Source organism: Pseudomonas sp. LPH60, from assembly GCF_030718165.1.
GTDB lineage: Bacteria > Pseudomonadota > Gammaproteobacteria > Pseudomonadales > Pseudomonadaceae > Aquipseudomonas > Aquipseudomonas danubii.
This window is the reverse complement of sequence record NZ_JAVAJH010000005.1, coordinates 225,630-282,250: the sequence shown is the minus strand read 5'-3', so window position 1 is coordinate 282,250 and position 56,621 is coordinate 225,630. Positions and strand designations below refer to the sequence as shown.

Annotated in this window: 51 protein-coding genes, 1 tRNA gene and 1 pseudogene (2 of these 53 cut by a window edge); 22 read left to right on the top strand and 31 right to left on the bottom strand. The window is 62.5% G+C overall.

The genetic code is table 11. The features are described 5' to 3' along the window. The 4 genes from Q8O96_RS19825 to Q8O96_RS19810 all read right to left on the bottom strand — a co-directional run. On the bottom strand, positions 1 to 234 hold the 5' portion of the coding sequence (locus Q8O96_RS19825; RefSeq protein WP_102862754.1) for a class 1 fructose-bisphosphatase. It extends 777 nt beyond the left edge of the window; only the first 234 of its 1,011 coding nucleotides appear in the window; it begins with the start codon at positions 232 to 234; its stop codon lies off the left edge, out of view. A gap of 175 nt (positions 235 to 409) precedes the next feature. Then, entirely contained in the window at positions 410 to 1,789 is a 1,380-nt protein-coding gene (locus tag Q8O96_RS19820; RefSeq protein ID WP_305949279.1) for a DUF3999 domain-containing protein, read from the bottom strand. Then, positions 1,786 to 5,427 carry a DUF2339 domain-containing protein gene (locus Q8O96_RS19815; protein ID WP_305949278.1) on the bottom strand — a complete coding sequence of 1,214 codons (3,642 nt, stop codon included), beginning with the start codon at positions 5,425 to 5,427 and terminating at the stop codon, positions 1,786 to 1,788. Before Q8O96_RS19815 ends, Q8O96_RS19820 begins: the two co-directional genes overlap by 4 nt. A gap of 239 nt (positions 5,428 to 5,666) precedes the next feature. Then, entirely contained in the window at positions 5,667 to 8,117 is a 2,451-nt protein-coding gene (locus tag Q8O96_RS19810) for a glycogen/starch/alpha-glucan phosphorylase (protein ID WP_305949277.1), read from the bottom strand. A 266-nt stretch (positions 8,118 to 8,383) separates the two neighbouring features. Between Q8O96_RS19810 and Q8O96_RS19805 the strand changes: the two genes are divergently transcribed. Then, complete coding sequence (locus Q8O96_RS19805; RefSeq protein ID WP_180988553.1) at positions 8,384 to 8,827, top strand: YkgJ family cysteine cluster protein; 444 nt, start codon at positions 8,384 to 8,386, stop codon at positions 8,825 to 8,827. A 276-nt stretch (positions 8,828 to 9,103) separates the two neighbouring features. Here the strand turns inward: Q8O96_RS19805 and typA are convergent, their stop codons facing one another. Then, positions 9,104 to 10,924: a translational GTPase TypA gene (gene typA, locus Q8O96_RS19800; RefSeq protein WP_025130242.1), complete on the bottom strand. Its 1,821-nt coding sequence runs from the start codon at positions 10,922 to 10,924 to the stop codon at positions 9,104 to 9,106. 139 nt (positions 10,925 to 11,063) lie between these two features. Continuing rightward, complete coding sequence (gene thiI, locus Q8O96_RS19795; protein ID WP_102862749.1) at positions 11,064 to 12,518, bottom strand: tRNA uracil 4-sulfurtransferase ThiI; 1,455 nt, start codon at positions 12,516 to 12,518, stop codon at positions 11,064 to 11,066. A 331-nt stretch (positions 12,519 to 12,849) separates the two neighbouring features. Here thiI and glnA point away from each other — a divergent pair, with 331 nt between their 5' ends. The 3 genes and pseudogenes from glnA to Q8O96_RS19780 form a co-directional block, all read left to right on the top strand. Beyond that, complete coding sequence (gene glnA / locus Q8O96_RS19790; protein WP_016965623.1) at positions 12,850 to 14,256, top strand: glutamate--ammonia ligase; 1,407 nt, start codon at positions 12,850 to 12,852, stop codon at positions 14,254 to 14,256. A gap of 136 nt (positions 14,257 to 14,392) precedes the next feature. After that, positions 14,393 to 14,947, top strand: coding sequence for a chorismate mutase (locus Q8O96_RS19785; RefSeq protein WP_207166944.1), 555 nt, complete (start codon positions 14,393 to 14,395; stop codon positions 14,945 to 14,947). A 120-nt stretch (positions 14,948 to 15,067) separates the two neighbouring features. Continuing rightward, positions 15,068 to 15,373, top strand: a pseudogene (locus Q8O96_RS19780) (DUF4124 domain-containing protein); the annotation flags it as partial. Positions 15,374 to 15,382: 9 nt separating this feature from the next. On the opposite strand, the gene Q8O96_RS19775 reads toward Q8O96_RS19780, so the two are convergent. Next, a complete protein-coding gene (locus tag Q8O96_RS19775) occupies positions 15,383 to 16,570 on the bottom strand; it encodes a CaiB/BaiF CoA-transferase family protein (RefSeq protein ID WP_305949276.1) in 1,188 nt (395 codons plus the stop codon). A 34-nt stretch (positions 16,571 to 16,604) separates the two neighbouring features. Then, the gene (locus tag Q8O96_RS19770) at positions 16,605 to 18,326 is read right to left on the bottom strand and encodes an acyl-CoA dehydrogenase family protein (protein ID WP_305949275.1); all 1,722 of its coding nucleotides are present in this window, start codon (positions 18,324 to 18,326) and stop codon (positions 16,605 to 16,607) included. Between the two features lie 111 nt (positions 18,327 to 18,437). Between Q8O96_RS19770 and Q8O96_RS19765 the strand changes: the two genes are divergently transcribed. Both Q8O96_RS19765 and Q8O96_RS19760 read left to right on the top strand, forming a co-directional pair. Then, a complete protein-coding gene (locus tag Q8O96_RS19765; protein ID WP_115581423.1) occupies positions 18,438 to 19,337 on the top strand; it encodes a LysR family transcriptional regulator in 900 nt (299 codons plus the stop codon). 155 nt (positions 19,338 to 19,492) lie between these two features. After that, positions 19,493 to 20,920 (top strand): MFS transporter, encoded by a 1,428-nt coding sequence (locus Q8O96_RS19760; protein WP_240321947.1) that lies wholly within the window; start codon positions 19,493 to 19,495, stop codon positions 20,918 to 20,920. Here the strand turns inward: Q8O96_RS19760 and Q8O96_RS19755 are convergent. Next, a complete protein-coding gene (locus tag Q8O96_RS19755) occupies positions 20,914 to 21,996 on the bottom strand; it encodes a bifunctional transcriptional activator/DNA repair enzyme AdaA (protein WP_115581422.1) in 1,083 nt (360 codons plus the stop codon). The two genes, Q8O96_RS19760 and Q8O96_RS19755, sit on opposite strands and share 7 nt — an antisense overlap. Before the next feature lie 371 nt (positions 21,997 to 22,367). Between Q8O96_RS19755 and glnL the strand changes: the two genes are divergently transcribed. Together glnL and ntrC are read left to right on the top strand one after the other, a co-directional pair. Continuing rightward, positions 22,368 to 23,459: a nitrogen regulation protein NR(II) gene (gene glnL, locus Q8O96_RS19750; protein ID WP_102862743.1), complete on the top strand. Its 1,092-nt coding sequence runs from the start codon at positions 22,368 to 22,370 to the stop codon at positions 23,457 to 23,459. Then, positions 23,449 to 24,885, top strand: coding sequence for a nitrogen regulation protein NR(I) (gene ntrC / locus Q8O96_RS19745; protein ID WP_060842227.1), 1,437 nt, complete (start codon positions 23,449 to 23,451; stop codon positions 24,883 to 24,885). The genes glnL and ntrC overlap by 11 nt, the downstream gene beginning before the upstream one ends. Before the next feature lie 613 nt (positions 24,886 to 25,498). On the opposite strand, the gene Q8O96_RS19740 is transcribed toward ntrC, so the two are convergent. Then, positions 25,499 to 25,939: a hypothetical protein gene (locus tag Q8O96_RS19740; protein ID WP_102862742.1), complete on the bottom strand. Its 441-nt coding sequence runs from the start codon at positions 25,937 to 25,939 to the stop codon at positions 25,499 to 25,501. Between Q8O96_RS19740 and trmL the strand changes: the two genes are divergently transcribed. Further along, complete coding sequence (trmL, locus tag Q8O96_RS19735) at positions 25,938 to 26,393, top strand: tRNA (uridine(34)/cytosine(34)/5-carboxymethylaminomethyluridine(34)-2'-O)-methyltransferase TrmL (RefSeq protein ID WP_016963309.1); 456 nt, start codon at positions 25,938 to 25,940, stop codon at positions 26,391 to 26,393. The two genes, Q8O96_RS19740 and trmL, sit on opposite strands and share 2 nt — an antisense overlap. A gap of 184 nt (positions 26,394 to 26,577) precedes the next feature. Here trmL and secB read toward each other — a convergent pair whose 3' ends face one another. From secB to Q8O96_RS19720, 3 genes are read right to left on the bottom strand one after another with little or no spacing between them, the layout of a single operon-like run. Next, a complete protein-coding gene (secB, locus tag Q8O96_RS19730) occupies positions 26,578 to 27,060 on the bottom strand; it encodes a protein-export chaperone SecB (RefSeq protein WP_016963308.1) in 483 nt (160 codons plus the stop codon). Positions 27,061 to 27,102: 42 nt separating this feature from the next. Next, a complete protein-coding gene (gene grxC, locus Q8O96_RS19725; protein ID WP_115581420.1) occupies positions 27,103 to 27,357 on the bottom strand; it encodes a glutaredoxin 3 in 255 nt (84 codons plus the stop codon). Then, the gene (locus tag Q8O96_RS19720; RefSeq protein WP_102862740.1) at positions 27,357 to 27,770 is read right to left on the bottom strand and encodes a rhodanese-like domain-containing protein; all 414 of its coding nucleotides are present in this window, start codon (positions 27,768 to 27,770) and stop codon (positions 27,357 to 27,359) included. Before Q8O96_RS19720 ends, grxC begins: the two co-directional genes overlap by 1 nt. A gap of 165 nt (positions 27,771 to 27,935) precedes the next feature. Between Q8O96_RS19720 and gpmI the strand changes: the two genes are divergently transcribed. The 5 genes from gpmI (at position 27,936) to Q8O96_RS19695 (ending at position 34,505) form a co-directional block, all read left to right on the top strand. Next, positions 27,936 to 29,471 carry a 2,3-bisphosphoglycerate-independent phosphoglycerate mutase gene (gpmI, locus tag Q8O96_RS19715; RefSeq protein WP_102862739.1) on the top strand — a complete coding sequence of 512 codons (1,536 nt, stop codon included), beginning with the start codon at positions 27,936 to 27,938 and terminating at the stop codon, positions 29,469 to 29,471. 185 nt (positions 29,472 to 29,656) lie between these two features. Continuing rightward, on the top strand, positions 29,657 to 30,577 hold the full coding sequence (locus tag Q8O96_RS19710) for a DUF1460 domain-containing protein (RefSeq protein WP_305949274.1): 921 nt from the start codon (positions 29,657 to 29,659) through the stop codon (positions 30,575 to 30,577). 220 nt (positions 30,578 to 30,797) lie between these two features. Then, complete coding sequence (locus Q8O96_RS19705) at positions 30,798 to 32,084, top strand: murein hydrolase activator EnvC (protein WP_102862737.1); 1,287 nt, start codon at positions 30,798 to 30,800, stop codon at positions 32,082 to 32,084. Positions 32,085 to 32,115: 31 nt separating this feature from the next. After that, positions 32,116 to 33,426, top strand: coding sequence for a S41 family peptidase (locus tag Q8O96_RS19700; protein ID WP_102862736.1), 1,311 nt, complete (start codon positions 32,116 to 32,118; stop codon positions 33,424 to 33,426). Positions 33,427 to 33,698: 272 nt separating this feature from the next. Next, positions 33,699 to 34,505 carry a divergent polysaccharide deacetylase family protein gene (locus Q8O96_RS19695; RefSeq protein WP_102862735.1) on the top strand — a complete coding sequence of 269 codons (807 nt, stop codon included), beginning with the start codon at positions 33,699 to 33,701 and terminating at the stop codon, positions 34,503 to 34,505. Positions 34,506 to 34,589: 84 nt separating this feature from the next. Here Q8O96_RS19695 and Q8O96_RS19690 read toward each other — a convergent pair whose 3' ends face one another. From Q8O96_RS19690 to Q8O96_RS19660, 7 genes are all read right to left on the bottom strand, one after another. Continuing rightward, on the bottom strand, positions 34,590 to 35,345 hold the full coding sequence (locus tag Q8O96_RS19690; protein ID WP_102862734.1) for an ABC transporter substrate-binding protein: 756 nt from the start codon (positions 35,343 to 35,345) through the stop codon (positions 34,590 to 34,592). A 63-nt stretch (positions 35,346 to 35,408) separates the two neighbouring features. Further along, a complete protein-coding gene (gene hisF, locus Q8O96_RS19685; protein ID WP_015633827.1) occupies positions 35,409 to 36,179 on the bottom strand; it encodes an imidazole glycerol phosphate synthase subunit HisF in 771 nt (256 codons plus the stop codon). Between the two features lie 9 nt (positions 36,180 to 36,188). Then, the gene (gene hisA, locus Q8O96_RS19680) at positions 36,189 to 36,926 is read right to left on the bottom strand and encodes a 1-(5-phosphoribosyl)-5-[(5-phosphoribosylamino)methylideneamino]imidazole-4-carboxamide isomerase (RefSeq protein WP_007921811.1); all 738 of its coding nucleotides are present in this window, start codon (positions 36,924 to 36,926) and stop codon (positions 36,189 to 36,191) included. 42 nt (positions 36,927 to 36,968) lie between these two features. Next, on the bottom strand, positions 36,969 to 37,229 hold the full coding sequence (locus Q8O96_RS19675; RefSeq protein ID WP_102862732.1) for a DUF2164 domain-containing protein: 261 nt from the start codon (positions 37,227 to 37,229) through the stop codon (positions 36,969 to 36,971). Further along, complete coding sequence (gene hisH / locus Q8O96_RS19670; protein WP_110595364.1) at positions 37,230 to 37,868, bottom strand: imidazole glycerol phosphate synthase subunit HisH; 639 nt, start codon at positions 37,866 to 37,868, stop codon at positions 37,230 to 37,232. Further along, a complete protein-coding gene (gene hisB, locus Q8O96_RS19665) occupies positions 37,868 to 38,461 on the bottom strand; it encodes an imidazoleglycerol-phosphate dehydratase HisB (protein ID WP_011058736.1) in 594 nt (197 codons plus the stop codon). The genes hisH and hisB overlap by 1 nt, the downstream gene beginning before the upstream one ends. 237 nt (positions 38,462 to 38,698) lie before the next feature. Beyond that, complete coding sequence (locus Q8O96_RS19660; protein WP_102862730.1) at positions 38,699 to 40,360, bottom strand: OFA family MFS transporter; 1,662 nt, start codon at positions 40,358 to 40,360, stop codon at positions 38,699 to 38,701. A 342-nt stretch (positions 40,361 to 40,702) separates the two neighbouring features. Between Q8O96_RS19660 and Q8O96_RS19655 the strand changes: the two genes are divergently transcribed. The 5 genes from Q8O96_RS19655 (at position 40,703) to Q8O96_RS19635 (ending at position 45,747) form a co-directional block, all read left to right on the top strand. After that, complete coding sequence (locus tag Q8O96_RS19655) at positions 40,703 to 42,928, top strand: AsmA family protein (protein WP_207166938.1); 2,226 nt, start codon at positions 40,703 to 40,705, stop codon at positions 42,926 to 42,928. Beyond that, entirely contained in the window at positions 42,925 to 43,992 is a 1,068-nt protein-coding gene (gene mutY, locus Q8O96_RS19650; RefSeq protein ID WP_115581414.1) for an A/G-specific adenine glycosylase, read from the top strand. Before Q8O96_RS19655 ends, mutY begins: the two co-directional genes overlap by 4 nt. Then, positions 43,989 to 44,261: an oxidative damage protection protein gene (locus Q8O96_RS19645; RefSeq protein WP_047301095.1), complete on the top strand. Its 273-nt coding sequence runs from the start codon at positions 43,989 to 43,991 to the stop codon at positions 44,259 to 44,261. Before mutY ends, Q8O96_RS19645 begins: the two co-directional genes overlap by 4 nt. A 105-nt stretch (positions 44,262 to 44,366) precedes the next feature. Then, positions 44,367 to 44,442, top strand: a tRNA-Phe gene (locus Q8O96_RS19640). 228 nt (positions 44,443 to 44,670) lie between these two features. Then, positions 44,671 to 45,747: a YhcG family protein gene (locus tag Q8O96_RS19635; RefSeq protein WP_250329898.1), complete on the top strand. Its 1,077-nt coding sequence runs from the start codon at positions 44,671 to 44,673 to the stop codon at positions 45,745 to 45,747. 86 nt (positions 45,748 to 45,833) lie between these two features. On the opposite strand, the gene Q8O96_RS19630 is transcribed toward Q8O96_RS19635, so the two are convergent. The 6 genes from Q8O96_RS19630 to Q8O96_RS19605 all read right to left on the bottom strand — a co-directional run bounded on the left by Q8O96_RS19630 (position 45,834) and on the right by Q8O96_RS19605 (position 49,462). After that, positions 45,834 to 46,112 (bottom strand): hypothetical protein, encoded by a 279-nt coding sequence (locus Q8O96_RS19630; protein ID WP_102863056.1) that lies wholly within the window; start codon positions 46,110 to 46,112, stop codon positions 45,834 to 45,836. Between the two features lie 290 nt (positions 46,113 to 46,402). Then, entirely contained in the window at positions 46,403 to 47,443 is a 1,041-nt protein-coding gene (locus Q8O96_RS19625; RefSeq protein ID WP_305949273.1) for a DMT family transporter, read from the bottom strand. Positions 47,444 to 47,667: 224 nt separating this feature from the next. Then, positions 47,668 to 47,973, bottom strand: a complete 306-nt coding sequence (locus Q8O96_RS19620) for an addiction module antidote protein (protein ID WP_207166935.1) — start codon at positions 47,971 to 47,973, stop codon at positions 47,668 to 47,670. A 9-nt stretch (positions 47,974 to 47,982) separates the two neighbouring features. Next, positions 47,983 to 48,273 (bottom strand): type II toxin-antitoxin system RelE/ParE family toxin, encoded by a 291-nt coding sequence (locus Q8O96_RS19615; RefSeq protein ID WP_305949272.1) that lies wholly within the window; start codon positions 48,271 to 48,273, stop codon positions 47,983 to 47,985. Positions 48,274 to 48,445: 172 nt separating this feature from the next. Beyond that, positions 48,446 to 49,027, bottom strand: a complete 582-nt coding sequence (locus Q8O96_RS19610; RefSeq protein ID WP_305949271.1) for a hypothetical protein — start codon at positions 49,025 to 49,027, stop codon at positions 48,446 to 48,448. A 114-nt stretch (positions 49,028 to 49,141) separates the two neighbouring features. After that, entirely contained in the window at positions 49,142 to 49,462 is a 321-nt protein-coding gene (locus tag Q8O96_RS19605) for an isochorismate lyase (RefSeq protein ID WP_305949270.1), read from the bottom strand. 122 nt (positions 49,463 to 49,584) lie between these two features. On the opposite strand from Q8O96_RS19605, the gene Q8O96_RS19600 reads away from it, so the two are divergent. Then, positions 49,585 to 49,914 (top strand): hypothetical protein, encoded by a 330-nt coding sequence (locus Q8O96_RS19600; RefSeq protein WP_102862724.1) that lies wholly within the window; start codon positions 49,585 to 49,587, stop codon positions 49,912 to 49,914. A 48-nt stretch (positions 49,915 to 49,962) separates the two neighbouring features. Next, positions 49,963 to 50,970: an alpha/beta fold hydrolase gene (locus Q8O96_RS19595; RefSeq protein ID WP_305949269.1), complete on the top strand. Its 1,008-nt coding sequence runs from the start codon at positions 49,963 to 49,965 to the stop codon at positions 50,968 to 50,970. Here Q8O96_RS19595 and gltS read toward each other — a convergent pair whose 3' ends face one another. From gltS to Q8O96_RS19580, 3 genes are read right to left on the bottom strand one after another with little or no spacing between them, the layout of a single operon-like run. Further along, positions 50,971 to 52,179, bottom strand: coding sequence for a sodium/glutamate symporter (gene gltS / locus Q8O96_RS19590; protein WP_305949268.1), 1,209 nt, complete (start codon positions 52,177 to 52,179; stop codon positions 50,971 to 50,973). A gap of 52 nt (positions 52,180 to 52,231) precedes the next feature. After that, positions 52,232 to 53,170 carry a formimidoylglutamase gene (hutG, locus tag Q8O96_RS19585; RefSeq protein WP_102862722.1) on the bottom strand — a complete coding sequence of 313 codons (939 nt, stop codon included), beginning with the start codon at positions 53,168 to 53,170 and terminating at the stop codon, positions 52,232 to 52,234. A gap of 18 nt (positions 53,171 to 53,188) precedes the next feature. Continuing rightward, a complete protein-coding gene (locus tag Q8O96_RS19580; RefSeq protein WP_102862721.1) occupies positions 53,189 to 53,914 on the bottom strand; it encodes an IclR family transcriptional regulator in 726 nt (241 codons plus the stop codon). Positions 53,915 to 54,173: 259 nt separating this feature from the next. Here Q8O96_RS19580 and Q8O96_RS19575 point away from each other — a divergent pair, with 259 nt between their 5' ends. Continuing rightward, positions 54,174 to 54,584, top strand: coding sequence for a hypothetical protein (locus tag Q8O96_RS19575; protein WP_102862720.1), 411 nt, complete (start codon positions 54,174 to 54,176; stop codon positions 54,582 to 54,584). Between the two features lie 81 nt (positions 54,585 to 54,665). On the opposite strand, the gene Q8O96_RS19570 is transcribed toward Q8O96_RS19575, so the two are convergent. Beyond that, positions 54,666 to 54,986, bottom strand: coding sequence for a hypothetical protein (locus Q8O96_RS19570; RefSeq protein WP_102862719.1), 321 nt, complete (start codon positions 54,984 to 54,986; stop codon positions 54,666 to 54,668). Positions 54,987 to 55,354: 368 nt separating this feature from the next. Beyond that, positions 55,355 to 56,621, bottom strand: the 3' portion of a protein-coding gene (locus tag Q8O96_RS19565; RefSeq protein ID WP_305949267.1) for a DKNYY domain-containing protein. Its footprint extends 764 nt past the window's final position; 1,267 of the gene's 2,031 nt are visible here — the last part of the coding sequence; its start codon lies off the right edge, out of view — the gene reads right to left on this strand; the stop codon is at positions 55,355 to 55,357.

The window sequence follows — 56,621 nt, the reverse complement described above, 5'->3', positions numbered from 1 at the left end:
GTTGGCTTCCAGGAGGATCTCGTTGGAAATCACGTCGAGCTTCTTCTGCACTTCGCCCTGCACGTTTTCCGTGCCCATGCTGCCCAGAACACCACCCAGGGCGCCTTTGGACACAGCGTGGCTGATCTCCTTGCAAGCACGCGCCACCACTTCGATCAGGAAGCGCAGATCGGCAGGAGTGTTGTTGCTGCGGGTCTGCTCAATCAAATAGCGACTCAGGGTAACGCGGGACATGGAAGGCTCCGGAGGAATGGGGGGACTAAAAACCCGCGCAGTTTAACGCGAGTCGGGGCGCATTTCCTCCTCTCAGACAGGGAACCGGCAGATAGAGTTCAGGCACCGGTTTCAGCGTAGCCACAAAACCTCAGCCATGACTGGCCACAGCGCCCTCTGCCATCCCCGCAACCGCTCAGGATTTGACCGCCGGCTTGCGCAGCAGACTGAAGGCCATGCCGGCCAATGCCAGCACCCCCAGGAGCAGCACCGCCCACAGGCCGATTTTTTTCCAGTCCGGCCCGCTGGCCACGGCGACGTCCGGCGGCGCCGCAGTGGACGTCGTCAATTGCGCCGCGCCTTCGACCTTGGCCTGGCCCAGTTCCTTGAGACGCTGCGGACTGTAGTCAGGAATCAGGGTGGCCAACGGCAGGTTGGCCGCTGTTGCGGTCGGGTTGCCCAGCGCCAGGGTATAGGGCCCGGCGCCACGAGCCAGGAACACCAGTTGCGTGCCGCGTACGGCAAATTGCAGAGTCGGCGCCTCCGCGCCCAGGCCGCCGCCACGCTCATCCACTGTCAATTTGAGCTGCTGCACGGTCTGCCCCGGCAATTGCAGTTCGTTCTGCTGCACGTCCTGGCCGTTCTGGGTCAGGCGGTACAGCAGGCCATTGCTCAGGGGCTGCCAGGGCAGGCTGCTCTCACGGCGTCCGTACAATGTTGCGGGCGCCAGACTATTGGCCTGTTTGAGCTCGACCCGCACGCGCTCGACATTCAGCCCCTTGGGCAACTGCCAACTGTACTCACCGGCCTTGGCGGCCGTGCCGCCCAGCGGTTGCGACCACACCAGCGGCGACGGCAGGCTGCTGGTGGTGCTGCTCTGCAACTGCACGGAAGTGAGCACCGGCGCCGCCTGTGGGGTGTTCCACAGCAAGCGCAGGTAACGTGCCGACTGCCCGGGCAAAGCCACCTCATGCTGCTCGACCCGCTCGTCGGCAAACGACAGCCGTGCCACCTGGCCTTCTCCCCAGGATTGCCAGTGCTGCAGATCGTCACTGGCCTCGATGCTGAAACGCTGGAAACCGTCGCGCTCACTGGTCCAGTCCAGCACCAGTTGTTGCAGCGGCGCCTTGATGGCGCTGGCATCCAGCAACCAGCCACGCAGGACTTCTTCACCCGCCTCCAACTCAGTGGCTGGCTGCACTTGAACCAGCGTGCCATTGGCGTTGGACTGCACCCGCACACTGGGGATGCTGTCGCCAGCTTGCGCCGAGTTGTACAGCGGGAACCACTTCACATCAGCAAGGCTGCGCTGCTCGCGAGTCTGCGCCTGCTGACGGGCCACGGCATAGGCCTGGGGCTCGCCGGCGGCGTTGAACACGCGAATATCCCGCAGATCGATCTGGCTGGCCTGGAGCTGCACGGCGAGCGGCAGCTCTAGGCGGTACCAGGGGCCTTCGCCGCTCAGGGTCAAGGGCACCTGGGACTTGAAGTCCCCGGGCTTGTCCTGGGCCACGGCGGACAATGCCACACACAGGCCCGCAGCCCCCCACCAGCGCAGGTTCAACTTCTGACTCAAGACGACACTCCTTCATTCAAGGGCTTGCCGGCTTCAGGCTCGGCCTCGACCCGCTTGGGCGGCAAGGGGGCGAAATAGCCCACCACCAGCAACAACACACCGACCCCGATGAAAGAGACGATCCGCGCCAGCCCGCCACGATTGCTCAACTCCACCAGGAACAGCTTGGCCACCACCACCGCGATCAACGCCGCGCCGATCAGCCAGACTTCGCGGCGATGGCGCACATGCCCGCCGATCATCAAGCCCAGGGCAATCAGGGTCCAGACGATGGACAGCCCGGCCTGGACCATCATCGACTCAAGCAACGCATCCGCCTGGAACGACACGCCGCTCCAATGGTGAGCCGCGCGCATGACCAGCACGGTGAAGAAGGCGAACAGGGAAACCCCCGCCACAAACTGGGCGCCGCGCTCGGCGTAATCGCTCCGAAGCGCCAGCACCTGCACCGCGCTGCGGGACCACACATACACCCCGAACAGGGCAAACAGCAGCCCCAGCTCCAGGGGATTGAGCAGCGGCAAGTAAGGCAACGGCTCGGCACGGCCGTCGCTGAAGGTATTGGCCAGCCAGAACCAGCCCAGCATCAACATCGCCAAGGGCAGCGCGGCATACAGGCGGTACTCCTTGGAATGCGCGGCAACCGGCCACGGCCAATGGCGCGGCGCGGCCATGGCCACCAGATACAGGCTCGGCAGGATCGCCCAGCCCAGCCAGCGCCAGGCGTTGTACTGCTCGGACAACAGCAGCAAGGCGTAGCGCAGTTCCAGCGCCAACACCCCCAGCAGCAGCCAGCAACCCAGCACATGGGCGATGCTCAGGACCCGCGTCGGCAGCCATGCCGCCAGGCGCCGCAGACTGAAGAAGTGCACGGCGAACAGCAGGGTCCAGGCCAGCCAGCCCAGATCCGCCGCCGGGTGATAACGCGGTGCCCAAGCCGCCAGCAGCACCAGGGCTCCCGCCGGTATCAGCAGGCTGCACACCAGGCCCAGGGACTTCCACTGCAGGCGCACCGCCAGCAGCGCGCAGAACAGCACGCTGGCTGCGGTGATCAGCAGCAACAGGCTCGCCTGCCAATGGGCCGGGGCGAAGCGCAGTACTTCCTTGAGCCAGGTAAAGGCCCACCAGCAAGCACCCCAGGCCAACAACAGGTCGGACAGGCGCCCCAGGCTCAAGGCATCGAACGCTGAGCCATTATGGCCCCGCTGCAAGCGCCAGGCCCCTACCAGCGCCGCCAGAGCCAGGACCATCGGCGTCCAGAAGTCGCCATTGGCCAGGGGCCGCGCAGCGTCCGCCACCGCCACGAAATACCAGCCCGAACCGGCCAGCAGGAAGGTGCTGCCGCCAATCACCTGGAGCACCAGGCCAAAGACAAAACTGGCCCGCTGTTGCAAGTACAGGCTGAGCCAGATGATCAACAGCCCGCTGGCGGCCCAGACCCCGCTGGCAGTACGCCAAGGCAGCACAAACAGCACCGCCAGGTTGATCATCATCAAGCCCGCCAGCAGCACCACCGACAGCCCCCGCAACAAGCGCGGGTCCTTGCGCACCATGTCATTGCGGGCGGCCAGGAGCATGCCGCCAATGAGCGCCAGCCCAATCAGCGAGGCGCTCATCAGGCCGCTCCAGCCGGCGCTGAAGACTGCGCTGGCGTCGCCGTCCGCCCCTTGCAGGCGCATCAGGAACAAGGCCCCGCCGAGCAACTGGATGCCGAATGCCGTGAACAGGAAGGCCCGCGATTGCAGGCGCAGGCCGACCCACAAGGTCGCCAGCCCGGCCAGGGCCCAACTGATGGCCGTGCCCTGGGTGAAGAAGAACAAGGGCGCCAGCAGATACAGGAAACCTAGCCCAAGCACCGCCAGGAGAGACGCAATGCCCTGCTCCCAGGTCGAAGGCAAGGACTTATCGGCCCGTCGCAGTTGGTCAAAGCTGAACAGCAACGCGCCACCGAGCAGCAATGCCCCCAAAGGCGCACCGGCCAGCAGGCTGGTGTTCCCGGGACTCAATTCACTGAGGAAAGCCAGGGCCGAGCCCGCCTGCAACAGCAAGGCGAAGGCCCGGGCCAATGGCCGCTGCTGACGCAGGCCGAGCCAGAAGATCCCCGCGCCCTCCACGGCCCAGGCCGCCGACGTCCAGCGCGCATCCAGGCCCAACGGAATGGCTAGGCTGGCGAAAATCACCCCCAGGGCCAGGCAGGTTTCCCCCAGCAACAGGGCGCGCCCCCCCATCAGCACCCGCGCCAGGACCATGTAGATCAAGCCCAGGGCCAGGGCACTGAAAGACGCCGCGAACTCCAGATGCCGGACCAGCGCCAGTTGCAAACCGAAAGCCACCAACGGCGGGCCGAAGAGCAGGCTGCCATCGACGTAGTCACCCTTGCGTGCGGACCAGTGCAGCAGCGCCTGACGATCGGCGTGCGCCGGAGCATCGGTCATTTCCAGCAGCTTGCGCCGGGTGAACAGCAGGCCAATGGCCAGGTACATGAGGAAGAACAGGATCAGGAACGGCTCGGTACTCCACAGCAGCTCCGGGGCATAGGAGCGCAGGCCCCAGGCGAAACCGATGCCGAAGGTGCCGACAAAGCCGATCAGGTTCAGCAGGCGCCAGGCCTTGAACCAGGCAATGCCGAGGATGCCGGCATTGAGCAGGGCGAAGTAGCTGAACAGCGCCACATGGCTGCCGGCGCCGGTGGACGTCAGGATGGGCGCGGCAAAACCGCCCAGGGCGGCGGCCGCCGCCAGACCCAGGGCATCCTGGGTAATGGCCAGGATCGCCGAAAACACGGTCACGGCCACCAGCAGGCCCAAAGCCGCAGAAGGGTCGAGCAACGGGTGCAGGCGCATGGCCGCGAACACCGTCAGGTAGAGCACGGCGATGCCGGTGCCCTGCAGCATCAGGGCGTAGTTGCTGTTGCGCCGCCGCAGCCACCAACCCAGCCCCAAGAGGCCCAGGGAGCTGGCCGCCACCCCGGCATAACGCAATTCGATGGGCACCACCATGCCTTCTGTGGCATAGCGCAGGAGGAAGGCCAGGCCGAGGAACAACAGCACCACGCCGACCCGCAGCACGGTGTTGCCGCCAAACAGCCAGTTGCGTGCACCGCTGATGGCGCGTTCGATTAGGTTCGGTTGCAGGTCCACAGGGGCCGCAGCTGGCTCTGGCTCCCGGGACGACACCTGGGGCCCGGGTTGCCAGACCGACTCCGGCAGCGGCTGGCTGGCTTGGATTGCCGCGGCAGGGCGCACCGCAGCAGGCAGTTCCCAGACCAGCTCGGGGGCAGCCGGCTCCACAGGCTGGACTTCGTCAAGAATGAATTCAGGCAGGTCTTCGCGTTCCGCCGCGGCGCTCGTGCCTGCGCGAGCCTCGGCAAGCGGGGCATTGACCAGGGGCTCGGCCGCAGGTTCGGCGGCGGGGCTAGCGTTGCTTTCCAGCAGCGCAAGACGCTGGCCCAGGGTGGCCAGGGCCTTTTTCGCCTGTTCCAGCTCACGGTGCTGGTCGACAACCTGGCGATGCAGGGCGCCGAAGCGAATGGCCAGGCCGACAGCCAGGCCCAGCAGGGCACCGATCAGGGCATCACTGATGGACTCATCAACGATCCACCCCAGCACCAACCCCAACAGCATGAACATCCATTGCATGTGTCGATATCCCTAAGCGGTCCACTAAAGGACAGGTACAGCTGTGTTGACGCGTTCGCCGGCAAGCCGGCCCCTACGGAGATTGTAGGCGCCGGCTTGCCAGCGCAGGTCTGTCCCCGATTGGAAGCCGAGCGTGGCCCGAAAGACACCATCCGGGAGATAAAATCGGCGCTCAGTATATCGACCCGACCCAACAAACGTTGGGCCTTATGCACAGTTCGAGAATTCTCCCAAACGCCTCACTCCAGCGCCTTCCAGATCTGCGTGGCGTATTCACGGATGGTCCGGTCCGAAGAAAACCAGCCCATGCGCGCCGTGTTGAGCACCGCCGAACGCCACCATTCCTTGGCGTCGTGCCAACGCTCCTCGACCCGAGCCTGGGCACTCCAGTAGGCATCGAAATCGGCGCAGACCAGGAACCGGTCGTAGTCGATCAGCGAATCGATCAGCCCGGTGTAACGCGACGGATCATCCGGGGAGAACACCCCGCCACGAATCGCCTGCAGCACATCGCTGAGCCGATGGGAGGCGGCGATATCCGGCACCGCGCTGAATTCGCCATTGCGCTTGCGCGCCTCCACCTGCTGGGCGCTGAGACCGAAGATGAACATGTGTTCGGCACCCACCTGCTCGCACATTTCGACGTTGGCACCATCCAGGGTGCCGATGGTCAGGGCGCCGTTGAGGCCGAACTTCATGTTGCTGGTGCCCGAAGCCTCGAAGCCGGCGGTGGAGATCTGCTCCGACAGGTCGGCGGCGGGAATGATGCTTTCCGCCAGGCTGACGTTGTAGTTGGGCAGGAACACCACTTTGAGCAAGCCACGTACAGTCGGGTCGCTGTTCACCGTACGGGCGATGTCGTTGGTCAATTTGATGATCAGCTTGGCCTGGTGATAACTGGCGGCCGCCTTGCCGGCAAAGATCTTCACCCGGGGCACCCAATCGGTTTCCGGCTCGGCGCGGATCGCCTGGTACAGCGCCACGGTATGCAGCAGGTTGAGCAACTGGCGCTTGTACTCGTGAATACGCTTGACCTGCACATCGAACAGCGCCGCCGGGTTGACCGCGATGCCCAGGCGCTCATGGATGATCGCCGCCAAAGCACGCTTGCTGTGCAGCCGCTGTTCGGCGAACTGCTTGCGAAAGGCGGCTTTCTCGGCGAAGGGTTCCAGCCCCAGTAGCAGCGCCTCGGGATTGTCCAGCAGCTCGGGGCCCAGGACGTCCACCAGCATTTCGGTCAGTTGCGGGTTGGCCTGATACAGCCAGCGGCGGAAGGTGATGCCGTTGGTCTTGTTGTTGATCCGCTCCGGGTACAGTTTGTGCAGCTCGGAGAACACCGTGCTGCGCATCAACTGGGTGTGCAGGCCGGACACGCCATTGACGCTGTGGGAGCCGAGGAACGCCAGGTTGCCCATGCGCACCCGGCGGCCGTTGTCTTCCTCGATCAGCGACACGGCCCGCAGCACGTCGAAATCATGCAGGCCCTTGGCCCGCAATGAGTCGATGTGCTGGGCGTTGATCAGATAGATGATCTGCATGTGCCGCGGCAGCATGCGTTCCATCAGGCCCACCGGCCAGGTTTCCAGGGCCTCGGGCAACAGGGTGTGGTTGGTGTAGGCCAGGGTGTCCACGGTGATCTGCCACGCCGCATCCCAGGCGATGCCGTGCAGGTCCACCAATTGGCGCATCAGCTCGGCCACGGCAATCGACGGGTGGGTGTCATTGAGCTGGATGGCCGCGTGCTCGCCGAGGCTGAGCACCGATTCGTGCATGTTCTTGTGGCGCCGCAGCAAATCCTGCAACGACGCCGAGACGAAAAAGTACTCCTGGCGCAGACGCAGTTCCTGGCCCGCCTCGGTGCTGTCGGCCGGGTACAGCACCCGGGAGATGCTCTCGGCCCGGGCCACTTCCGCCACCGCCCCCAGGTGGTCACCGGCGTTGAAACGCTCCAGGTGCAAATCCTCCATGGCCCGGGCCCGCCACAGACGCAAGGTGTTGACGCTGGCCCCACGCCAGCCCACCACTGGAGTGTCGTAGGCCACCGCCCTGACGATCTCAGCCGGCCGCCAGACCTGGCGAATGTTGCCCGCTTCGTCGGTCACGCTGTCGACGCTGCCGCCAAAGCCGATGGAGTAGATCACCTCGGGGCGCTCGAACTCCCAGGGGTTGCCGAAATCCAGCCAGTGTTCGGTCTGCTCCTGCTGCCAGCCGTCGACAATCGCCTGGCGGAACAGGCCGTGCTCGTAACGGATACCGTAGCCGTGACCGGCCAGGCCCAGGGTCGACATGCTCTCCATGAAACACGCCGCCAGGCGCCCCAGGCCACCATTGCCCAGGGCCGCATCGGGCTCCAGCAGGCGGATGCGTTCCAGGTCCACCCCCAGATCGGTGAGGGCCTCGCGGGCCACGTCCAGCAGGCCAAGATTGCTCAGGCTGTCAAACAGCAAGCGACCGATCAGGAACTCCAGGGACAGGTAATACACCCGCTTCTGACCCTTGCGGTACATCTGTCGCGTGTGATCCATCCAGTGATCGACCATATGGTCCCGTGCCGCCAGGGCAATGGCCTCGAACCAGTCGTGGTCGAAGGCGTGATCCGGGTCTTTGCCAACCGCGTAGGTGAGTTTGGTCAAGACGGCTTCGCGAAAGGCGGCCACCTCAGCGTCACGAACAAGGGATTCCTGAGTCATCGATACGACCTCTGACGAGATACACAGTGAGCATGGAATGGTCTGAGCCTAGTCGGTCTGACACGGAGCGAAGGCTCTGGTTCGGCGCTGTCTCAAATGGCTCGACTCACGAGAGAGCCTTGCGCGCCTGCGGGGGAAAAAGATGCAGATGCCGTGCCGCCAGGGACTAATCGCAAGGCAGACAAGAAAAATCCGACCTAAAGTCGTTCAAAAATCCACCAGTCCCGGTATGATCGCGCGCCCTGGAACATGCCGGAAAAACCACCTTGATGAAGTCCAACCTGATCGCTGCCGCGGAAATCGACCGTCTCGATACCTGGGCCAAATACTCCGCGCCCATGTGCGGTTCCTGCATGTCCAGCTGCTGCACCCTGCCGGTGGAAGTGAAGATCAAGGACCTGATCCGCATTGGTATCGTCGACGAATTCGAGCGCGGCGAACCGGCGAAGAACATTGCCAAGCGCCTGCAGAAAGAAGGCATCGTCGAGCGCTACAACCAGAAGTCGGAAATCTTCACCTTGCAGCGCATGAGCAACAACGACTGCCTGTATCTGGATCGTAAAAGCCGCCTGTGCACCATTTATGACAAGCGCCCGGACACCTGCCGCAACCACCCGAAGATCGGCCCGCGCCCGGGCTACTGCGCCTACAAGCCCAAGCCCCAGGAGCGCCCGACCAATACCAGCAGTCGAACCCTGGAACGTTTCTGATCCCCTGCCCTTCAGGCTGCCAGGGCTGCCCGACTCCCACCGCAGCTAGCGCTGCCGTAGCCGCTGCCGAGCAGCGCAAGGCTGCGAACCGCTGCAAGGCAGCCGCAAGACGGCCAGCACGGTAGCTCAGGCACTACGCGCCGCCTGGGTTGACGGCCGCTGCGCGCCCGGTCGCAGCCTCGCAGGCTCGGCAGCGGCTACAGGTTTTCTCCAGGCATAAAAAAACGCCCCCGGTCTCGCGACCGGGGGCGTTTTCATTCAGCCGGAACTAAAGACTCAGTTCTTGGCTTTCTTGGCAGCGCGGGTACGCTCGCCTTCGTCCAGGATCTTCTTGCGAAGACGGATGGACTTAGGAGTCACTTCACACAGCTCGTCGTCCTGGATGAATTCCAGAGCCTGTTCCAGGGTGAAGCGAACAGGTGGAACCAGGGCGATGGTTTCGTCTTTACCCGAAGCACGCATGTTGTCGAGCTTCTTGCCCTTGGTAGGGTTGACGCCCAGGTCGTTGTCACGGCTGTTCAGACCGACGATCTGACCGTTGTAGATTTCCTGGCCGTGCTCGACGAACAGCTTGCCGCGCGCCTGCAGGGTTTCCAGGGAGTAGGTCAGGGCCTTGCCGGTTTCTACCGATACCAGGACGCCGTTCTGACGGCCGGACATGTGGCCGGACTTCATCGGAGCGTAACGATCGAAGATCGAGGTCAGGATGCCTGCGCCGTTGGTCAGGGTCAGGAACTGGTTACGGAAACCGATCAGACCACGGGCTGGAATGTTGTATTCCAGGCGTACACGGCCCTTGCCATCCGGAACCATGTTGCTCAGGTCGCCCTTACGCAGGCCCATTTCTTCCATGACCTTGCCCTGGGATTCTTCAGGGATGTCGATGGTGACGTTTTCGAACGGTTCCTGCTTCACGCCATCCACTTCACGGATGATCACTTCAGGACGGCCAACGCCCATCTCGAAGCCTTCGCGACGCATGGTTTCGATCAGTACCGACAGGTGCAGCTCACCACGGCCGGAGACCTTGAACTTGTCAGCCGAGTCGCCTTCTTCAACGCGCAGAGCAACGTTGTACAGCAGCTCTTTGTCCAGACGTTCCTTGATGTTACGGCTGGTCACGAACTTGCCTTCTTTACCGCAGAATGGCGAGTCGTTGACCTGGAAGGTCATGGAAACGGTTGGCTCGTCGACGCTCAGTGGCTTCATCGCTTCGACAACAGTCGGATCGCACAGGGTGTCGGAGATGAACAGCTCGTCGAAACCGCTGATGCAAACGATGTCGCCAGCAGCGGCTTCTTCAACGTCTACACGGTGCAGGCCGTGGTGACCCATCAGCTTGAGGATACGACCGTTACGGCGCTTGCCGTTGACGTCGATGGCCACAACCGGGGTGTTGGGCTTGACGCGACCGCGAGCGATACGGCCAACGCCGATCACACCCAGGAAGCTGTTGTAGTCCAGAGCGGAAACCTGCATCTGGAACGGACCGTCACGGTCAACGCTTGGCGCTGGCACGTTGTCGACGATCGACTGGTACAGCGGGGTCATGTCTTCAGCCATTTCGGTGTGGTCCAGACCGGCAATGCCGTTCAGGGCCGAGGCGTAGACGACTTTGAAGTCCAGCTGTTCTTCGGTGGCACCCAGGTTGTCGAACAGGTCGAAGATCTGGTCCAGAACCCAGTCAGGACGCGCGCCCGGACGGTCAACCTTGTTGATCACCACGATTGGACGCAGGCCGGCTTCGAACGCCTTCTTGGTCACGAAACGGGTTTGCGGCATCGGGCCGTCTTGAGCGTCGACCAGCAGCAGTACGGAGTCGACCATGGACATTACGCGCTCAACTTCGCCGCCGAAGTCGGCGTGGCCCGGGGTGTCCACGATGTTGATGTGGTAGCCGTTCCAGTTGATGGCGGTGTTTTTCGCCAGGATGGTAATACCGCGTTCTTTTTCCTGGTCGTTGGAGTCCATCACGCGCTCGTCGTTGAGCTCGTTGCGCTCCAGGGTGCCGGATTGACGCAGGAGTTTGTCTACCAGGGTGGTCTTACCATGGTCAACGTGGGCAATGATGGCGATGTTGCGTAGATTTTCGATCACTTGTGTATCTCGATCAGAGGATTCGGTGTGCTGACAAATGCTGGCAGCGATTAACAATAGAGTCAGGCCTGGCCGTTACAGCTGGACGGCGGCGTCGGGGGGCCGGTGACGCAAGCCACAGGCGAACATCCCCGGGCACTTAGCTCGGTCTATAAACGCGCACATTGGCATGTCCCTCACTGAGCAGATGGTGAGCATGCAGGCGACTCATGACGCCTTTGTCGCAATACAGCAGGTACTGGCGCGTAGGGTCCAGTTCCTTGAAGCGGGCGTTCAATGCATAGAACGGCAGCGCTTGTACTTCGATGCCAGCAAGCTCCAGCGGGTCGTCTTCCTGGGCATCCGGGTGACGGATGTCGATGACGATCTGACCGGCCAGCGCCTCACTGACTTCTTCAATCTGCAAATCCTGGCCCAACTCGTCGATCACCCGATCGATCGGCACCAGTTTGGCCCGCTCGATCGCACGCTCGAGCACCGCCATATCGAATTCTTTCTCTTCATGCTCGACGCGATGGCGCTTGGCATGGGTCTTGGGGTTCACCGAGATGACCCCGCAGTACTCCGGCATGTGCTTGGCGAAGTCGGCAGTGCCGATCTCTTCGGCCAGGTCGATGATGTCCTGCTTGTGACTGGCGATCAGCGGGCGCAGCACCAGCTTCTCGGTCACGCAGTCGATCACCGACAGGTTGGGCAACGTCTGGCTGGACACCTGGGAAATCGCCTCGCCGGTCACCAGCGCGTCGATGTGCAGACGGTCGGCGATGCTTGAGGCGGCACGCAACATCATACGCTTCAAAATGACGCCCATATGACTGTTGTCGACTTTGCCGAGAATTTCCCCGAGCACTTCCTCGAACGGCACGCTGACGAACAGCACCCGCTGGGAGCTGCCGTACTTCTTCCATATATAGTGCGCGACTTCCATCACGCCCAGTTCGTGGGCACGGCCGCCCAGATTGAAGAAGCAGAAGTGGCTCATCAGGCCACGGCGCATGACCTGATAAGCGGCGACCGTGGAATCGAAGCCGCCGGACATCAGCACCAGGGTCTGTTCCAGGGCGCCCAGCGGGTAGCCACCGATACTGTTGTGCTGGCTGTGGATCACGAACAACCGTTGGTCGCGAATTTCCATCCGCACTTCGATTTCCGGCTCTTTGAGGGAAATGCCGGCGGCGCCGCACTGCCGACGCAGCTGGCTGCCGACGTACTTTTCCACATCCATGGAGCTGAATTCATGCTTGCCGGCACGCTTGCAGCGCACCGAGAAAATCTTCCCGGGCAAGGCCTCGCCGAAGTGCTGCTTGCACTTGGCAACGATGTCGTCGAAGTCGCCCAGCGGGTACTCGTCAACCTGCAGGAAATGCGCGATGCCGGGCATGCAACTCAGGCGCTCGGTCAGCTCCTTCAGGGCCTTGGGCTCGCTGAGGGCGGTTTCCAGCTCGAGGTTGTCCCACACACCATTGACCACCACGGCCGGGTCCAGATCGCGGAGCACGGCACGGATGTTCTTGGCCAACTGACGGATGAAACGCATCCGTACCGGGCGGCTCTTGATGGTGATTTCCGGGAAAACTTTAACGATTAGTTTCATGAAAACTGCGCGCGCTGGGCCAGCCGAAAAAGGGGGGCGCGGATTATAGCGGAAATTGCTCAAGGTTTAACCAATTAATGTGCAGAAGGTTTTAGGTGCACCAAAACGGGTCATTTATCAAAGAAGACGCTACATTGCAGTGCGCCAAATGCCGGCATTACGCCAAATCCGCCGCACAAAGCGTGATTTTGGGGCAGAAAACCCATCTCGGGGCACTGGCATGCAATTTGCTCCCTTGTGAGGCAGGTTGCCATGGCAGAGTATTCGCGCCGGCATCACCCACATTCTAAGGGCACTCCAACACCAAGCCCGAAGCCACCCGGAGGACACTATGTCGAAGTCGGTTCAACTCATCAAAGATCATGACGTCAAATGGATTGATCTGCGCTTCACTGACACCAAGGGCACTCAACATCACGTGACCATGCCGGCCCGTGATGCGCTGGATGAAGACTTCTTCGAATCCGGCAAGATGTTCGACGGTTCCTCCATCGCTGGCTGGAAAGGCATCGAAGCCTCCGACATGATCCTGATGCCGGACGACGAAACCGCCGTGCTGGACCCGTTCACCGAAGAACCGACCCTGATCCTGGTCTGCGACATCATCGAACCTTCGAGCATGCAAGGTTACGACCGCGACCCACGCGCCATTGCCAAGCGCGCCGAAGAGCACCTGAAAGCCACCGGCATCGGCGACACCGTATTCGCCGGTCCAGAGCCAGAGTTCTTCATCTTTGACCAAGTGAAATTCAAGTCCGACATCTCCGGTTCCATGTTCAAGATCTACTCCGAACAAGGTTCCTGGATGTCCGACCAGGACATCGAAGGCGGCAACAAGGGCCACCGTCCAGGCGTCAAAGGCGGCTACTTCCCGGTTCCACCGTTCGACCACGACCACGAAATCCGTACCTCCATGTGCAACGCACTGGAAGAAATGGGCCTGACCGTCGAAGTTCACCACCACGAAGTGGCGACTGCCGGCCAGAACGAAATCGGCGTCAAGTTCAACACCCTGGTGAAGAAAGCCGACGAAACCCAGACCCTGAAATACGTCGTGCACAACGTGGCCGACGCCTACGGTCGTACTGCCACCTTCATGCCTAAGCCACTGTACGGCGACAACGGCTCGGGCATGCACGTGCACATGTCGATCTGGAAAGACGGCAAAAACACCTTCGCTGGCGAAGGCTATGCCGGCCTGTCCGACACCGCTCTGTACTTCATCGGCGGCATCATCAAGCACGGTAAGGCCCTGAACGGCTTCACCAACCCGGCCACCAACTCCTACAAGCGTCTGGTTCCAGGCTTCGAAGCCCCGGTCATGCTGGCCTACTCGGCACGCAACCGTTCCGCTTCGATCCGTATTCCTTACGTGTCGAGCCCTAAAGCCCGCCGTATCGAAGCCCGTTTCCCGGACCCGGCTGCCAACCCATACCTGGCCTTCGCTGCTCTGCTGATGGCCGGCCTGGACGGTATCCAGAACAAGATCCACCCTGGCGACGCCGCTGACAAAAACCTGTACGACCTGCCGCCTGAAGAGGCCAAAGAGATCCCACAAGTTTGCGGCAGCCTGAAGGAAGCCCTGGAAGAGCTGGACAAAGGTCGTGCGTTCCTGACCAAAGGCGGCGTTTTCAGCGACGACTTCATCGACGCTTACATCGCCCTGAAAAGCGAAGAAGAGATCAAGGTCCGTACCTTCGTACACCCACTGGAATACGAGCTGTACTACAGCTGCTGATCCGGTAGCGCCGGCGCAAGCCGCGTGATCGAGAGGCCTCCTTCGGGAGGCCTTTTTTATGCCCGCGCATTTGCCCTGCCCGGGGTGGTTGCGTGCATCATGGGCGCCGCCCTTCTCTTATCTGCCGAGCCCGCCCATGACTTCGCGCCTCAACTTGTGCCTCGCCCTGACCTGCAGCCTGCTCACCACAGCCGCCTGCGCCACCGAAGCCCCCGCCGCTCTCGCCCCGTTGCTCGGCAGCATCGGCGAACGCCTGGCCATTGCCGATCAGGTGGCCCTGAGCAAATGGGACAGCCACAAGGCTGTCGAGGACCGTCCTCGGGAACAGCAGGTGATTGCCGGCGCCACGGCCCAGGCCGCCACCTATCACCTGAGCGAGGAAAGGGTTGGGCAGTTCTTCGCCGCCCAGATCGAAGCCAACAAACTGGTGCAGTACGCCAGGCTGTCCAGCTGGCACCTGCAAGGCCGGGCGCCAGACACCCCGCGCCAGGACCTGGCCGGACAGATCCGACCACAACTCGATCAGTTACAAAAACGTCTGCTGCAGCAACTGGCCGACTTCAGCCCCCATGCCGGCGATCGCCAATGCCCGCAATGGCTGGCCCAGGCCAATCAGGCCGCCAGCCGCGACCCGCTGCAGCAACTGGCAATGGTCCGCGCCACCGCTGAGTTATGTGTGTTCAAAGGTTAACCGCGCCCGCGTCCAGCCTCGCGCCGCCCTATGCTGAGCCTTTCAACCGCGAACCTGTAAAGGGCTGGAATCACCGTGATGCGCGTCGCCGCTTTTTGCCTGTTGTGGATAACGGCGCTGCCCGCCAGCGCAGAACCTTACGCCCAACTGCAGTTGCAGGGCGTGCCAGAGCACGGCGCGCTGCGGGCCAACAACGGCAGCTTCAAGGTGCAGGTGGCGCTGGTGCCGGACTTGCAGCCGCAGCATCACCTGCGCCTGCTGCTGGACGATCAGGCGTATGGCGCCCCGAGCCGGGGCCCCGAGTTGCCGCTGGTGAATATTGACCGCGGCCAACATCGTCTGGCCGTGCAGGTCCTCGACGGCGCGAAGGTGCTGCAACAGAGTCCGAGCATCACCTTCACCCTACTGCGAGCCCATCGCCGCTGAGTGCAAACCTCAACCGCGCACCACCCCGCTGGCCAGCAGCTTGGCGATAGTCGGCTCATCCAGCCCCAGCCCCTGCAGTACCGCACGGGTATCCTGGCCCAGGGTCGGCGGAACCGTCCGATAGCTAGCCGGGGTTCGCGACAGCTTCACCGGCGAACCTATGCCGCGGTAACCATCGAGTTCCACCAGCAGACCGCGATGCCGGGTATGGGGATGAGTCACCACCTGATCCACCGTAGCAATCGAACCACAAGGCACTCCCAAGCCAATCAGCCGCGGTGCCAGCGAGGCCCCATCGTGGGCAACCAGATGCCGCTCCAAAGCCTGTTTCAAGGCTTGACGATTGACCGAGCGCTGGCCGTTATCGGCAAAGCGCGGGTCTTCCAGCAACTCGCTGGCCCCCAGTTCCAGGCATAGCGTGGCGAACTGTCGATCATTGCCAACCGCGAGGAAAATCGGTTCGCCGGCGGTGCGATAGCTGTCGTAAGGGGCGATGTTGGGATGGGCATTTCCCGTGCGCTTCGGGGGCTTGCCGGAAGCGAAATAGTTCGGCAGATGGGGGTGCAGCAGGGAGACGCCGCAGTCATACAGGGAAATATCCAGGGACTGCCCAAGGCCGCTGCGCTGACGCTCGTTGAGGGCCAGGAGAATCCCCGCCAACGCATTCAGGCCAGTGACCATATCGACGATCGGCAAGCCGATGCGCAGTGGCCCGCCCTCGCCTTCGCCGTTGACACTCATCAAGCCGGCCATGGCCTGGATCACCGCGTCATAGCCGGGTAAGCCGCCCAAGGGACCATCGGCGCCAAAGCCAGAGATCGCGCAATGAATCAACCTCGGGAAACGCGGGCTCAGCACCTCCTGAAAACCGATGCCCCAGCGTTGCAGGGTGCCGGGCTTGAAGTTCTCCACCAACACATCGGCGCCTTCCAGCAATTGCATCAGCAGGGCCAGGCCCTCGGTGCGCGACAGGTCGACGGCAATCCCCCGCTTGTTACGGTTGATGCCGCGAAAGTATGAGGCGTCATCGCCTTCGAACGGTGGCCCCCAACCCCGGGTTTCATCGCCACTCAAAGGCTCCAGCTTGATGACTTCGGCGCCTTGGTCGGCCAGGGCCTGGGTACAGTAGGGACCGCCCAGCACGCGGCTCAGATCAATGACTTTCAGGCCCGCCAGGGCCCCTTGAGCAAGGTTCATCCAGATACTCCGCACATCGGAAAGGGCCGGCCAATCAGGCCGGCAGCAGTTGCATGGCCTCGGCTTGTGACAGCGGGCTCTCATTGGCCAGGCGCGCCAGCAGCTCGGCATCGATAGCCGGCTCCAGGCTCAAGGGGTCCCGTGGCAGCACCTTGTGCGCCAGCACCAGATGAGCCAGGCCCAGGCGTCGATAATCCGGAGCCTGACGCACAGCTTCCCAGGCCATGAAAATCGCGCTGGTCAGGTGATACAGCACGCTGCCGAACTGACGCACCTGCTCATCCCGGCGTTGCTGCGCCACCGTATGGAAGCCTGTGACCGTGCGCAGCAGCGCCGAATCGAACAGCCTGCGGCTGGCGTCCGGCAGATCGGCCTCGGCCAGCAGTGCCGCCAGATAACCTTGCAAGGCTTCCAGCGCCTGCTCACGGGTCACCGCCCGGGCAATGTCCAGGGCGACGATATTGCTGGTGCCCTCCCAGATCGAACCCAGATGGGCGTCGCGCACCAGCCGGGCATCGCTCCACTCCTCGATGTAGCCAACCCCACCTCGCACCTCCATGGCATCGCCGGTGACCCGCCGAGCGTCGCGGCAGGCGCGGAATTTGATCAGTGGCGTAAGAATCCGCACACATTTACGCGCCGCCTCGTCACCGCGATCAGCCCGGGGCAGCAAACTGGCGATCTGCATGAACATCGAGCGCGCCTGCTCGGTGGGCAGCATCATCTTCAGCAACTGCCGCTGCATCAGCGGCATCTCGATCAGATGCTTGCCGAAGGCCCGGCGCTGGCGGGCGATGAACAGCGCTTCGTTGACCCCGCGGCGCATCAGCCCCGCTGCCCGCACGCCGTTGGACAGCCGCGACATGTTGACCATGTCGGCCATCTGCTGGAAGCCGCGGCCGACCTTACCGATCAGGTAGGCGCTGGCGCCTTCCAGGGTGATCTCGCCACTGGCCATGGAGCGACTGCCCAGCTTGTCCTTCAGGCGCTGGATCCGGTACTGGTTGCGCGAACCGTCGGCCAGGACTTTCGGCAGCAGGAACAGGGTGACCCCGGCCATGCCCGCGGGCGCCTGTTCCGGGCGCGCCAGGACCATGGCCAGGTCGGCATCCGGGTTGGAACAGAACCATTTCTCGCCGTACAACCGCCATTGGCCGTCTTCCAGCCGGGCGCGGGTTTCGGTGCGCGAAACATCGGAGCCAGCGGCCTGCTCGGTCATGAACATCGCCCCCTGGAACAACTCGTCGAAATCCTGGGACTGCAGTCGCGGCAGATAACGCTGCACCAGCTCAGGCGTGCCGAACTTGCGCAGGGTGCGGGCCAGGGAGTCGGTCATGCTCACCGGGCAGCACAGGCCGAACTCGGCCTGGACGAACAGATAGGTCAGGGCGTACTTGACCAGTGGCAGCGGGCCGTCAGGGCGATGGCTCATGGAGGCCAGGCCCAGCTCGGCGTAAGCCACCCGCTCCAGGGCGATGTAGTCCGGATGCTTGGCAATGCTCTGCAGGTTCTCGCCGCGGCGGGTGCGGGGCTGCAATACCGGCGGGTGCTTGTCGGCGGACAGGGCCAAGACATCGAGCTCACCACCGGCCCGGGCCCCCAGGCGCTGCAAGGTCGGCAGCCACTGCTGATAGACCTCCGGCGGCAGGTAGACCTTGAGCAATGCGCCCAGGCCGGCGTCGCAGTCAAACAGGTTGAGGCCACGGCTATCAGGGATGTTCAGGCGGTCTTCAATAGGGCGGGGCTCGGCGGTCATGGCGCGTCTCCTGATTTTTGTAGGCCGAGACTAGAGCCGCCATCGATAAGTATCTAATACAAAATCCATCCACTACGATAAGAAAACCAGATCGTAGAAGGCAGGCTCCTCATGGACCTCAAACAACTGCGTTACTTCGTCGCCGTGGCCGAGGAGCTGCACTTCGGGCGCGCCGCGGAGCGTCTGTGCATTTCGCAACCGGCGCTGAGTTTCGACATCAAGAAGCTTGAAGGGCAACTGGATATCCAGTTGCTCAACCGCAACAACAAGTCCGTGAGCCTGACCAACGCCGGCCAGGTGCTGCTGGGCGAGGCGCGCTACCTGCTGCTGCGGGCCGACCAGGCACGACGCCTGACCCAGCGCTCGGCCGAAGGTTTTGCCGGGCGCCTGAGCGTGGGTTTCGTCAACTCGATCCTGCACCGCGGCCTGCCCCAGGCGGTCAAGGCCTTCGAGCGTGATCATCCGGACACCGAGATCGTGCTGATGGAAATGAACAGCGCCGCCCAGGCCCAGGCCCTGCAGCGGGGCCAGATCGATATCGGTTTCGTCCACGGTGGCACCTTCGCCGCCGGTATCCACAGCGAGATACTGCTGGCCGAACCCTTTCTCTGCTGCCTGCCCCAGGGCCACCGACTGGCCGGGCAGGCGCAGGTCGACCTGAGGCAATTGGCCCATGATGATTTCATCCTGTTTCCACGGGAGGTCTCGCCCCACTACCACGACCTGATCATCGCCCGCTGCGTGGCCGCCGGATTCAGTCCGCGCATTCGTCACGAGACTCGGCTCTGGCAAACCGTGGTGGCGATGGTGGCCCATGAGATGGGGGTGGCGCTGGTGCCCCAGACCCTGGCACTGCTCGGCCAGCCGGGGGTGAGTTACTGCGAAATCGAAGGCCGGGGGGCGCCTTCGGAGATTATGGCGATCCATCGGGCGGACAAACCTTCGGCCGCCGCCGACAGTTTCCTCGCCCTGTTCAGATCCCTGCTGCAAGCAGCCGCCACAGGGGCCTGAGCAGGGCGCGGCGATACGAAATCACGTATCAAACCATAAGATTTAATCATTATATTTTTCGATTCCTGCCTGTATAGGCTCCCAGCGGTCGGGGCTTGCATGAAGCCCACGCGCCCTGCACGGGTGCCCATAACAATAACAAGCAGGAGTTGCACATGACCGCCGCCCTGGAAGCTGCCGCCCACAAGAAAGCCCGCAAGGCGGGCATCGCCTCGTTCATCGGCACCACCATCGAGTGGTATGACTTCTACGCCTACGGAATCGCCGCCGCCCTGGTGTTCGGCAAAGTCTTCTTCCCCGCCGACCTGCCCCCGGGCACCGCTACCCTGTTGTCCTTCCTGACCCTGTGGGCCGGTTTTGTCGCACGCCCCATCGGCGGCATCATCTTCGGCCACATGGGCGACAAGATCGGCCGCAAGACCACCCTGGTGATCACCCTGATCATGATGGGCGTGGCCACCACCTGCATCGGCCTGCTACCCAGCTACCTGCAGATCGGCATCTGGGCGCCGATTGCCCTGGTGACCTTGCGCATCATCCAGGGCATCGCGGTGGGCGGCGAATGGGGCGGGGCGATCCTAATCGCCAGCGAGAGTGCGCCCAAGGGCAAGGGCATTCTCTATGCCGCCTTTGCCCAGCAGGGCTCACCGGCTGGCAACCTGCTGGCAACCCTGGTGTTCTTCGGCCTCAGCGCCCTGCCCGCGCCGGACTTCCTGCTCTGGGGCTGGCGCATTCCATTCCTGCTCTCGGCGCTGCTGGTGATCGTCGGCATGGTCATTCGCCTCAAGCTTGAAGAATCCGATGACATGCAGCGCCTGATCGCGCAGAAGAAGACCGTCAAGCTGCCGATTCTCGAAGTGCTGCGCAGCCACTGGCGCCTGGTGCTGCTGGGCGCCGGGGTGCTGCCGATCATCCACGTCACCTACTTCAAGAGCACCTTTGCCCTGTCCTGGGCCACCAGGGAGCTGGGCTACACCCAGAGCAGTTTTCTCAGCGTGATCGTCATTGCCCTGGTGGTGCAGTTCATCACCCAGCCCCTGGGGGCGGTGCTGGTGTCACGCATCGACATGCGCAAGGCCATGGTGCTGATGGTGGTGCCGGAGTTGCTGCTGATGCCGGCGATGTTCTTCGCCGTGGAAACCGGCAGCTACTGGATCGCCGTGCTCGGCATGTGCCTGGCCACGGTGCCGCATTCGATGTTCTATGGCGCGGTGGGCGGTATCCTGGCCCGGGCCTTTCCAACCCGGGTACGCTACAGCGGGCTGTCGATTTCCTATCAGCTGTGTTCACTGCTGGTGGGCGGCGCCACCCCGGTGCTGGCGCAAAGCATCCTCAATGGCACCGGCAGCATCATCGGCGTGGCCATCGCCTCGGCCTGCTACGCCCTGGTTTCGCTGCTGTGCATGCTGGCGCTGCTCAAGCGCATCGGTCACAACGCTGCCGAGTTGTCCACAGCGGAGCAGGCGGATGCCGATGAACTGGCGCGCCAGACAGAGAACCAAAAACCGCCGCAAGGGCCTGTGGATAACCTTGCGCAAACCCGCCCGGGAACTTCAGGCAAGCCTCTACAGCCCGCTCACTGAATCGCCCCGGGGCTTGCCATGCGGCGCTCGTGCTCCAGCAGCCAGCGCTTGCGCCACAGTCCGCCGCCGTAGCCGGTCAGCGCGCCATCGCTACCAATGACCCGGTGACAGGCGATGACGATGGCGATCTGATTGGCGCCGTTGGCCCGGGCCACGGCACGCACCGCTGACGGCGAGCCGATCCGGCTCGCCACTTCGGCATAACTGCAGGTACTGCCCACAGGGATGGCGCGCAAGGCCTGCCACACCGTTCGGGTAAAGGGCGAGGCGTTCATCGCCAGGGGGGTGTGGAAACCGTCGGCTTCTCCGGCGAAGTAACGCTGCAACTCGGCCTCGATTTGATCGATAGGGGCGAAACGTCCGAACCCTATGCTGGAGCCGCTGCTCTTTTGCAGGTTTTGCAGCTCATTGGCCAGGGCCGGACGATCGAAAAACTCCAGCAGATGCAGGACCTGGGCGTCAGCCACCGCCAGCATCACGCCGATGGGGGTCTGCAGCCAGTCCACCTTGAGCAGCTCGCGCCCCCGCAGGTTCGACGGCGGCTGGCCGGCCAGGCGGGCAAAGGCACGGCGAAAGCCACTATCGGAATCAAAGCCGGCGCTGATCTGCGCCTCGATCACCGACTCACCACAGGACAGCTGCTGCATGCCTTGGCCCATGCGTCGCAGGCGGGCCATTTCCAGGAAGGTCACCCCAAAGTAGCGCTTGAACGCGCGACGCACGGTGGACGGGTCCAGGCCCTGGCCGCTCAGGTCGTCTTCGTACCAGCGGCGTTCGGGATCGCTTTGCAACTGATCCAGCAGGGTTTGCACCCAGGGCTCCTGCACTCCGGCCCGCTCCAGGGGGCGACAACGCAGACAGGCGCGGAATCCCGCTTCGACGCAGCCCTTGATGGAGCTGAAAAACACCGTGTTCTCACGCTTGGGCTTGCGCGCGGCACAGGTCAGGCGACAGAACACACCGGTACTTTTCACCCCGACAAAGGCAAAGCCTTCATAGGCCGGGTCGCGATCCAGAAGGGCCTGGTACAGGGTGTCGTCATCGGGGAGCTGGAACAGCAGAGGGACGTTTTCCATGGCCGCATCCTAAACCTTGAAGCATGGGGTTCGAGCACTTTAAACCCGCTCCCTGACAGCGACCGCTGAAAAACGGGCGTTGATTCTCACACCGTCGAGCACCACGCAAGCACCATGCAGATTCATGCACTATATTGGTGCAGCAGGTTGCACCCGGAGACCATTCACAGCCCATTTTGGTTCGAAAATACCCGCCTGGGCTGGCAAAGCGCCACGCAATCGAGCTTCAAACGGCTGTTTCAGGGCTTGGACGCTTCTTTTCGGAGCCTTGGTTTGGTTTTTGCATTTTCTCCACATCAGCGCCTTACCCGCGCGCGCAATTCGGGACCGGCCCCGGATTGTCTTGCTTCAAAAGAGGTCACCACTTACCCATGACCATCAGCGACCCACTGCACCGTCTGCTTCTGGACAACCTGACCACCGCCACCATCCTGCTCAACGCCGACCTGCGCCTTGAGTACATGAACCCGGCGGCGGAGATGCTCCTGGCCATCAGCGGCCAGCGCAGCCATGGGCAATTCATCAGCGAGCTGTTCACCGAGTCCGCCGAGGCCCTGAGCTCCCTGCGCCAGGCGGTGGAACAGGCGCACCCCTTCACCAAGCGCGAGGCCATGCTCACCGCCCTGACTGGCCAGACCCTGACCGTCGACTACGCGGTGACGCCGATCCTCAGCAATGGCGATACCTTGCTGCTGCTGGAGGTCCACCCCCGCGACCGGCTGCTGCGCATCACCAAGGAAGAGGCCCAGCTGTCCAAGCAGGAAACCAGCAAAATGCTGGTGCGCGGCCTGGCCCACGAGATCAAGAACCCCTTGGGAGGGATTCGCGGCGCCGCACAATTGCTGGCCCGGGAGCTGCCCGAGGAAAGCCTCAAGGACTACACCAACGTCATCATCGAAGAGGCCGACCGCCTGCGGAACCTGGTGGACCGCATGCTGGGCTCGAACAAGCTGCCGTCCCTGGCGCTGACCAACATCCATGAAGTGCTGGAGCGGGTCAGCAGCCTGGTGGAAGCCGAAAGCCAGGGCTGCATCACCCTGGTACGCGATTACGACCCGAGCATTCCCGACGTTTTGATCGACCGCGAGCAGATGATCCAGGCGGTGCTCAACATCGTGCGCAACGCCATGCAAGCCATCAGCAGCCAGAACGAAATGCGCCTGGGGCGCATCACCCTGCGCAGCCGCACCATGCGCCAGTTCACCATCGGCCATGTGCGCCATCGCCTGGTGACCAAGATCGAGATCATCGACAACGGCCCGGGCATCCCTGCCGAGCTGCAGGACACCCTCTTCTTCCCCATGGTCAGCGGCCGCCCGGACGGCACCGGGCTGGGCCTGGCCATTACCCAGAACATCATCAGCCAGCACCAGGGCCTGATCGAATGTGACAGCCATCCCGGCCACACCACCTTCTCGATCTTTCTGCCTCTGGAACAAGGAGCCCATCGACATGAGCCGTAGTGAAACCGTGTGGATCGTCGATGACGACCGTTCTATCCGTTGGGTCCTGGAGAAAGCCTTGCAACAAGAAGGCATGACCACCCAGAGCTTCGACAGCGCCGACGGGGTGATGAGTCGCCTGGCGCGCCAGCAGCCGGACGTGATCATTTCCGACATCCGTATGCCCGGCGCCAGCGGCCTCGACCTGCTGGCGCGGATTCGCGAGCTGCACCCGCGCCTGCCGGTGATCATCATGACCGCGCATTCGGACCTGGACAGCGCTGTCGCCTCCTACCAGGGCGGGGCCTTCGAGTACCTGCCCAAGCCATTCGATGTGGATGAGGCGGTGTCCCTGGTCAAGCGCGCCAACCAGCATGCCCAGGAGCAGCAGGGCCTGGAAGTGGCCCCGACCCTGGCCCGCACCCCGGAGATCATCGGCGAAGCGCCGGCGATGCAGGAGGTGTTCCGCGCCATCGGGCGCCTGAGTCACTCCAACATCACGGTGTTGATCAACGGCGAGTCCGGCACCGGCAAGGAACTGGTGGCCCACGCCCTGCATCGTCACAGCCCGCGGGCGGCTTCGCCGTTCATCGCCCTGAACATGGCGGCTATCCCTAAGGACCTGATGGAGTCCGAGCTGTTCGGCCATGAAAAAGGCGCCTTCACCGGCGCTGCCAACCTGCGCCGTGGACGTTTCGAGCAAGCCGATGGCGGCACCCTGTTCCTCGACGAAATCGGCGACATGCCGGCCGATACCCAGACTCGTCTGCTGCGGGTTCTGGCCGATGGCGAGTTCTACCGGGTCGGTGGACATACTCCAGTCAAGGTCGATGTACGGATCATCGCCGCCACCCACCAGAACCTGGAAACCCTGGTGCACGCCGGCAAGTTTCGTGAGGACCTGTTCCACCGCCTCAACGTGATCCGCATCCATATCCCGCGCCTGTCGGACCGTCGCGAAGACATCCCGACCCTGGCCAAGCACTTCCTCAGCCGCGCCGCCCAGGAACTGGCGGTGGAACCCAAGCTGCTGAAGAACGAAACCGAGGAATACCTGAAGAACCTGCCCTGGCCGGGCAACGTGCGTCAGCTGGAGAACACCTGCCGCTGGATCACCGTCATGGCGTCGGGGCGCGAGGTGCACATCAGCGACCTGCCGCCGGAGCTGCTGAGCCTGCCCCAGGATTCGGCGCCGGTAACCAACTGGGAACAGGCCCTGCGCCAGTGGGCCGACCAGGCCCTAGCCCGCGGCCAGTCGAGCCTTTTGGACAGCGCGGTGCCGAGTTTCGAGCGGATCATGATCGAAACCGCCCTCAAGCACACCGCCGGCCGCCGCCGCGACGCCGCAGTGCTGTTGGGCTGGGGCCGCAACACCCTGACCCGCAAGATCAAGGAGTTGGGGATGAAGGTGGACGGAGCCGACGAGGACGAAAGCGAAGAAGGCTGAGCCTTCCCCCAACAACGAGGATGTGCGTGCACCAGGATGGGGTGCATGCACTGCCCGAAGGCGCGATGAACCGCAATCGAGCACAGCGCCATCATTCAAGGCCTGGCCTTCAAATCTGAAAATTATCCCTTCGAAAACGCAAAAGCCCCGGATTCCGGGGCTTTCGGCTTTTTGTCCAGGCAATTCATGCAGCACTAGCCAGAGTTGGCACGCCCCCTGCAATAACCCCATCACTACCCAGTTTAGGGGACCTTGGTACAGGCAGGCCGGGGATTCCCCTCTTTAATACCCGGCCCATCACGCTCACAGCGACGGGCCACGTTTTCGGGAACCTCGGTACAGGCAGGCCGGGAATTCCCTCTTTAGCACCGGGCTCATCACGCGCATCGCGACGAGCCCAAGGTTTCGGGAACCTCGGTACAGGCAGGCTGGGGATTCCCTCTTTAACACCGGGCTCATCACGCTTTGAGCGACGCGCCCACAACCCTTTCGGGGACCCTGGTACAGGCAGGCCGGGAATCCCCTTCTTTACACCGGGACTCATCGCCCCCAAGGCGATCAGCCCCTCCCGCTTTTGGGGGCCTTGGTACAGGCAGGCCGGGGTTTCCCTCTTTTATTCCTCCCGCAGGTGGATCGCCAGGCGCCAGCGCCCCTCCACCTCGCTACCCGCCCAATCGCCCCGCAGCGGCCGGGCGGCCACCAGATTCAGCAGCAAGCCCCGGTCCGCCAGGCGCACCCGCCAGTTCACATTCTTCTGATTGACCTGTAGCTGACCGTTCTGCCCGCGCCCCTGGGCGTCGAACAGCAACGCCACGGCGCCGTCGATATGTTCGCCGTGAACCTTGGGCTCATGGTTGAACCACAGCACCAGGCCATCAGCGGCCACCTCGACCTGCTGCAACTCCACAGGATCGGGTTGGGTCAGGCGGCCAATCATCAGCCCCACCATCACCCCGACAATCGCCAGGGAGCCGAATACCTTCGGCATTAGCTTCGGTCGCGGGTCTTCTTCAGGCGTAGAATGCAGCCTGTCTTTCTCTTCGGAGCCGTGCATGTTTCACGTCATCCTCTTTCAACCAGAAATACCGCCGAATACCGGCAACGTTATCAGGCTATGCGCCAACAGCGGCTGCCACCTGCATTTGATCGAGCCGCTGGGTTTCGAAATGGACGACAAGCGCCTGCGTCGTGCCGGCCTCGACTATCACGAATACGCCACCTTGCAACGCCACGCCGACCTGGCCAGTTGCCTGGAAAGCCTCGGCCATCCGCGCCTGTTCGCCTTCACCACCAAGGGCTCGCGGCCCTTCCATGACGCCAGCTTCAAGGAAGGCGACGCCTTCCTGTTCGGCCCGGAAAGCCGTGGCCTGCCGGCGGACGTACTGGACGCCCTGCCCGGCGAACAACGCCTGCGCTTGCCCATGCGCGAAGGCTGCCGCAGCCTAAACCTGTCCAACACCGTAGCCGTGGCCGTCTATGAAGGCTGGCGGCAACTGGGCTTCAAGTAACCATTCTCTGTAGCCGCTGCCGCAGGCTGCGACAAGGCCCGAAGGGCCTTCTTGCAGGCGCGATCACGGCGCCCACTTCGTAGTCGATCGAAGCCTGCGGCAGCGGCTGCAGGGTTTGGACAGCTGACGCCCGAGCATGAAAAAAGCGCCGTTACAGGCGCTTTTTTCGTACCGCAACCCGTACTTACTGAACGGTGTTTTCGCCGGCGGACTGCAGGCGTTGCAGTTCCTGGGCGTACAGCGCGTCGAAGTTCACCGGAGCCAGCATCAGCGCCGGGAACGAACCACGGGTCACCAGGCTGTCCAGCGCTTCGCGAGCGTAAGGGAACAGGATGTTCGGGCAGAAGGCACCCAGGGTGTGGCTCATGGAAGCCTCGTCCAGGTTCTTGATCAGGAAGATGCCGGCTTGTTGCACTTCAGCGATGAAGGCCACTTCGTCGCCGTTCTTCACGGTCACGGACAGGGTCAGCACCACTTCGTGGAAGTCGGCTTCCAGGGCTTTCTGACGGGTGTTCAGGTCCAGGCCGACGCTTGGCTCCCACTGCTGGCGGAAGATGGCCGGGCTTTTCGGCGCTTCGAAGGACAGGTCACGCACATAGATGCGCTGCAGGGAGAATTGCGGTGCGCTTTCGTCTTCGGCAGCAGCCGTGTTCTGTTGGTCAGTCATCTCAGATCCTTCTTGATCTTGGGGTCTATAGGGTTAGGAATTTCAGGCCGCCAGCAGCGCGTCGAGCTTGCCGGCGCGCTCCAGGGCAAACAAATCATCACAACCACCTACATGGGTGGCACCGATCCAGATCTGCGGTACGGACGTGCGTCCGGCCTTCTGAGCCATATCGGCGCGCACCTGCGGCTTGCCATCGACCTTGATCTCTTCGAAGGCTACGCCTTTGCTCCCGAGCAGATGCTTGGCCCGCGAGCAATAAGGGCAGTAATCACTGGAGTAGACGATGACCTGGGGCATTACTTCACCAATGGCAGGTTGTCGGCTTTCCAGCTGGACACACCGCCAGACAGTTTGGCCGCGGTGAAACCGGACTTCAGCAGCTCACGGGCGTGGGTGCCGGCGTGCTGGCCTTGGGCGTCCACCAGGATGATGGTCTTGGCCTTGTGCTTCTCCAGCTCGCCGACGCGAGCGGCCAGCTTGTCCTGGGGAATGTTCAGCGCGCCGACGATGTGGCCAGCGGCGAAGTCCTTGGACGGACGGATATCGATCACTACGCCCTGCTCGCTGTTGACCAGCGCAGTCAGTTCACGGGTGCTGAGGCTGCGGCCACCGCGGCTCAATTCATGAGCGATCAACAGAGCCAGCAGGATGGCGAAGGCGCCGACGAGCAAGTAGTGTTCAGTGGCGAATTGAATCAGGTGAGCAACCATCTAAGGAGGTTCCAGGGCGTTAAAATGTCGGCCAGTATACACAGCCCTCAAGGTCGGCCAAACCCCGCCCGGCGGTGACGCCATTGGAACTTCGCTTTAAACTGCCACTCCGTTTTTCCACACCTCCTTTTTCAACACTTCCCTATCCAGCCACGAGTGGACGCCATGACTACCACGCCTAAACCTTTGGTCCTGATGATTCTGGATGGCTTCGGTCACAGCGAGAGCCACGAATCCAATGCCGTCTATGCGGCCAAGAAGCCAGTCCTGGACCGCTTGTGCGCCAGCATGCCCAACGGCCTGATCTCCGGTTCGGGCATGGACGTCGGCCTGCCGGACGGACAGATGGGCAACTCCGAAGTCGGCCACATGAACCTGGGCGCCGGTCGCGTGGTGTATCAGGACTTCACCCGGGTGACCAAGGCCATCCGTGACGGTGAGTTCTTCGAGAATCCGACCATTTGCGCGGCCGTGGACAAGGCAGTGGCCGCCGACAAGGCCGTACACATCCTCGGCCTGCTGTCGGACGGCGGCGTGCACAGCCATCAGGACCACCTGATCGCCATGGCCGAACTGGCCTTCAAGCGCGGCGCCGAGAAGATCTACCTGCACGCCTTCCTCGATGGTCGCGACACCCCGCCCAAGAGCGCCCAGTCGTCCATCGAACTGCTGGACGAGACCTTCAAGACCCTGGGCAAGGGCCGCATCGCCAGCCTGATCGGCCGTTACTTCGCCATGGACCGCGACAATCGCTGGGACCGCGTGGCCCAGGCCTACAACCTGATCGTCGACGGCCAGGGCCAGTTCAACGCCGCCACCGCCCAGGAAGGCCTGCAAGCCGCCTACGCCCGTGAAGAGAGCGACGAGTTCGTCAAGGCCACCACCATCGGCGAGCCGGTCAAGGTCGAAGACGGCGATGCCGTGGTGTTCATGAACTTCCGCGCCGACCGCGCCCGCGAGCTGACCCGGGTCTTCGTCGAGGACGACTTCAAGGACTTCGAGCGCGCGCGCCAGCCAAAGCTGGCCGGTTTCGTCATGCTCACCCAGTACGCCGCCAGCATCCCCGCGCCGGCAGCCTTTGCTCCGGGCAGCCTGGAAAACGTGCTGGGCGACTATTTGGCGAAAAACGGCAAGACCCAGCTGCGCATCGCCGAAACCGAAAAATACGCCCATGTGACCTTCTTCTTCTCCGGCGGCCGTGAAGAGCCGTTCCCGGGTGAAGAACGCATCCTGATCCCGTCGCCGAAAGTCGCCACCTACGACCTGCAGCCAGAAATGAGCGCTCCTGAAGTCACCGACAAGATCGTCGATGCCATCGAGCACCAGCGCTACGACGTGATCATCGTCAACTACGCCAACGGCGACATGGTCGGCCACAGCGGTGTGTTCGCCGCTGCGGTGAAAGCCGTGGAATGCCTGGACCTGTGTGTCGGGCGCATCGTCGATGCCCTGGAAAAGGTCGGCGGCGAAGCCTTGATCACCGCCGACCACGGCAACGTCGAGCAAATGTCCGACGAGTCCACCGGCCAGGCCCACACCGCTCACACCACCGAGCCGGTGCCTTTCATCTATGTGGGCAAGCGTGCGCTGAAAGTCCGTGAAGGCGGGGTCCTGGCGGACGTGGCGCCCACCATGCTCAAACTGCTGGGCCTGGCGCAGCCTGAAGAGATGACCGGCAAGTCGATACTGCTGGACGCCTGAAACTGAAGCTGGCTGTTTCCTGCACAAACGCCCGATACGCCGTATCGGGCGTTTGCGTATCAGCAGCAGCCTTTGCCTCGCAGCCTCTCCAACTGATGAGCGCACCCAGGCAGCACCACCCGCAGCACTGCCGCACAAACAGTAATAATTATCAGTTACGATTGTGCGGCATCTGGAGAAAGCGAATGAACAAGACCACTGTATTTTTTTTAGCCTCCGTTCTTGCAGGTTGCGCCAGCCTCGCTCCTGTTGAACACAAACACACAGCTGAAATGGCTGCGTTCGAAGATCAGCACCCCTCGGTAGAAATGGACAGCTACACCGCCGAGAAACTGCACGCCCTGCTCAAGGTTCGCCAACAGGCCGGGGCGCAAAGCACGGGCCAGCTGAGCGAGCAGATTTCACGGGCGTTCATGCACACGCCTTACGCAGCGAACATGTTGCAGGGCTCGGCGACCCTGGCAGAGAAGCTGGTCGTCGACTTCAGGGGCCTGGATTGCTTCACCTACCTGGATTACGTCGAGGCCCTGCGAAAATCCACCGATCAGGACAGCTTCATCAAGAACCTCATCCAGACCCGCTATACCGGCGACGGCGTGCACTATGCAGACCGCCGGCACTTCTTCACGGACTGGGCGCATGCCGGGCAACCGCTGACCGAAGACCTGACTGCGCAGTTGAGCGCGGATGCGGTGACCGTGACTAAACACCTCAACCAAAAGGCCAACGGGGACCTGTACCTGCCAGGCCTGCCCCTGGTCGACCGCGACATTACCTACATACCCAGCACGTCGATTGACGAGCAGGTGCTCAGCCGCCTGCAGACTGGCGACTACATTGGCATCTACACCCATCTTGCGGGCCTGGACGTCACCCATACCGGGCTCTTCATCAACACCGCCAACGGCCCCGTGCTGCGCAATGCATCGTCCAAGAAGAGGCAACGCGAGGTCATGGATTCACCCTTCATGGAATACGTGCAGAACATCCCGGGCATCGTGGTGTTGCGAACCCGACAAGACGGCCAGGCTTTCACACCGCAATCGGCGCCGGAAATCGACGCGCAATCAGCACGGCAACCCAGCCAGGCGCTCACCCACGGCTGATTGCCAACGGCGATCAGCCGCCAGCCACACCAGCGAACGGGCCTTGCTTGATTGGGGTTTGCGGCAATAACCACCTGCACCCTGATAGCAAATGGCCCAATAACCGCCCGGAAACGGCTTTTTATGACGAACGCCGCAAAGCAGTTGGCTTTGAGGCGTTTTTTTTGCAGCGATGGGCGGGCATACTAGACCGTCCCTTTCCCTGGTGTCGCCCGCCTCTATGCTTCGCGCCCTGATTGCCCTTGCTCTGATCTGCCTGCTCCAACCGGCTTTTGCCGATGAGCGCGCGCAAACCCAACAACAGTTGGACGCCACGCGTCAGGATATTGCCGAGCTGAAAAAGCTGCTGGGCAAGCTGCAGGAAGAAAAGTCCGGGGTGCAGAAAGAACTGCGCGGCACCGAGACCGAGATGGGCAAGCTGGAGAAGCAGGTCGAAGCCCTGCAGAAAGAGCTGAAGAAAAGCGAATCCGAGCTGCAGCGACTCGATGAGGAGAAAAAAAAACTCCAGAGCGCGCGCACTGAACAGCAACGACTGATCGCCATCCAGGCCCGCGCGGCCTACCAGAACGGGCGCCAGGAATACCTCAAGCTGCTGCTCAACCAGCAGAATCCGGAAAAATTCGCCCGCACCCTGACCTATTACGACTACCTGAGCCAGGCGCGCCTGGAGCAGCTGAAGAATTTCAACGAGACCCTGCGTCAGCTGGCCAATGTGGAAAAGGACATTTCCCTGCAACAGGCCCAGTTGCTGGTGCAGAAGAGCAGCCTCGACAGCCAGCGTGAAGAACTCGACAAAGTGCGCAAGGAGCGCCAGCTGGCCCTGGCCAAGCTGAACAACGACGTGAAGGCCCGGGACGACAAGCTCAAGGCCCGCGAACAGGACCAGGCCGACCTGGCCAAAGTCCTGAAAACCATTGAAGAAACCCTGGCTCGCCAGGCCCGCGAGGCAGAAGAGGCGCGTCAGAAAGCGCTGATCGCCCAGCAGGAAGCCGAAAAAAAGCGTTTACGTGAGGCCCAGGCCGACGCCAGCGATGCCCCGCGCAAGCCCGTCAGATCAAGCCCGGGCGCCTTGGTTTCCAGCGCCGGCCCTTCCTTCGGCGGTGCATTTGCTGCAGCCCGGGGAAAACTTCCATGGCCAGTTGATGGTCGACTGCTGGCACGCTTTGGTGAAACCCGTGGCGACGACTCCCGTTCCAAGTGGGACGGGGTGATGATCAGCGCCGCCGCCGGCAGCCAGGTACACGCCGTACATGGTGGCCGGGTAGTGTTCGCCGACTGGCTGCGCGGCGCCGGGCTGCTGGTGATCCTCGATCATGGCAACGGTTACCTGAGTCTCTACGGACATAACCAGACACTGCTCAAAGAAGCCGGTGATGTGGTCAAGGCCGGAGAGTCCATCTCCACAGTGGGCAATAGTGGCGGACAGGACACTCCTGCGCTGTACTTTGCAATTCGTCAGCAGGGCCGCCCCAGCGACCCGGCACAGTGGTGCCACGCGCAAGGATAAGCGCTGCATCTAAATTAGGAGTTCGTTCGACATGCTGCATTTGTCCCGCCTTACCTCGCTGGCCCTGACGATCGCCCTGGTGATCGGAGCGCCTCTGGCGTTTGCCGCCGAAACCGCTCAATCGGCGACCGCCGCGACCACCAAGGCACCTTTGCCGCTGGAAGAACTGCGCACCTTTGCCGAGGTCATGGACCGGATCAAGGCGGCCTACGTCGAACCCGTGGATGACAAGACCCTGCTGGAGAATGCCATCAAGGGCATGCTCAGCAACCTCGACCCGCACTCGGCCTACCTGGGGCCGGAAGACTTCGCCGAACTGCAGGAAAGCACCAGTGGCGAATTCGGCGGCCTGGGCATCGAAGTCGGCGCCGAAGACGGCTTTATCAAAGTGGTCTCGCCCATCGACGACACTCCAGCGTCCAAGGCAGGCATTCAGGCCGGCGACCTGATCGTCAAGATCAACGGCCAGCCGACCCGTGGCCAGACCATGACCGAAGCCGTGGACAAGATGCGCGGCAAGATTGGCCAGAAAATCACCCTGACCCTGGTGCGCGACGGCGGCACGCCGTTCGACGTGACCCTGGCCCGCGCCACCATCCAGGTGAAGAGCGTGAAGAGCCAGTTGCTGGAGTCGGGCTACGGCTACATCCGCATCACCCAGTTCCAGGTCAAGACCGGCGAGGAAGTCTCCAAGGCCCTGGCCAAGCTGCGCAAGGACAACGGCAAGAAGCTCAACGGCATCATCCTCGACCTGCGCAACAACCCGGGCGGCGTGCTGCAGGCCGCGGTGGAAGTGGTCGACCACTTCATCACCAAGGGCCTGATCGTCTACACCAAGGGCCGCATCGCCAACTCCGAGCTGCGCTTCTCCGCCACCGGCAAGGACGAAAGCGAAGCCGTGCCGATGGTGGTGCTGATCAACGGCGGCAGCGCCTCGGCATCGGAAATCGTCGCCGGCGCCTTGCAGGACCAGAAACGCGCGGTGCTGATGGGCACCACCAGCTTCGGTAAAGGCTCGGTGCAGACCGTGCTGCCGCTGAACAACGATCGCGCACTAAAGATCACCACAGCCCTGTACTTCACCCCCAACGGCCGCTCGATCCAGGCCCAGGGCATCGTTCCGGACATCGAGGTGCGCCGCGCCAAGATCACCAGCGAAGCCCAGGACAGCGAGTACTTCAAGGAAGCCGACCTGCAGGGCCACCTGGGCAACGGCAACGGTGGTGCCGACAAGCCGAGCGGCTCGTCGAGCAAGGCCAAGCCAATGCCGCAGGATGACGACTACCAACTGGCCCAGGCCCTGAGCCTGCTCAAAGGGCTGAGCATCACTCGCGGCAAGTGATTGAACCCTTCGCCGGTAAACCGGCTCCTACACAGGCTGTGTGAAAACGTTGCGAGTGAAGGCAAGACAAGGCAAAAACAGGCGAGGAACGGCCGGGGTCGCGTTCGACTTTAGGGGCCTAAATGAGCATTCCGAGCCTGTTTTTAACGCAGTATTGCCAAACGCAGTAGTTTTCACACAGCCTGTACAGGAGCCGGTTTGCGTAGGAGCTGGCTTGCCAGCGAAGCGCCCGCCAGGGCGCCCATCCCCCTGAAGGCCTGATCAATATCCCCATGATTTCCCGCCGCTTACCCCTGTTACGCTCGCTCCGCGCCCCGCTGCTCAGCCTGCTGTGCATCATGCCCCTAACCACCCAAGCCGCCGAACCCACCGCCAGCGCGCCCAAGGCCTACCTGAGCCTGATCATCGACGACCTCGGCCAGAACCTGCCCCGTGACCGCCGCGTACTGGCCCTGCCCGGCCCGGTCACCACGGCGATCATGCCCGACACGCCCCACGCTGCCGAATTCGCCCGTGAGGCCCATCGCGCCGGCAAGATCGTCATCCTGCACATGCCCATGGACCCGGCCACCGGCCCCTTCGCCTGGCACCCCGAGCTGCCCATCGAAGAGCTGCAAAAACGCCTGGACGCCGCCTTCCAAGCCGTGCCCTACACCAGCGGCATCAACAACCACATGGGCAGCCGCATGACCGCCCAGCCCCAGGCCATGGCCTGGCTGATGGCCGACTTGCAGCGCCGCCACAAATTCTTCGTCGACAGCCGCACCAGCGCCCAGACGGTCGCCGCCGCACAAGCGCAGAAAATCGGTCTGGCCAGTGTTTCCCGGGATGTGTTCCTGGATGACGAGCGCACCGAGGCGGCAATTGCCCAGCAGTTGCAGACGGCGATCAAGCTGGCGCGCAAACAGGGTTCGGCGGTGATGATCGGCCACCCTTATCCCCAGACCCTGGCCGTGCTCGAACGCGAACTGCCCAAGCTCAAGGCCCAGGGCATCGAATGGATCGATATCAAGTCGATGATCAGTCTGCGCAGCAACGAAGCCATGGCCGGGCATGGCAAGAACGGCAAGTACAGATAGGGCGGCGGCAAGCCTCAAGCTGCAAGCCAAAGCGCCGCCGACCTGCTGTTACTTGTAGCTTGCCGCTTGCAACTTGCCGCTGATCTAGAGATAGCGCGCCATGATCTCCTCCACCATCCCCTCTTTGCGCATCTGCTCCAGGGCAGCCTGAAGCTTGGCCACCACCTCATCAGGCACGTCCTTGTTCAGGGCCAGGTACAGCTCGGCGCTATTGAAGCGCAGCACGGTCTTGAGACCGGTGATACCTGCCTGCTTGGCCAGGTAACGTCCGGCCGGGTCGCCGGTGGCCCAGAGGTCGATCTGACCCGCCAACAGCTTCTTGGCATTGTCCTGGTCGCGCAGCACCACTTGGGGTGCCAGGCCCTGCTTGGTCAGCGTCTCGGCAATGGCATCGCCCTTGTAGGCGCCGATCTTGTATTTGCGCGCCTGCTCCAGGGATTCGAGGGTGATCTTGCTGCCGGCCTTGGCCAGCATGATCCAGTCATCCGGACCGATGGGGCCGACCCACTTGAACAGCCGTTCGCGGTCCGGCAGGCGCGCCATGACGAACACGCCATAGCCGGGTTGCTCCAGGGCCATCTTGTAGATGCGTTCCCAGGGGAAGCGCAGGGTCAGGCTGTAATTGACCCCGGCACGCTTGAACATTTCGCGGACGATATCCACGGCAATACCGTCGATATTCTCGCCTTGAGCGAAGTTCTTGCCGTTCTTGGCCATGTTGTAGGGGGGGAAGTTTTCCGTCAGCAGCACCAGGGAGGTGTCGGCGGTTTCAGCGGCGCGGGCCAAGCTGCCAAGGAGCAGAGAAGCGCTGGCGACAACCACGAGAAGACGTTTGAACATGACGGGATACCAGAATCCATGGCGTGCCCAAGAGTGCCGCGAGCACGCCATGCTGTCCAGTGGCTATCGCACAACAATCCCGCGCTGAGCCATATAGGCCTTGGCCTCGGGAACCGTGTATTCACCGAAGTGGAAGATGCTCGCCGCCAGCACCGCGCTGGCGTGACCTTCGATGATGCCGTCGGCCAGATGCTGGAGGTTGCCAACGCCGCCGGAAGCGATCACCGGAATCCCCAGGGCATCGCTGATGGCCCGGGTCACGCCCAGGTCGAAGCCGTTTTTCATGCCGTCCTGATCCATGCTGGTCAGGAGGATTTCGCCAGCACCCAGGCCTTCCATCTTCTTCGCCCACTCCACCGCATCCAGCCCGGTGGGCTTGCGTCCGCCATGGGTGAAGATTTCCCAGCGCGGGGTTTCGCCCGGACCGGAGACCTTCTTCGCATCGATGGCGACCACGATGCACTGGGAGCCGAAATGCTGCGCCGCTTCGCCGACGAACTCGGGGTTGAACACCGCCGCGGTGTTGATCGAGACCTTGTCCGCGCCGGCATTGAGCAGGTTGCGGATGTCCTGCACGGTGCGCACGCCACCGCCTACGGTCAGCGGGATGAACACCTGGCTGGCCATGCGCTCAACGGTATGCAGGGTGGTATCGCGCCCATCGACGCTGGCGGTGATGTCGAGGAAGGTGATCTCGTCAGCGCCCTGCTCGTCGTAGCGACGAGCGATTTCCACCGGATCACCAGCGTCACGGATGTTCTCGAACTTGACGCCCTTGACCACCCGGCCGTTATCCACGTCCAGGCAAGGGATGATGCGTTTGGCCAGTGCCATGGCGAGTCCTCAGCCTTGGTACGAATCGCAGAAAGCCTGGGCTTCTGCGACATCGAGGGTGCCTTCATAGATCGCGCGACCAGTAATGGCGCCGATGATTCCCGGAGCCTTGGCATCCAGCAGGGCCTTGATGTCGCCCAGGTTGTGGATACCGCCGGAAGCGATCACCGGGATCTTGGTGGCCGCCGCCAGGGCCGCGGTGAACGGCACGTTGCAGCCCTGCATCATGCCGTCTTTGGCGATGTCGGTGTAAACGATGGCGGACACGCCGTCGGCTTCGAAGCGCTTGGCCAGGTCGATCACTTGCACGCTGCTGACTTCAGCCCAGCCGTCGGTGGCGACGAAACCGTCCTTGGCGTCCAAGCCAACAATGACCTTGCCCGGGAAAGCGCGGCAGGCTTCGGCCACGAACTCCGGCTCCTTGACCGCCTTGGTGCCGATGATCACGTAGCTCACGCCTGCCTTCACATAGTGTTCGATGGTTTCCAGGGAGCGGATGCCACCGCCGATCTGGATCGGCAGGTTCGGGTAACGCTTGGCGATCGCGGTAACCACCTCGCCGTTCACCGGCTGACCTTCGAAGGCACCGTTCAGGTCCACCAGATGCAGACGACGGCAACCACCTTCAACCCACTTGGCAGCCATGCTCACCGGGTCGTCGGAGAACACCGTGGAATCTTCCATGCGGCCCTGGCGCAGACGTACACAGGCACCGTCTTTAAGATCGATAGCGGGAATAATCAGCATCTGGCAAACCTTCAAATTCGATTGTTCAGCTTCACTCGAAAATCAATTTTTCTCGAGCGCCCACAGATCGCTTTCGATGCTCTCGAACCTCTCCTTGAGGTGCGTCTGCACATCGAAAATCGCCCTGTTGTAATAGTGCGGAGCAATTTCGCGAGTAAAGAGCTCAAGAATCTCCGCCGCCTCGAACGAGCCCAGGTCGAGCTCGAAGCGCTCCTCCATGAAGCGCTTGATCTTGTGCGTCGCCTCACTTTCCTGTTCGGCAGTGAGGCGCAGTATCGGCGGCTTGGATTTCTTGATCGCCATTTACCAGCGACCGTCCCAGGCAGCGAAGTTCTGCAGCAATTGCAGGCCGTGGGTATGGCTCTTTTCCGGGTGGAACTGCACGGCGAAACGCGAGCCTTCAGCCAGCGCTGCTGCGAAGTCCACGCCATAGTGACCGCTGCCTACCACCTGCCGGGCATTGCCGGCATGGATGTAGTAGCTGTGCACGAAGTAGAAGCGCGCCCGGTCCGCAATGTTGTGCCACAGCGGATGGTCCACCGCCTGCTGCACTTCGTTCCAGCCCATGTGCGGCACCTTCAGGTGCTCGCCGTCCTCGATCAGGCCCTTGCCGAAGAACTTCACCTGGCCGGGAAACAGGCCGATGCAGTCAACGCCCTCGTTCTCTTCGCTGTGGTCGAGCAAGGCTTGCATGCCCACGCAGATTCCGAGGAAAGGACGATCCTGGCTGACTTCGCGCACCAGGGTGTCGAAGCCCAGGCGACGGATCTCGGCCATGCAATCGCGAATGGCGCCCACGCCGGGAAACACCACCCGGTCGGCTTCGCGAATCACGTTGGCATCGCTGGTGATCAGCACCTTGCCGGCGCCCACGTGCTCCAGGGCCTTGGCCACCGAGTGCAGGTTGCCCATGCCGTAGTCGATAACGGCGACGGTCTGCATTACAGCACGCCCTTGGTGGACGGCATCTGGCCGGCCATGCGCTCGTCCAGCTCCACCGCCATGCGCAGCGCGCGACCGAAGGCCTTGAACACGGTCTCGATCTGGTGGTGTGTGTTGGTGCCGCGCAGGGTATCGATGTGCAGGGTCACGTTGGCATGGTTGACGAAGCCCTGGAAGAATTCCTGGAACAGGTCAACGTCGAAACCGCCGACAGTGGCGCGGGTGAAGGGTACGTGCATCTGCAGGCCGGGACGGCCGGAGAAGTCGATCACCACGCGGGACAGGGCTTCATCCAGCGGCACATAGGCGTGACCGTAGCGACGGATGCCCTTCTTGTCGCCGATGGCCTTGCTGAACGCCTGGCCGAGGGTGATACCGACATCCTCCACGGTGTGGTGGTCGTCGATATGCAGGTCGCCCTTGCTTTCGATGTCCAGGTCGATCAGCCCGTGCCGGGCGATCTGGTCCAGCATGTGCTCAAGGAAGGGCACGCCGATATCGAATCGGGCCTTTCCGGTGCCATCCAGGTTGATCGAGGCTTTGATCTGGGTTTCCAGAGTGTCGCGCTCGACAGATGCCTTACGTTCGGCCATCACCAGCTCCGCAAAATCATTGGGCGAAAAAGGCGAATAGTATAGGCCCGACGGCGGCCAAACAGAAACACGCTGGACAATATCCTGACGGGCGCCAGCCAATGGCTACGGGGCTGTACCTGTCATGACAACTGTAGAAACTGACGTGCGGGTGAAGGTGCCAGGCCTACAAGACCGAGGCACCTTGTGCACCGGCAAGCCGGCTCCTGAGCAGGAGCGGGCTTGCCGGCGAAGCCATCAATGGAACAGCACCGCCGTCTTCTGCAAGGTCACCCACACCCCCCAGGCCAGGGGAATGCCCACCACCAGCCAGGCAGCGATCACCACCGGCAGACTGGCGGACGAAGCTTTCCACTCCAGCACGACACTGCTGTCAGCGCCCTTGTCATGGCCCAGGGCCTGCTCGGCCGCCAGTTGCTCGTCGGTCATGAAGTACTTGTCGGCCACCGGGCGCACCAGCAGGTTGCACAGGAAACCCAGCACCAGCAGACCGGCCAGGATGTACAGCGTGATGTCATACGCCGCGGCGCGTTCAACGCCGATGCTCAACTGATACTCGCGCAGGTAGTTCACCAGCACTGGCCCCAGCACTCCGGCCGCTGCCCAGGCGGTCAGCAGGCGACCGTGGATCGCGCCTACCATCTGGGTGCCGAACAGGTCTGCCAGGTAGGCCGGCACTGTGGCGAAACCGCCGCCGTACATCGACAGGATGATGCAGAACGCTGCCACGAACAGAGCAATATTGCCCAGGTGGCCAAGGTTCGGAATCAGCGCGTACAGGGCAAAGCCCAGGGCGAAGAATACAAAGTAGGTGTTCTTGCGACCCAGGTAGTCGGAGAACGACGCCCAGAAGAACCGCCCGCCGATGTTGAACAAGCTCAACAGACCGGTAAAGCCGGCGGCAATCGCGGCGATCTGCGCCAGTTGCGCGGCGTCCAGCTGGCTGAAGCTCAGATCGTTGCCCAGCAGCTTGCCGGCGAACACTTCCTGCAACAGCGGCGAGGCCATGCCGAGGATGCCGATACCGGCCGATACGTTGAGGCACAGCACCAGCCACACCAGGCGGAACTGCGGGGTCTTCCAGGCCACGTTCACATGCACGTGGCGGTGAGTAATCATCGCATTGGCGGCTTTTTTCGCCGGAGCGGTCCAGCCCTCAGGCTTCCAGCCGGTAGGCGGAACCCGGTAGGCCAGGGCGCCACCGATCATGAACACGAAGTAGATGGCGGCCATCACCAAAAAGCTCTGCCACACGCCGACACTGGTGGGCGTGGCGAAATGGCTCATCAGGGCTGCGGCCAGAGGTGCGCCGACCATGGCACCGCCGCCAAAGCCCATGATCGCCATGCCGGTGGCCATGCCGCGCTTGTCCGGGAACCACTTGATCAGGGTCGACACCGGGGAGATGTAGCCCAGGCCCAAGCCGATACCGCCGATGACCCCGGAGCCGATCCACATCAGCCAGATCTGGTGGGTATAGACCCCCAGCGCCGAGATCAGCAGGCCGCCGCACCAGCACAGCGCCGATACCACACCGGCCTTGCGCGGCCCGGCATGTTCCAGCCAGCCACCCCAGATCGCTGCCGAGCAGCCCAGGAAGATGAAGAACAGGGTGTAGATCCAGCCGAGCATGGAAATCGGCCAGTCACACTGGGACGAAAAGACCTGCTCGATAAAGCCCATGCCCGGCGCGCACGCCACTGGCGCGCTGATGCCCAGCGCCTTGGACAGTGGCAGCCAGAACACCGAGAAGCCGTAGGCCATGCCGATGCACAGGTGAATGGCCAGAGCGGCCGGTGGGACCAGCCAGCGGTTGAAACCGGGCTTGGCAATGATGCGCTCTTTGGACAAGAACGCTGGCTGAGCGGCCGGGCTGGCCACCGCAGTGCTAGAGCTCATGGATGTTTCCCCCAATTATTAGAATTGTTCATCGGCCACTCCCCTGCGACGACCTTGGCACGCAGGCGCGGTCGTTTTATGAGTAAAGCTCCCTTTAGGCAGGCGCGACATTCAGTCGCAGAAGGACGGACGAACTGCGAGAGGTTACCATTTGCGACAAACTAAATACCCAAACTGGCATCACCTTTTTTCCCGCGACTGCTTCGCCCGCAGGCCAGGCCACTGGCAAAAAAATGGCCGTTACAACGAAAAAACCTCTAACAGCAATGGGTGACCAGTCGCCAGGTTCAGAGCGTTATACTCCCTGGCTAAATTTTGAATTCGACACACAAGGACTCGCCCATGAAAGCGTTCGGCAAAATCCTGGGTCTGGTAATTCTCGGGCTGTTGCTGATCATCGTGGCTCTGGGCTTCGCCCTGACCCACCTGTTTGATCCCAACGACTACAAAGAAGAGATTCGCCAGATTGCCCGCGACAAGGCCCACATCGAGCTGACGCTCAATGGCGACATCGGCTGGAGCCTGTTCCCCTGGCTCGGCCTGGAACTGCACGACGCCGGCGTAGCCACCCTGGCCAACCCGACCCAACCTTTCGCCGACCTGCAGATGCTTGGCCTGTCGGTCCGGGTATTGCCGCTGCTGCGCCGTGAAGTGCAGATGAGCGATGTGCGGGTCGAAGGCCTCAACCTGCGCCTGAACCGCGACAAGGATGGCCACGGTAACTGGCAGGACATCGGCAAGGCCGCCCCTACCGACAAGCAGGCCCAAACCCCGGCCACCAGCACCGGCGAAGCGGGCCAGCCCAGCGTCGGCACAGACAAGCCTTCGCAGCCCATCCGCCTGGACATCGACAGCCTGACCGTGAACAACGCCCGGGTTGAGTACAACGATGAACAGACCGACAAGCAGTTCACCGCCGAAAGCATCCAACTGAGCACCGGGCCAATTCACGAAGCCAGCAACACCCCGGTCAAGCTCACCGCATTCCTGGCCAGCAACCAGCCTGCCGTGCGGGTACGCACCGAGCTCAATGGCGAGCTGCGCTTCGATCGCGCCCTGCAGCGCTACCAGTTCGAAGACATGCGCCTGTCCGGCGAGGCCACCGGCGATCCGCTGCAAGGCAAGACCGTGACCTTCGCCGCCCAGGGCCAGCTGTTGCTGGACAAGGCCGCCAACGTCGGCCAGTGGACCGGTTTGAAAATCTCCCTCAACCAGTTGCGCGCTCTGGGCGAACTCAAGGTCAATGACCTGGACAAGACCCCGCAGATCAGCGGCGGGCTCTCCATTGCCCAGTTCGACCTGGCGAAATTCGTCGACAGCATCGGTCAGACCCTGCCGGCCATGGCCGAAGGCAGCCTGAGCAAGGTCGAGCTGGTCAGCCGCCTGCAAGGCACGCCCAGCAGCCTGGCCCTGGAAGACCTGAACCTGAAGCTCGACGACAGCACCTTCAGCGGACGCCTGGCGATCGAGGATTTCGCCAAGCAATCCCTGCGCGCCCAGCTCAAGGCCGACACCTTCAACGTCGACCGTTACCTGCCGCCCAAATCGGCCGAAGCCAACAGTGCCGCCACGGCGCGCAAGGCCGAAGTGCAAAGCAGCGAAGCCGACGCCATGGCCGGGGCCGGCACCACGCCGCTGCCCAGCTCGCCGACCAAGGGCGCCTGGAGCACCGACAAACTGCTGCCGGTGGAGCGCCTGAACAAGCTCGACGTCGACGCCGACCTGAGCTTCGGCCAACTGATCCTGGACAAGCTGCCGATCCAGAATGCCGCGCTCAAGGCCAGCGGCCAGGGCGGCCTGCTCAAACTGTCCAGCCTGCGCGGCGAGCTGTACAACGGCAGCTTCGAGGCCAGCGGCAATCTCGATGTGCGCCAGAGCGCACCGCAGCTGAGCCTGCAGACCAAGATCAACCGCGTGCCGGTGGAACGCATCCTCGAAAGCCAGGGCCAGAATCCTCCGGTCAAAGGCCTGGTGACCCTGAACAGCAACCTCAGCGGCAGCGGCAACAGCCAGAAGGCGCTGATCGACAGCCTCAACGGTACTGCCAGCTTCGTGATCAACAACGGCGTGCTGCTCAACGCCAACATCGAACAGCAGCTGTGCCAGGGCATCGCGGTGCTCAACCGCAAGAACCTCAGCAGCACACCACGGGGCAAGGACACACCGTTCCAGGAGCTCAAGGGCAACCTGACGTTTCGCAACGGCGTGGCCAGCAACCCGGACCTGAAAGTGCGCATCCCCGGCATGACCGTCAACGGCAATGGTGATATCGACCTGCGGGTGCTGGGCATGGACTACCGGGTCGGCATCGTCGTCGAGGGTGACCTCAGCGATAACCCGGACCCGGCCTGCCAGGTCGGTGAACGCTTCGCCGGCGTTGAACTGCCCCTGCGCTGCCGCGGCCCACTGGAGCTGGGGGCCAAGGCCTGTCGTTTGGACAAGGACGGCCTGGGCCAGGTAGCCGCCAAGCTGGCCGGTGACCGCCTGCAACAGAAGATCGACGAAAAACTGGGTGACAAGGTCAGCCCGGAACTGAAGAACGCACTCAAGGGGCTGTTCAAGCGATGAGAGCCGAGGCCTTTGCACCGGCGGTGCTGGACTGGTACGACCGCCATGGTCGTCATGACCTGCCCTGGCAGCAGGACATCAACCCGTATCGGGTGTGGGTGTCGGAGATCATGCTGCAACAGACCCAGGTCAGCACCGTACTCAACTACTTCGACCGCTTCATGGCCTCGCTGCCCACGGTGCAGGCCCTGGCCGAAGCCCCGGAAGACGAAGTGCTGCACCTGTGGACCGGCCTGGGCTACTACACCCGGGCGCGCAACCTGCAAAAGACCGCGAAGATCGTCATGGCCGAGTACGGCGGCGAGTTTCCCCGGGATGTGGAAAAACTCACCGAGCTGCCGGGCATCGGCCTGTCCACCGCTGGCGCCATCGCCAGCATCAGCATGGGCCTGCGGGCGCCGATCCTCGACGGCAACGTCAAGCGGGTGCTGGCACGCTTCACCGCCCAGGAGGGCTACCCGGGCGAACCCAAGGTGGCCAAGCAGCTGTGGGCCACTGCGGAACGCTTCACGCCCCACAGCCGGGTCAACCACTACACCCAGGCGATGATGGACCTGGGGGCGACCCTCTGCACCCGGAGCAAGCCCAGCTGCCTGCTGTGCCCCCTGGAGCGAGGCTGCGAAGCCCACATGCTCGGCCTGGAAACCCGCTACCCGATTCCCAAGCCGCGCAAGGAGGTGCCGCAGAAGCGCACCCTGATGCCATTACTGGCCAACCGCGAAGGCGCCATCCTGCTTTATCGGCGCCCCTCCAGCGGCCTCTGGGGCGGCTTGTGGAGCCTGCCGGAACTGGATGGCCTGGACGACATCCCGCACCTGGCATCGCAGCACGCCCTGGAGCTGGGCCAGCAACAGCAGATGCCCGGCCTGGTCCACACCTTCAGTCACTTCCAACTGGCCATCGAGCCCTGGCTGATCCGGGTCGAAGAGTCGGCGCTGCACGTCGCCGAGGCCGACTGGCTCTGGTATAACCTCGCCACCCCGCCGCGCCTGGGCCTTGCCGCCCCGGTGAAGACACTGCTCAAACGCGCGGCCGAAGTCTTGAATGCAGGAGAGTCGTCATGACCCGCACCGTAATGTGCCGCAAATACCAGGAAGAACTGCCGGGCCTGGAACGCCCCCCGTACCCGGGCGCCAAAGGCCAGGATATTTTCGAACACGTCTCGGCCAAGGCCTGGGCCGACTGGCAGAAACACCAGACCCTGCTGATCAACGAAAAGCGCCTGAACATGATGAATGCCGAAGACCGCAAATATCTGCAGGGCGAGATGGACAAATTTTTCTCCGGCGAGGAATACGCCAAGGCCGAAGGCTACGTGCCGCCGGCTGAGTAAAACCCGCACAAAATCGGGGGCGGAACGTAAGCGGCGGTAATAATTAAACTTTTTTTCAAAACTTGCTTGACGCCCCCCTGAAAAACCCGTTTAATGCGCCCCGTTGCCCAGATAGCTCAGTCGGTAGAGCAGGGGATTGAAAATCCCCGTGTCGGCGGTTCGATTCCGTCTCTGGGCACCACCTTCAGCTTTCAGGTGGTGTTTGCATCACGTGAAAGCAACCAGAAAACCCGCCTAGTGCGGGTTTTTTGTTGCATGAGATTTAGCCCCTCCCCGTAAAACCTGCATCGCCAAGAGTGTCGCACCCCGACAGAAATACCCCGATACCCCATGACCCAACTCAAGTCGTGACTTGCTGGCACTCTCCTCAGTTTGCCAATCCGTCAGGCTGCCCTCTGTGGAGGTTCATATGAGTCAGGCAATTACGGGGAACAATCCGGACACCCACCTTCTTCCGCTGATCGACAGCCTCGGCGAGCTGATCCGTCAATCGCGCCGACAGGCACTACGCGCTGTCGATACGTTACAGGTACAAACCTGCTGGCAGATTGGCCGGCATATCGTAGAGTTCGAGCAAGGGGGTGCTGAGCGGGCAGCCTATGGAAAGCGACTGCTGCCAGAGCTGGCAAAAGTACTGAGCGCGGAGTTTGGCAAAGGCTTCGACGCTACCAACCTGCGGCATATGCGGGGATTCTTCCTGAGCTTCGAAAAATGCGACGCACTGCGTCGCGAATTGAGCTGGACCCACTATCGCTTGCTGCTAAGGGTCGAAAGCCAGCACGCTCGCCAGTGGTACATGCATGAAGCCGCGACACAGGGCTGGTCAACCCGAGCCCTGGAACGCCAGATCGGCACGCTCTATTACGAACGCCTCCTGAGTAGCCAGGATCGCGCACCCGTCGAGCAAGAGGCGGCCATCAAGATTCAAGCCCTGGGCAAGACTCCCAGAGAGTTTGTCCGCGATCCGGTGCTGCTGGAGTTTCTTGGGGTACCCAACGCCGCCAGCCTGCTGGAGAACGATCTGGAGCAGGCGCTGATCAATCAGTTGCAAGCCTTCCTGCTTGAACTGGGCAAGGGCTTCGCCTTTGTTGCTCGCCAACAGCGCATCAGCACCGAGAGCAAAGACTTCTACCTCGATCTGGTGTTCTACAACTACCTGCTCAAATGTTTCGTGGTCTTCGATCTCAAGCGTGGCGAACTCAGCCATCAGGATATTGGCCAGATGGATATGTACGTGCGCCTTTACGATGAACTCAAGCGCGGGGCGGACGACGGACCTACAGTGGGCATCATTCTGTGCACACAAAAGGACGAATCCGTGGTTCGTTATTCCGTGCTGCACGGGCATGAACAACTGTTTGCCAGCAAGTACAAGCTGATACTGCCCAGCGAAGAGCAACTGCGCGATGAACTGGACCGCGAGCGAGCCAGGATCGAAGAACGCCTACTGGCGCAAACTGACCAAACGCTTCCCAGAAGTTCATAAGCGCCTCAGATGCTCTCAGGCCAGTTTGAAGGCAGCCAGAATCCTATCGATCCTGGCCGCATTTACGCATTACCTGCATCCGCCGATCAGAAGGCCTTATCCGCCCGCTCCATCGCCTGCCCTTGGGCCACATCGAGCAAGGCCACGCCATCACCGAGCAGCAGCGAGGCGATGTCGGCGATCTGGAACAGGTCGCTGGAGTCAGCCGTTTGCGCGGTCATGCAGGACAGGCTGTTCATCAGTTTGTGAAGGGCACGTATGCGCTGATCGGCGCAGGCCAGGAGATCGACCAGGGGCGCATAGGGATTGATCAGTAGGACGGGGTTGTCCGCTGGCGTGTGTTGAAGAGGGATGTATCCGTTCATTGGTGACACTCCTTGTGTATGAGGAGCTACCACCCAACTTCCTACCGGCCAGGTGGCAGCTGCACGCGGGGGTAGGAACCGGTCACAAGATCCGGCCACGCCGAAGCGTGCCCGCGTACAGCCGCCATAACGCATAGGCAGCAAACAGCACCCAAAGCGCTGGGTGCTGGTACGCATCTTATGATCGGGTTCCTACGCCCGGCCGCTGATTTGGCAGCGACCGGCGCAGAGTAAAGAGCAGGTCCGATCAGCGCAAGCCCTCACCTGGTGACTGAAAGTAACCAGTCCACTCAGTGTTTGTGCCGATGATGAACATCGGGGAAGTGTGCATGGCTATGCCGGATCGGCGCGTGCTCATGGGGATGGCTGTGGGGCTCCGAGCCGTCCCACTCAAAGCCGTGTTCATGCTGGTGGTGCTCGTCATGCCTATGGCGATGGTTGTGCGCGAGAGGCTCGTGCTGATGCTCGTGAACGTGGTGTTCCATCAAGTGAATCCACACGCCGATGGCCATCAGTGCCGCAGCCAGCAGAAACCACAGGGAAACCGACTCGCCGAGGATCAGAATCGAGAGCGCTGCGCCAAGGAAAGGCGCCGTGGAGAAGTAGGCCCCGGTACGCGCACTGCCCAGCCCTCGCAGGGCCAGGACGAACAGCACCAGGCTGACGCCGTAACCCAAAAAACCCACCAGCAGTATCGGCCCCAGCGTGGCAGCAGCAGGCAGTTGCGCGCCAACAAGCAATGCCAGGCCGGCATTGACCACCCCCGCCACCACCCCTTTGCTACCGGCAATGAATAGCGCATCGGACGCCGAGACGTTACGGGTCAGGTTGTTATCGATGGCCCAGCACAGGCAGGCGCAGGCCACCGCCAGTGGCCCCAGCCAGTCATCAGCGCCGGCGTGCTGCTGCGGCCATGACAGAACGATCCCGCCCAACACGATGGCGAGCATGCCGAGCACGATCCGGCGATCGGCGTTCTCCTTGAACACCAGCCACGCCAGCATCGCGGTGAGTACCGACTCCAGGTTGAGCAGCAACGAGGCGGTGGCGCCTGCGGTCCGCGTCAGGCCGAACATCAGCGCGACCGGCGCCAGCACTCCGCCAAACAAAATCGCCCCCAGTAGCCACGGCCACTCGCGCGCCGTCAGCCCCGTCGGTCGCCAACCCAGATCGCGAACGCAACGGACAATGGCCAGGCCGATGCCACTGCCCAGGTACAGCAGCCCAGCCAGGAGCATCGGCGGAACATCCAGCCCCAGCAGCTTGGCCAACGGCGTACTGGCGCCGAACAAGGCGGCGGCCGCCAGCGCATAGAGAACACTCAAGTTCATGGTCGGATCACCCTTCAGGCTCATTGCAAGATGCTGAACAGGATGACCCTGGCGGTGTAGAAATGCCGTGAATCAACCTACAACCGATCGGCAAACCTCAGCTTCCAGGGGACGCTGCGCGTCCCAGCGGGAGCAAGCTCCCTCGCCACAGGTACAGCGCCTGCCCTTGGCTGACTGGCATTACCGCCTAGAGCGGCTTTTTCACTGAGCATGGCTCTGCAGTTTCAGCCGTCTTGCTGCACCGTACCGACCTCAGCATGCAGCTTTATACCCAATGCGCCCATGACCTTCATGATGGTCGCCAAACTGGGGTTGCCATCAGCTGATAGGGCCTTGTAAAGCCCCTCGCGAGTCAGGCCAGTATCTCGGGCTAGCTGCGACATCCCACGCGCTCGCGCGATATCGCCCAAGGCCGCAGCCAGCAGCACGGGATCGTTCTCCTCCAGACAGGCTTCAAGGTAAAGAGCCATGTCCTGTTCAGTCTTCAAGTGATCGACTACATCCCACTTGCTCAGTTTTATCTTGGTCATCTCATCCTCCTAGAGCTCACGGGACAGCCTGATGGCAATCCTTATATCAGCGGCCTGAGTCGCCTTGTCACCACCGGCCAGCAGAACAATCACTTCATAGCCGCGCTGCACGAAATACAGTCGATAACCCGGCCCATAATCTATCCGCAACTCAGATACCCCCTCACCCACCGGCTTGCAGTCACCCAAAACCCCCAACTCCACTCGACGAAGTCGAGCTTTGATCCGAGCCTGTGCCCGAGCGTCCCTCAGCCTGGCAAACCACTGGCTATAACGCTCTGTCTGAATAAGCGTGTGCATGCACAAAATGTAAACCACAGTTTACATTTCATCAATAATGAGCACCCCCTCTCCGACAAAGCGTCCACATCACGACTCAATAACACCAGACCCATAAAAAAGGCCTGGATCGAAATGGAGCCAGGCCTCACAGGCAAACATCAGCAAGTCACCACTTGCTCGCATAGCAGCCTCAGCCAGAAGCGGCATCCATCAACACCTTGAGCGCCGCATCGGCCTCGACGCGTTGTGCCTGGGTGGGTTTGCCGGCAAATTGGCTGCGCTGCTTGTTGAGGGTCAGGTAGGCGTTGTCGCCATCGCCCCAAATGTAGGAGTAAATCAGCAGGAAACTGTCGGAGCCGGGCTGGCAGTAAGGGGCGACGCTGCGCAGCGGCGCCAGCAGTTGGATCATCTCGCCATAGTTGTCGGTGAACTCCAGCAGGGCGAACTGCCAGCGACCGGTCTGCGGATCGTATTGGGAGGAGCCGCCAGTGCCCGCCCACATTTGCACCACTTCCTGCAGGCTGCGCGCACCGGAATCCTGCAACCACTCGGCATCGACCCGGGCCGAGCCGTACATGTCCTTGCTGTCGAACCACTTCTGCCAATCGCTGTAGGAAATCGCCGGACGTGGCGGCGCAGCCATGGCTTGGGCGTACTGCTCGGGGGTCATGTTGCAACGCAGATACACCGAGGAAGGCTCGCTCGCCTGTGCCTGCCAGGTCGCAGCCAAAAGCGCTGCCAGCGCCAGCCCTGTCCATGAGCGAAGTTGCATGGTTGTCGTTCCTGATCGTTCGAGAAAAGGCCGCCAGTCTACCGGCGCCGATCGACGCAGAGGGCCTGCCCTCTGCCGCAGAATCCGATCAGCGCCGAACGCCAGCATACAAGCTCAAGCAAGCGCCTGCGCCGCCTGCCAATGCTTCATCTCCTCATCGATAAAGTGCTGCACCAGATCGCTGTACAGCTTCTCGATGGCATCCGCGCTCAGGCCTTCGGCCTCGGCCCATTCGCGGCGGGTGGCGAGCATCGCCTTGAAGCGCTCCTCGGCCCGCACCGTGGCCGCCGAGGTCTTGAACTTCGACGCCGCCAGCACGTACTTGAAACGCGCACCCAGCAGTGCGATTACCGCCCGATCCAGGGTGTCGATTTCCCGGCGGATATCTTCCATGCCCTGGCATTGTTCCGGGCTCATCTGTTGCTTTACTTCCATGCTCAAGGCTCCATCGACGTCCAGGGATACCCGGCTTCGGCCGGGCCCGGATTATTCCCATGGCGGCGCATCGGAGTAAAGTTGCGGGCTCGCGCCCATTCGACTGCCAAGGAACTGCTCGCGTGAACCAGAAGAGAACCCGAGTCCGCCTGCCCCACCCCAAGCCCGGCAAAACCGGCAGGGGGGCCTGGGTATTCCTGCTGATCGGTGGCGTGCTGCTGGCACTCACCGCACTGCTGGGCTGGACCCTGGTAAGCGCGCTGCAGGACGGCCTGATCGCCACCCGCAACCGCGCCGGCCCCAAGCTCGTCTACAGCCAGGCACAACAACCGACCCAGTTCTATATCGAGCTGCTCTGGCAATGCACCAGCACCCTGTTGCTGGGCGCACTGGCCGTTGCCACGCTGTGGATCGGCCGGGTATTAATGGGCGCACAAAAAAAACATCGCTGATGCCGGATGCCGCTCCGGCATAGTGCAGCCGCCCAGGAACAACCGCCCATGTCCCTGCTGTCCTCCCCCGAACTGCCTGCCACCCGCCCCGCCGCTGCCGGTCCAGATTCAGGTGCAGGTGCAGGTGCAGGTGCAGATCCAGGCCCCAGCGCAACCTTCAGCGAACCGGCGGCGGATGGCGTTCTCCTCGGCGGCTTCACTTGGCGCCACCCATCAGCCGATCCAACACGCCCGGTGGTGATCATCAACGCCGCGACCTCGGTGCGCTGCCGCTACTATTTTCGTTTCGCCGGCTACCTGTTCGCCAACGGCTTCGACGTGATGACCTATGACTATCGCGGCATCGGCGAGTCGCGTCGGGGCTCGCTCAAGGGGTTCAAGGCGTCCTGGTCGGATTGGGGCGCACTGGATTTCGAAGCCATGCTGCAACGGGCCCAGCGCGAGTTTCCCGGACAGCCGATCGATGTGGTGGGTCATAGCTTCGGCGGCTGCGCCGTGGGCCTGGCCGCCTCCGCCGGGGTGATCCGTCGCGTGGCCACCATGGGCGCGCAATTCGCCTACTGGCGTGACTACGAGCCCCGGCTGCGCTGGCGCATGCTGGGCAAATGGCATGTGTTGATGCCCCTGCTGACGGGCCTCTACGGCTACTTCCCCGGCAAGCGCCTGGGCTGGATGGAGGACACACCTGCCGGGGTGGTCCGCGACTGGGCCACCCCGCACCCACGCTACGAAGGCCGCCCCAGCGGCCGCAGGCTGGCCGCAAAGCGTAGTGGGCAGCCCTTCGCCCAGGTCAGCGCAGCGATCCTCGCCATCAGTGTCAGCGACGACCCCTTTGGCACCGTGACGGCCATCGAGCGGCTACTGGGCTACTTCAGCAACAGCCCACGTACACATCTGCGCCTTCACCCCGAGGACATCGGCGAGGCCGAGATCGGCCATTTCGCCTTCTTCCACAGCCGCTTCGAAAGCCGGCTCTGGCCGCTGCTGCTGCACTGGCTGCAGCACGCCAGCCTGGCCCCGAGCAGCCCCGGGCAACAGCTGATGCTGGAGCGCTGATCAGGCAAAGGCGTTGATGAACCAGGTGATCAGCGGGATCGCCACAATGTCGATCAATACCGCACCGCACAGCGGCACGATGATGAAGGCCTTGTAGGAAAAGACCTTGTAGTGATCACAGATCGCGCCCATGTTGGCCACCGCATTGGGCGTCGCCCCCAGGCCGTGCCCCATGAAGCCGGCACACAGCACCGCCGCGTCATAGTTGCCGCCAAACAGGCGGAACAGCAGGAACACACACAGCAGCACCATCACCAGCACCTGCACCACCAGGATCACCAGCAGCGGCAGGCCGAGCTGTTCCAGCTCCCAGAACTTCAGGCTCATCATGGCCATGGTCAGGAACACCCCCAGGCATACGTCGCCCAGGGTGCTCACTGCGCTGTCGGGGATGTCGAGGATTCGCGCCCGGTCATTGAGGTTACGCAGGATGATCGCCACGAACATCGCCCCCACGTAGCTCGGCAGCACAATGCCCAGGTGTTCGTTCAATGCGCTGCCGATCCAGAAGCCCAGCACCATGATCAGCAGGACGCAGGTCAGCAGACGCAGCAAGGTCGGCGCATCCAGAGGCGCCACCGAGCCCTGGGCGACGCTTTCCAGGTGCTGCAAAGTGCTGACCTGATCGGCCTGGATCTGCAAGCGGTTGCGCTCGATCAGCCAGCGCGCCAGCGGGCTGCCCAGCAGGCCACCGGCAACCATGCCGAAGGTGGCCGAAGCCAGGGCCGCCGTGGTGGCGCCCACCGCCCCGAGGTTTTCCGCGATGGGACCAAAGGCCGCCGCGGCGCCAAAGCCGCCCTCCAGGGACACCGCACCGGCCATGATGCCCAGCAGCGGATCGATGCCCAGCGCCTTGGCCGCACCGACACCCACCAGGTTCTGCAGCAGCGCCAGGGACCAGCAAGCCCCCAGGTAGACGAACAGGATCTTGCCGCCACGACGCAGCAGTCCGAGGCTGCCCCCCAGGCCCACGGTGGTGAAGAACGCCACCATCAGGGGCGTCTGGACCGCGGTGTCGAGCTTGATCGCCAGCAGTTGCTGGTCGCGCAGCAGCCAGACGATCAGGGCAAAGCCGAAACCGCCGATCACCGGCGCCGGGACACAGAGCTGGGTCAGCCAGCGGCTGCGTTTCTTCATCTGGGCTCCCACCCCCAGCAGGATCAGGGCCAGCGCCAGGGTGGTCAGCGCGTCCAATTCAAAAGTCGGCATGGCAAACATCTCTTCTTGTCATTGTGGTGTTGCGCGGCGAGGGGCGTGCCCCTCAGTGAATCAGGCTGGCCAATAGGCGCGCGGCCACGCGGGCGGTGCGCTGGTCCTGGTCGAGCCCGGGATTGAGTTCGGCAATGTCGGCTACGCGCAATTTGCCACTGGCCCGAGCGCGGCGTACCAGGTGCTCGACCACTTGCACGTCCACTCCGTGGGCCGAGGGTGCACTGACGCCGGGAGCCTGGCTGGCTGGCAGCACATCCAGGCAAATGGTCATGTACAGCACGTCGATACCGTCGAGAAAAGCGTCGAGGCAGGCCTCGATGGCCGGCAGGTTCCAGCCCTGCATCTGCCGGTCCAGCAGGTAGCGCACATTGAGCTCCCGGGCCTGCTCGAACAGCGCCTGGGTATTGCTCAACTCGCTGACCCCCAGGCAGCAATACTCGAAGGGCATGCCGGCCTGTCGGCAATACTCGGCGATCTGCCGGAACGGCGTGCCGGAACTGCTTTGCGGTGCCTGACGCAGGTCGAAGTGAGCGTCGAAATTGAGAATGCCAATCCGCGGACAGGGCTGTTGGCGGCGCAGGTAATCGGCCAGGCCACTGAAGCTGGCAAAGGCGATTTCATGACCACCACCCAGGCCCAGGGCCAAGTGCCCCTGTTCGAGCAACTGGCCGAGGCGATTGGCGTAGAGCTGCTGGGCGCTTTCCAGAGCGTGGCCGTTACAGGCCACGTCCCCGGCGTCATACAGCGGGCCTCGGCCGTGCCAGGCCAGGTTGGCCAGGGCCGCGCGCAAGGCCGCCGGCCCCTGGCTGGCACCGGTACGCCCCTGGTTGCGCTTGACCCCTTCGTCACAGGCCAGCCCGAGCAAGGCAACACCCGCCGGCTGCTGTTCACTCCAGGGTTGTACCCACTGGTGCCAGCGCCGGGCGGCCAGGCCTTCGGCCAGGTCGATACGACCCTGCCAGAGGTGCATGGGGGCGGTAGTGATCATGGTCTTGCTCCAGTCAATTCAATCCAGTCGGGCACTCAGGCGCTGAGCGGCTTCGCGGGTCCAGCGGATCAGCCGCTCACTGCGCTGTTCGGCGCGGAACGCCGGGGCCATGAGGCTGATGGCGCCTTGCAGGCGGTCACGGCTATCGAGCAAGGGCGCGCTGACACCCCAGATGCCGTGGTCGATCTCGCTCAGGCTCACGGCATGCCCGGCTGCACGAATCGCCGCGTAGCTTTCCAGGTACGCGGCGACATCCGCTTCCTCGACGCCCCGCTGGCGCAGGATCGACAAGCACAGCTCAGGCTCCATGTAGGCCAGCAACACCTTGGCCGAGGCGCCCAGCAGCAGCGGCTGCGCCAGGCCCTTCTGGTAGCAGCAGCGCAGGGGCTGCGGGCTGTCCACCAGTTCAATACAGATCGCCTGCCCGTTGCTGGGTACCATCAGCGCGACGCTTTCCTGGCTGAGCTCGGCCAGGCGGTTGAGCTCCGGTTTGGCCAGGGTCACCAGCAGGCCTTCGCGGTCGAACTTCTTCGCCAGTTGCAGGCAAGTGGGCCCGGGCAGGTAGCGGCCCTGGCCATTGTCCTGGGCCAGCCCCCAGCGCAACAGGGTCTTGAGATGGCGATAGGTACTGCTCAAGGGCTGCTGCAAGTTCAGCGAAAGCTCCTTGGCGGACATGGCCTCCGGGGATTGCCCCAGGGCCACGAGTATTTGCAGCAGACGGTCAGTGGGCGTGTGGTAGTGCATAGCGGCCTCTTGCAGCCATGGTGCATGGACTTTCCCGGCAAATGAAATCAGATTCCCAAGCAGTGGGAAAAGACTGCAAAAAACCTTCGGCAAAAGCACACCGCTGCAATAGCCCGCGGCTCATACAGGATCGACGGTGCCCGCCAAGAGACCATGGCGGGTGCCAGCGCGGTGATTTGCTGGCATCCTCTCCCGCCTGACTGGCCGCTCGCCTGGTATCTGCGAGCGCCACCCCTTTGTGCAACAAGGTAAGACGCCCATGGCATCGATCGACAAACAACACAAACGTGCCGCCCGGGCAAAGGCCAAGGCCAAGCAAAACCGCGCCAAGCGCACAGCCCCCACCTCGGAGCTGGAACTGGACCCCAACGACAGCCGCATCGACTTCGAATCGGTAGACCTGACCGAGCTGTTCGTGAAAATGCGTGACGCTGAGAAAACCAGCCAGCAAGCGCTGTGCACGGTGTTCCTCGCGGACCCGCTGCTGGAGCTGGTCTACGAGCAGGAGGGCGAACAGGGCGCCACGGATTTCATCCTGGCGGCACTGATCGAATACCGTAACTGGTCCACCGAGGCCGACGAGGCCACGGCCCTGGCCTGGATCGAGTCCGAGGCCTTCCAGGCCGACTACCTGGCCGCATCCCAGGCACTGTTCAGCGCCGAGGGCTGAGTTTCTTCCGGGCATGAAAAAGGGCGCATTCAGCAATGAATGCGCCCTTTTCCGTTTCAGCTAAACAGCCTGGCGTGATGCTCAGGCCGCTTCCAGCCGAGGGATTTCCATGCCGATGCGCGAGCTGGCGAAGTTCAGGTCGCCGCTGGCGATGGACTGGGCCTTGAAGCCCGAGCCGATCAGGTCGCGAACATACAGCTTGTTGTACATGAACATGAACACCAGGTTGCTCAGGCCGAAAGTGAACATGGCCAGCAGGAACATGATGGCGGCCCATTTCCAGTCGGCGCGGAACAGTGCCGGGATGAAGCCGAAGAAGAACACGGTCCAGGAGAAACCAACTGGCGCTTCCTTGATGGCTCCGGTGTTCGGGTTTTTGAAGATGATTTTAGTGAACGCCATGCGCGTCTCCTTGCCGCCCTTGTTTGAGAGACCAATGGTCGGGCGATCACCATTGAACCCTGAATGCTCGTTCTTCGAACCGGGACTGTCGGGCATGCCACAGGCAGGCGCTGACAATCAGGAACCAGGGCTAGTGCGCACGGATCAAGGGAGAGAGGCGGTAGGAGGATTCAGTACCCCGACAAGCATTCAGTCCCTTGCAATACAGCGCTATTCCCTAGCTCCTCTCACGCTGGCACGCAAGAGCTCTTATCGAAGAGCGCGCAGGCTACTATTTCGCCTGCATGCTGTCCATGAAACGCCATGTAACAAGTGAAAAATCCAATAAAAAAGGCCGCGGTCAATGCTGACAGCAGCCTTTTTGTCACTCAGAACGCCAACTTTTCAGCAGCCTCTGCCGAATCCTTCGTCATCGCCTGGTGGAACTGCTCGGCACTGATTTCGCTGAGCGTGGTGTAACCGTCGTAATGGTAAAAACGCTGTTTGTCCCGTGCATAGCGGTCCGCAAGAAACTCCAGGCTGGCCAGGTCGATGCGCTTGGCACTCACCGGGCGCCGGCCACAGAACAGCTTGCGCGTGCCCAGCTGCAAGAAATCCGGATGGGGAACCCTCACTTCTTCCGGGCTGAACTCCACCTCCAGCGCCTTGCCGGCAGAAAACATCTGCGTCGCGCTGAAGGCGTAGCTGCCCATGAAGCGCGTGTGGGCCGGGTCGAGGTTCCTTTTTCTTTCGCTGTAGTAGTACACCGCGCCCTTATCCCTGGCCCAGCCATGCCCACAAGACTCGAAGCTGGCCAGATCCGCCTTACCCAGCGGCTCAGGCGCCTGATAAAAGACCCTGTGGCAAAAAACCGTCTGGCCATCGGTCAGATAGGGCCCACCCAGGGCACGGTACTGATCGACGGAGGCTGAAGAAAATCGCTCCGGCACCTGGGTCTCGGCACGATGAAAGGGGATCAGGTACAAGCCGTTGGCATCACCGCACAGGTGCGTGTCCAGCAGCTTGAAACTGCCGGCATCCAGACCATTGATAGCGCGACCATGAAAGTGCACCTGGTGCCCCAGCTCAAACCCCAAGCCGATGGAGCGCAGGGCGGGCGTTGTCGACGCTGGCTCACAGGGCTTTTGCAAACGGTGCCACCAGTAGCCCTGCAGCTGCGGGTGGGCCTCGAAGAACGCGGCCCACTCCTGCAGCATCCCGTCATCAATCACCCCAGCCGAACCGAGAGGGCCGTGCTTGTCGCCCACCAGCACCGGTGAATGGTTGTACTCACCGCGCTCCAGCCGGGCCACCACAAAACTCTGCACATCCACGTCCAGCGGCTTGTTGAACAGATAGGCGCGCTGCTCGTCGGCGTAGTAATGAAACCCCAGGTGGCGAAAACTCGGAGCATGGGCCCCGCGCAAGCGGGTGCCATTGCAGTAGACAAACTGGTCGTCCACAGCCACGTACGGGTCCGGCGTTTCACTGCGACTCAAGACTCGTCCCGCAGCATCGAACACCGACTCAACGCGGTTCAGCAAGCGAAAGTCGCCGACATAACGCAGGGTCTTCCCGGTCAGGAAGTAGGCCCGTTGGGCGTCCTTGGCGTAGCGCTCATTGAGCACACAGAACGTCGCCAGATCGGCCTTGTCG

Excerpts from the sequence above, each read along its gene's own strand:
- Q8O96_RS19815 (WP_305949278.1), bottom strand. The coding sequence starts at position 5,427 with ATGCAATGGATGTTCATGCTGTTGGGGTTGGTGCTGGGGTGGATCGTT.
- Q8O96_RS19810 (WP_305949277.1), bottom strand. The coding sequence starts at position 8,117 with ATGACTCAGGAATCCCTTGTTCGTGACGCTGAGGTGGCCGCCTTTCGC.
- thiI (WP_102862749.1), bottom strand. The coding sequence starts at position 12,518 with ATGAAACTAATCGTTAAAGTTTTCCCGGAAATCACCATCAAGAGCCGC.
- glnA (WP_016965623.1), top strand. The coding sequence starts at position 12,850 with ATGTCGAAGTCGGTTCAACTCATCAAAGATCATGACGTCAAATGGATT.
- Q8O96_RS19785 (WP_207166944.1), top strand. The coding sequence starts at position 14,393 with ATGACTTCGCGCCTCAACTTGTGCCTCGCCCTGACCTGCAGCCTGCTC.
- Q8O96_RS19775 (WP_305949276.1), bottom strand. The coding sequence starts at position 16,570 with ATGAACCTTGCTCAAGGGGCCCTGGCGGGCCTGAAAGTCATTGATCTG.
- Q8O96_RS19770 (WP_305949275.1), bottom strand. The coding sequence starts at position 18,326 with ATGACCGCCGAGCCCCGCCCTATTGAAGACCGCCTGAACATCCCTGAT.
- Q8O96_RS19765 (WP_115581423.1), top strand. The coding sequence starts at position 18,438 with ATGGACCTCAAACAACTGCGTTACTTCGTCGCCGTGGCCGAGGAGCTG.
- Q8O96_RS19760 (WP_240321947.1), top strand. The coding sequence starts at position 19,493 with ATGACCGCCGCCCTGGAAGCTGCCGCCCACAAGAAAGCCCGCAAGGCG.
- Q8O96_RS19755 (WP_115581422.1), bottom strand. The coding sequence starts at position 21,996 with ATGGAAAACGTCCCTCTGCTGTTCCAGCTCCCCGATGACGACACCCTG.
- glnL (WP_102862743.1), top strand. The coding sequence starts at position 22,368 with ATGACCATCAGCGACCCACTGCACCGTCTGCTTCTGGACAACCTGACC.
- ntrC (WP_060842227.1), top strand. The coding sequence starts at position 23,449 with ATGAGCCGTAGTGAAACCGTGTGGATCGTCGATGACGACCGTTCTATC.
- trmL (WP_016963309.1), top strand. The coding sequence starts at position 25,938 with ATGTTTCACGTCATCCTCTTTCAACCAGAAATACCGCCGAATACCGGC.
- Q8O96_RS19740 (WP_102862742.1), bottom strand. The coding sequence starts at position 25,939 with ATGCACGGCTCCGAAGAGAAAGACAGGCTGCATTCTACGCCTGAAGAA.
- secB (WP_016963308.1), bottom strand. The coding sequence starts at position 27,060 with ATGACTGACCAACAGAACACGGCTGCTGCCGAAGACGAAAGCGCACCG.
- grxC (WP_115581420.1), bottom strand. The coding sequence starts at position 27,357 with ATGCCCCAGGTCATCGTCTACTCCAGTGATTACTGCCCTTATTGCTCG.
- Q8O96_RS19720 (WP_102862740.1), bottom strand. The coding sequence starts at position 27,770 with ATGGTTGCTCACCTGATTCAATTCGCCACTGAACACTACTTGCTCGTC.
- gpmI (WP_102862739.1), top strand. The coding sequence starts at position 27,936 with ATGACTACCACGCCTAAACCTTTGGTCCTGATGATTCTGGATGGCTTC.
- Q8O96_RS19710 (WP_305949274.1), top strand. The coding sequence starts at position 29,657 with ATGAACAAGACCACTGTATTTTTTTTAGCCTCCGTTCTTGCAGGTTGC.
- Q8O96_RS19705 (WP_102862737.1), top strand. The coding sequence starts at position 30,798 with ATGCTTCGCGCCCTGATTGCCCTTGCTCTGATCTGCCTGCTCCAACCG.
- Q8O96_RS19700 (WP_102862736.1), top strand. The coding sequence starts at position 32,116 with ATGCTGCATTTGTCCCGCCTTACCTCGCTGGCCCTGACGATCGCCCTG.
- Q8O96_RS19695 (WP_102862735.1), top strand. The coding sequence starts at position 33,699 with ATGATTTCCCGCCGCTTACCCCTGTTACGCTCGCTCCGCGCCCCGCTG.
- Q8O96_RS19690 (WP_102862734.1), bottom strand. The coding sequence starts at position 35,345 with ATGTTCAAACGTCTTCTCGTGGTTGTCGCCAGCGCTTCTCTGCTCCTT.
- hisF (WP_015633827.1), bottom strand. The coding sequence starts at position 36,179 with ATGGCACTGGCCAAACGCATCATCCCTTGCCTGGACGTGGATAACGGC.
- hisA (WP_007921811.1), bottom strand. The coding sequence starts at position 36,926 with ATGCTGATTATTCCCGCTATCGATCTTAAAGACGGTGCCTGTGTACGT.
- Q8O96_RS19675 (WP_102862732.1), bottom strand. The coding sequence starts at position 37,229 with ATGGCGATCAAGAAATCCAAGCCGCCGATACTGCGCCTCACTGCCGAA.
- hisH (WP_110595364.1), bottom strand. The coding sequence starts at position 37,868 with ATGCAGACCGTCGCCGTTATCGACTACGGCATGGGCAACCTGCACTCG.
- hisB (WP_011058736.1), bottom strand. The coding sequence starts at position 38,461 with ATGGCCGAACGTAAGGCATCTGTCGAGCGCGACACTCTGGAAACCCAG.
- Q8O96_RS19660 (WP_102862730.1), bottom strand. The coding sequence starts at position 40,360 with ATGAGCTCTAGCACTGCGGTGGCCAGCCCGGCCGCTCAGCCAGCGTTC.
- Q8O96_RS19655 (WP_207166938.1), top strand. The coding sequence starts at position 40,703 with ATGAAAGCGTTCGGCAAAATCCTGGGTCTGGTAATTCTCGGGCTGTTG.
- mutY (WP_115581414.1), top strand. The coding sequence starts at position 42,925 with ATGAGAGCCGAGGCCTTTGCACCGGCGGTGCTGGACTGGTACGACCGC.
- Q8O96_RS19645 (WP_047301095.1), top strand. The coding sequence starts at position 43,989 with ATGACCCGCACCGTAATGTGCCGCAAATACCAGGAAGAACTGCCGGGC.
- Q8O96_RS19635 (WP_250329898.1), top strand. The coding sequence starts at position 44,671 with ATGAGTCAGGCAATTACGGGGAACAATCCGGACACCCACCTTCTTCCG.
- Q8O96_RS19630 (WP_102863056.1), bottom strand. The coding sequence starts at position 46,112 with ATGAACGGATACATCCCTCTTCAACACACGCCAGCGGACAACCCCGTC.
- Q8O96_RS19625 (WP_305949273.1), bottom strand. The coding sequence starts at position 47,443 with ATGAACTTGAGTGTTCTCTATGCGCTGGCGGCCGCCGCCTTGTTCGGC.
- Q8O96_RS19620 (WP_207166935.1), bottom strand. The coding sequence starts at position 47,973 with ATGACCAAGATAAAACTGAGCAAGTGGGATGTAGTCGATCACTTGAAG.
- Q8O96_RS19615 (WP_305949272.1), bottom strand. The coding sequence starts at position 48,273 with ATGCACACGCTTATTCAGACAGAGCGTTATAGCCAGTGGTTTGCCAGG.
- Q8O96_RS19610 (WP_305949271.1), bottom strand. The coding sequence starts at position 49,027 with ATGCAACTTCGCTCATGGACAGGGCTGGCGCTGGCAGCGCTTTTGGCT.
- Q8O96_RS19605 (WP_305949270.1), bottom strand. The coding sequence starts at position 49,462 with ATGGAAGTAAAGCAACAGATGAGCCCGGAACAATGCCAGGGCATGGAA.
- Q8O96_RS19595 (WP_305949269.1), top strand. The coding sequence starts at position 49,963 with ATGTCCCTGCTGTCCTCCCCCGAACTGCCTGCCACCCGCCCCGCCGCT.
- gltS (WP_305949268.1), bottom strand. The coding sequence starts at position 52,179 with ATGCCGACTTTTGAATTGGACGCGCTGACCACCCTGGCGCTGGCCCTG.
- hutG (WP_102862722.1), bottom strand. The coding sequence starts at position 53,170 with ATGATCACTACCGCCCCCATGCACCTCTGGCAGGGTCGTATCGACCTG.
- Q8O96_RS19580 (WP_102862721.1), bottom strand. The coding sequence starts at position 53,914 with ATGCACTACCACACGCCCACTGACCGTCTGCTGCAAATACTCGTGGCC.
- Q8O96_RS19575 (WP_102862720.1), top strand. The coding sequence starts at position 54,174 with ATGGCATCGATCGACAAACAACACAAACGTGCCGCCCGGGCAAAGGCC.
- Q8O96_RS19570 (WP_102862719.1), bottom strand. The coding sequence starts at position 54,986 with ATGGCGTTCACTAAAATCATCTTCAAAAACCCGAACACCGGAGCCATC.